This is a genomic window from Arthrobacter sp. 05N33_2, assembly GCF_056397425.1.
The window spans coordinates 564,778-613,523 of record NZ_JBFTNJ010000001.1; the positions used below are offsets into that span (position 1 = coordinate 564,778).

The 48,746-nt window shown below is 67.9% G+C and carries 48 protein-coding genes and 2 pseudogenes (1 of these 50 running past the window's edge); 25 read left to right on the top strand and 25 right to left on the bottom strand.

Annotation, left to right across the window (positions count from 1 at the left end; all coding sequences use genetic code 11):
- The 3 genes from AC1DHX_RS02615 to rraA all read right to left on the bottom strand — a co-directional run.
- On the bottom strand, nucleotides 1–49 hold the 5' end (the start) of the coding sequence (locus AC1DHX_RS02615) for a sugar porter family MFS transporter (RefSeq protein ID WP_223914958.1). Its footprint begins 1,427 nt before the window's first position; 49 of the gene's 1,476 nt are visible here — the first part of the coding sequence; its start codon is at nucleotides 47–49; its stop codon lies beyond the left edge, outside the window.
- A gap of 201 nt (nucleotides 50–250) precedes the next feature.
- Complete coding sequence (locus AC1DHX_RS02620; protein WP_476851446.1) at nucleotides 251–1,909, bottom strand: MDR family MFS transporter; 1,659 nt, start codon at nucleotides 1,907–1,909, stop codon at nucleotides 251–253.
- A 102-nt stretch (nucleotides 1,910–2,011) separates the two neighbouring features.
- Nucleotides 2,012–2,488 (bottom strand): ribonuclease E activity regulator RraA, encoded by a 477-nt coding sequence (gene rraA, locus AC1DHX_RS02625; protein WP_476859593.1) that lies wholly within the window; start codon nucleotides 2,486–2,488, stop codon nucleotides 2,012–2,014.
- Between the two features lie 154 nt (nucleotides 2,489–2,642).
- On the opposite strand from rraA, the gene AC1DHX_RS02630 reads away from it, so the two are divergent.
- The 6 genes from AC1DHX_RS02630 to AC1DHX_RS02655 all read left to right on the top strand — a co-directional run bounded on the left by AC1DHX_RS02630 (nucleotide 2,643) and on the right by AC1DHX_RS02655 (nucleotide 8,330).
- Nucleotides 2,643–3,908 (top strand): MFS transporter, encoded by a 1,266-nt coding sequence (locus tag AC1DHX_RS02630; protein ID WP_476859592.1) that lies wholly within the window; start codon nucleotides 2,643–2,645, stop codon nucleotides 3,906–3,908.
- A gap of 181 nt (nucleotides 3,909–4,089) precedes the next feature.
- Nucleotides 4,090–4,647 carry a TetR/AcrR family transcriptional regulator gene (locus AC1DHX_RS02635; protein ID WP_476857711.1) on the top strand — a complete coding sequence of 186 codons (558 nt, stop codon included), beginning with the start codon at nucleotides 4,090–4,092 and terminating at the stop codon, nucleotides 4,645–4,647.
- 302 nt (nucleotides 4,648–4,949) lie between these two features.
- Nucleotides 4,950–6,143, top strand: coding sequence for an NAD(P)-dependent malic enzyme (locus tag AC1DHX_RS02640; protein ID WP_374208206.1), 1,194 nt, complete (start codon nucleotides 4,950–4,952; stop codon nucleotides 6,141–6,143).
- A gap of 165 nt (nucleotides 6,144–6,308) precedes the next feature.
- Nucleotides 6,309–6,809, top strand: coding sequence for a DUF456 domain-containing protein (locus AC1DHX_RS02645; RefSeq protein ID WP_223914964.1), 501 nt, complete (start codon nucleotides 6,309–6,311; stop codon nucleotides 6,807–6,809).
- A gap of 33 nt (nucleotides 6,810–6,842) precedes the next feature.
- Entirely contained in the window at nucleotides 6,843–7,892 is a 1,050-nt protein-coding gene (locus tag AC1DHX_RS02650) for a hypothetical protein (RefSeq protein WP_476859591.1), read from the top strand.
- 81 nt (nucleotides 7,893–7,973) lie between these two features.
- Nucleotides 7,974–8,330 (top strand): nuclear transport factor 2 family protein, encoded by a 357-nt coding sequence (locus AC1DHX_RS02655; RefSeq protein ID WP_028277562.1) that lies wholly within the window; start codon nucleotides 7,974–7,976, stop codon nucleotides 8,328–8,330.
- Between the two features lie 21 nt (nucleotides 8,331–8,351).
- Here AC1DHX_RS02655 and AC1DHX_RS02660 read toward each other — a convergent pair whose 3' ends face one another.
- A complete protein-coding gene (locus tag AC1DHX_RS02660; protein ID WP_028277561.1) occupies nucleotides 8,352–9,014 on the bottom strand; it encodes a LysE family translocator in 663 nt (220 codons plus the stop codon).
- Between the two features lie 117 nt (nucleotides 9,015–9,131).
- Here AC1DHX_RS02660 and AC1DHX_RS02665 point away from each other — a divergent pair, with 117 nt between their 5' ends.
- The gene (locus AC1DHX_RS02665) at nucleotides 9,132–9,587 is read left to right on the top strand and encodes an Lrp/AsnC family transcriptional regulator (RefSeq protein ID WP_079555658.1); all 456 of its coding nucleotides are present in this window, start codon (nucleotides 9,132–9,134) and stop codon (nucleotides 9,585–9,587) included.
- Nucleotides 9,588–9,601: 14 nt separating this feature from the next.
- Here the strand turns inward: AC1DHX_RS02665 and AC1DHX_RS02670 are convergent, their stop codons facing one another.
- On the bottom strand, nucleotides 9,602–10,060 hold the full coding sequence (locus tag AC1DHX_RS02670) for an Lrp/AsnC family transcriptional regulator (protein ID WP_176803545.1): 459 nt from the start codon (nucleotides 10,058–10,060) through the stop codon (nucleotides 9,602–9,604).
- Nucleotides 10,061–10,393: 333 nt separating this feature from the next.
- Here AC1DHX_RS02670 and gluQRS point away from each other — a divergent pair, with 333 nt between their 5' ends.
- The 4 genes and pseudogenes from gluQRS (at nucleotide 10,394) to AC1DHX_RS02690 (ending at nucleotide 13,049) form a co-directional block, all read left to right on the top strand.
- Nucleotides 10,394–11,341, top strand: a complete 948-nt coding sequence (gene gluQRS, locus AC1DHX_RS02675) for a tRNA glutamyl-Q(34) synthetase GluQRS (protein WP_476859590.1) — start codon at nucleotides 10,394–10,396, stop codon at nucleotides 11,339–11,341.
- Nucleotides 11,342–11,350: 9 nt separating this feature from the next.
- Complete coding sequence (locus tag AC1DHX_RS02680; protein ID WP_476859589.1) at nucleotides 11,351–12,046, top strand: HD domain-containing protein; 696 nt, start codon at nucleotides 11,351–11,353, stop codon at nucleotides 12,044–12,046.
- 44 nt (nucleotides 12,047–12,090) lie between these two features.
- Nucleotides 12,091–12,231 (top strand): annotated as a pseudogene (locus AC1DHX_RS02685) (NADP-dependent oxidoreductase); the annotation flags it as partial.
- 86 nt (nucleotides 12,232–12,317) lie between these two features.
- Nucleotides 12,318–13,049: an NADP-dependent oxidoreductase gene (locus tag AC1DHX_RS02690; RefSeq protein ID WP_476899841.1), complete on the top strand. Its 732-nt coding sequence runs from the start codon at nucleotides 12,318–12,320 to the stop codon at nucleotides 13,047–13,049.
- Here the strand turns inward: AC1DHX_RS02690 and AC1DHX_RS02695 are convergent.
- The 8 genes from AC1DHX_RS02695 to AC1DHX_RS02730 form a co-directional block, all read right to left on the bottom strand.
- The gene (locus AC1DHX_RS02695) at nucleotides 13,039–13,662 is read right to left on the bottom strand and encodes a transmembrane-type terpene cyclase (RefSeq protein ID WP_230008092.1); all 624 of its coding nucleotides are present in this window, start codon (nucleotides 13,660–13,662) and stop codon (nucleotides 13,039–13,041) included. The two genes, AC1DHX_RS02690 and AC1DHX_RS02695, sit on opposite strands and share 11 nt — an antisense overlap.
- A 107-nt stretch (nucleotides 13,663–13,769) precedes the next feature.
- On the bottom strand, nucleotides 13,770–15,086 hold the full coding sequence (locus tag AC1DHX_RS02700; protein WP_230008091.1) for an ATP-binding protein: 1,317 nt from the start codon (nucleotides 15,084–15,086) through the stop codon (nucleotides 13,770–13,772).
- 121 nt (nucleotides 15,087–15,207) lie between these two features.
- Nucleotides 15,208–16,791 carry an amino acid permease gene (locus tag AC1DHX_RS02705; RefSeq protein ID WP_476859587.1) on the bottom strand — a complete coding sequence of 528 codons (1,584 nt, stop codon included), beginning with the start codon at nucleotides 16,789–16,791 and terminating at the stop codon, nucleotides 15,208–15,210.
- Nucleotides 16,792–16,818: 27 nt separating this feature from the next.
- Complete coding sequence (locus tag AC1DHX_RS02710) at nucleotides 16,819–18,234, bottom strand: aspartate ammonia-lyase (protein ID WP_476899842.1); 1,416 nt, start codon at nucleotides 18,232–18,234, stop codon at nucleotides 16,819–16,821.
- Between the two features lie 9 nt (nucleotides 18,235–18,243).
- Nucleotides 18,244–19,305, bottom strand: coding sequence for an asparaginase (locus tag AC1DHX_RS02715; protein ID WP_476860451.1), 1,062 nt, complete (start codon nucleotides 19,303–19,305; stop codon nucleotides 18,244–18,246).
- Between the two features lie 133 nt (nucleotides 19,306–19,438).
- Nucleotides 19,439–20,134, bottom strand: a complete 696-nt coding sequence (locus AC1DHX_RS02720) for a FadR/GntR family transcriptional regulator (RefSeq protein WP_476860452.1) — start codon at nucleotides 20,132–20,134, stop codon at nucleotides 19,439–19,441.
- A gap of 141 nt (nucleotides 20,135–20,275) precedes the next feature.
- Nucleotides 20,276–21,019 carry a YcnI family copper-binding membrane protein gene (locus tag AC1DHX_RS02725; protein ID WP_476851858.1) on the bottom strand — a complete coding sequence of 248 codons (744 nt, stop codon included), beginning with the start codon at nucleotides 21,017–21,019 and terminating at the stop codon, nucleotides 20,276–20,278.
- A gap of 119 nt (nucleotides 21,020–21,138) precedes the next feature.
- Entirely contained in the window at nucleotides 21,139–21,759 is a 621-nt protein-coding gene (locus AC1DHX_RS02730; RefSeq protein WP_476860453.1) for a hypothetical protein, read from the bottom strand.
- A gap of 398 nt (nucleotides 21,760–22,157) precedes the next feature.
- On the opposite strand from AC1DHX_RS02730, the gene AC1DHX_RS02735 reads away from it, so the two are divergent.
- Nucleotides 22,158–22,454 carry a type II toxin-antitoxin system Y4mF family antitoxin gene (locus AC1DHX_RS02735; protein ID WP_223914978.1) on the top strand — a complete coding sequence of 99 codons (297 nt, stop codon included), beginning with the start codon at nucleotides 22,158–22,160 and terminating at the stop codon, nucleotides 22,452–22,454.
- Nucleotides 22,451–23,734 (top strand): type II toxin-antitoxin system HipA family toxin, encoded by a 1,284-nt coding sequence (locus AC1DHX_RS02740; protein WP_476860454.1) that lies wholly within the window; start codon nucleotides 22,451–22,453, stop codon nucleotides 23,732–23,734. Before AC1DHX_RS02735 ends, AC1DHX_RS02740 begins: the two co-directional genes overlap by 4 nt.
- A gap of 61 nt (nucleotides 23,735–23,795) precedes the next feature.
- Here AC1DHX_RS02740 and AC1DHX_RS02745 read toward each other — a convergent pair whose 3' ends face one another.
- On the bottom strand, nucleotides 23,796–24,413 hold the full coding sequence (locus AC1DHX_RS02745; protein ID WP_028276890.1) for a uracil-DNA glycosylase family protein: 618 nt from the start codon (nucleotides 24,411–24,413) through the stop codon (nucleotides 23,796–23,798).
- A 469-nt stretch (nucleotides 24,414–24,882) separates the two neighbouring features.
- Between AC1DHX_RS02745 and AC1DHX_RS02750 the strand changes: the two genes are divergently transcribed.
- Nucleotides 24,883–25,392 carry a hypothetical protein gene (locus AC1DHX_RS02750; protein WP_476860455.1) on the top strand — a complete coding sequence of 170 codons (510 nt, stop codon included), beginning with the start codon at nucleotides 24,883–24,885 and terminating at the stop codon, nucleotides 25,390–25,392.
- A gap of 25 nt (nucleotides 25,393–25,417) precedes the next feature.
- On the opposite strand, the gene AC1DHX_RS02755 is transcribed toward AC1DHX_RS02750, so the two are convergent.
- Nucleotides 25,418–26,932 carry an HNH endonuclease gene (locus AC1DHX_RS02755; protein WP_476860456.1) on the bottom strand — a complete coding sequence of 505 codons (1,515 nt, stop codon included), beginning with the start codon at nucleotides 26,930–26,932 and terminating at the stop codon, nucleotides 25,418–25,420.
- Nucleotides 26,933–26,935: 3 nt separating this feature from the next.
- Nucleotides 26,936–27,280: a hypothetical protein gene (locus AC1DHX_RS02760; RefSeq protein WP_476860457.1), complete on the bottom strand. Its 345-nt coding sequence runs from the start codon at nucleotides 27,278–27,280 to the stop codon at nucleotides 26,936–26,938.
- Nucleotides 27,281–27,510: 230 nt separating this feature from the next.
- Between AC1DHX_RS02760 and AC1DHX_RS02765 the strand changes: the two genes are divergently transcribed.
- Nucleotides 27,511–29,235 carry a serine hydrolase gene (locus AC1DHX_RS02765; RefSeq protein WP_476860458.1) on the top strand — a complete coding sequence of 575 codons (1,725 nt, stop codon included), beginning with the start codon at nucleotides 27,511–27,513 and terminating at the stop codon, nucleotides 29,233–29,235.
- A 72-nt stretch (nucleotides 29,236–29,307) separates the two neighbouring features.
- The gene (locus AC1DHX_RS02770; RefSeq protein ID WP_476858087.1) at nucleotides 29,308–29,817 is read left to right on the top strand and encodes a hypothetical protein; all 510 of its coding nucleotides are present in this window, start codon (nucleotides 29,308–29,310) and stop codon (nucleotides 29,815–29,817) included.
- On the opposite strand, the gene AC1DHX_RS02775 is transcribed toward AC1DHX_RS02770, so the two are convergent.
- Nucleotides 29,814–31,343, bottom strand: coding sequence for an amidohydrolase (locus tag AC1DHX_RS02775; RefSeq protein WP_476860459.1), 1,530 nt, complete (start codon nucleotides 31,341–31,343; stop codon nucleotides 29,814–29,816). The two genes, AC1DHX_RS02770 and AC1DHX_RS02775, sit on opposite strands and share 4 nt — an antisense overlap.
- Before the next feature lie 246 nt (nucleotides 31,344–31,589).
- Between AC1DHX_RS02775 and AC1DHX_RS02780 the strand changes: the two genes are divergently transcribed.
- From AC1DHX_RS02780 to AC1DHX_RS02800, 5 genes are all read left to right on the top strand, one after another.
- The gene (locus tag AC1DHX_RS02780) at nucleotides 31,590–31,925 is read left to right on the top strand and encodes a hypothetical protein (RefSeq protein ID WP_028276886.1); all 336 of its coding nucleotides are present in this window, start codon (nucleotides 31,590–31,592) and stop codon (nucleotides 31,923–31,925) included.
- Nucleotides 31,922–32,977 carry a zinc-dependent alcohol dehydrogenase family protein gene (locus AC1DHX_RS02785; RefSeq protein WP_018776072.1) on the top strand — a complete coding sequence of 352 codons (1,056 nt, stop codon included), beginning with the start codon at nucleotides 31,922–31,924 and terminating at the stop codon, nucleotides 32,975–32,977. Before AC1DHX_RS02780 ends, AC1DHX_RS02785 begins: the two co-directional genes overlap by 4 nt.
- A gap of 155 nt (nucleotides 32,978–33,132) precedes the next feature.
- The gene (locus tag AC1DHX_RS02790; protein WP_476860460.1) at nucleotides 33,133–35,007 is read left to right on the top strand and encodes a DUF4389 domain-containing protein; all 1,875 of its coding nucleotides are present in this window, start codon (nucleotides 33,133–33,135) and stop codon (nucleotides 35,005–35,007) included.
- A 91-nt stretch (nucleotides 35,008–35,098) separates the two neighbouring features.
- Nucleotides 35,099–35,878, top strand: a complete 780-nt coding sequence (locus AC1DHX_RS02795; RefSeq protein ID WP_223915002.1) for an SDR family NAD(P)-dependent oxidoreductase — start codon at nucleotides 35,099–35,101, stop codon at nucleotides 35,876–35,878.
- A gap of 137 nt (nucleotides 35,879–36,015) precedes the next feature.
- Nucleotides 36,016–36,897, top strand: coding sequence for a cytochrome c oxidase assembly protein (locus AC1DHX_RS02800; protein WP_476860461.1), 882 nt, complete (start codon nucleotides 36,016–36,018; stop codon nucleotides 36,895–36,897).
- Between the two features lie 24 nt (nucleotides 36,898–36,921).
- Here the strand turns inward: AC1DHX_RS02800 and AC1DHX_RS02805 are convergent, their stop codons facing one another.
- From AC1DHX_RS02805 to AC1DHX_RS02820, 4 genes are all read right to left on the bottom strand, one after another.
- Nucleotides 36,922–38,055 (bottom strand): sulfite oxidase, encoded by a 1,134-nt coding sequence (locus AC1DHX_RS02805; RefSeq protein ID WP_476860462.1) that lies wholly within the window; start codon nucleotides 38,053–38,055, stop codon nucleotides 36,922–36,924.
- A 166-nt stretch (nucleotides 38,056–38,221) separates the two neighbouring features.
- Nucleotides 38,222–39,076: an SDR family oxidoreductase gene (locus AC1DHX_RS02810; RefSeq protein ID WP_230007270.1), complete on the bottom strand. Its 855-nt coding sequence runs from the start codon at nucleotides 39,074–39,076 to the stop codon at nucleotides 38,222–38,224.
- 3 nt (nucleotides 39,077–39,079) lie between these two features.
- Nucleotides 39,080–40,084 (bottom strand): aldo/keto reductase family protein, encoded by a 1,005-nt coding sequence (locus AC1DHX_RS02815; RefSeq protein WP_223915020.1) that lies wholly within the window; start codon nucleotides 40,082–40,084, stop codon nucleotides 39,080–39,082.
- A gap of 40 nt (nucleotides 40,085–40,124) precedes the next feature.
- A complete protein-coding gene (locus tag AC1DHX_RS02820) occupies nucleotides 40,125–40,733 on the bottom strand; it encodes a hypothetical protein (protein WP_476860463.1) in 609 nt (202 codons plus the stop codon).
- A 290-nt stretch (nucleotides 40,734–41,023) separates the two neighbouring features.
- Between AC1DHX_RS02820 and AC1DHX_RS02825 the strand changes: the two genes are divergently transcribed.
- The gene (locus AC1DHX_RS02825; protein WP_476860477.1) at nucleotides 41,024–41,440 is read left to right on the top strand and encodes a YchJ family protein; all 417 of its coding nucleotides are present in this window, start codon (nucleotides 41,024–41,026) and stop codon (nucleotides 41,438–41,440) included.
- 26 nt (nucleotides 41,441–41,466) lie between these two features.
- On the opposite strand, the gene AC1DHX_RS02830 is transcribed toward AC1DHX_RS02825, so the two are convergent.
- The 4 genes from AC1DHX_RS02830 to AC1DHX_RS02845 all read right to left on the bottom strand — a co-directional run bounded on the left by AC1DHX_RS02830 (nucleotide 41,467) and on the right by AC1DHX_RS02845 (nucleotide 45,403).
- Nucleotides 41,467–42,264: a hypothetical protein gene (locus AC1DHX_RS02830; RefSeq protein WP_476860464.1), complete on the bottom strand. Its 798-nt coding sequence runs from the start codon at nucleotides 42,262–42,264 to the stop codon at nucleotides 41,467–41,469.
- Nucleotides 42,265–42,380: 116 nt separating this feature from the next.
- On the bottom strand, nucleotides 42,381–44,417 hold the full coding sequence (locus tag AC1DHX_RS02835) for an acyl-CoA dehydrogenase family protein (protein ID WP_476860465.1): 2,037 nt from the start codon (nucleotides 44,415–44,417) through the stop codon (nucleotides 42,381–42,383).
- Nucleotides 44,418–44,480: 63 nt separating this feature from the next.
- A complete protein-coding gene (locus AC1DHX_RS02840; protein ID WP_230007274.1) occupies nucleotides 44,481–44,819 on the bottom strand; it encodes a hypothetical protein in 339 nt (112 codons plus the stop codon).
- Nucleotides 44,820–45,022: 203 nt separating this feature from the next.
- A complete protein-coding gene (locus tag AC1DHX_RS02845) occupies nucleotides 45,023–45,403 on the bottom strand; it encodes a PepSY domain-containing protein (protein ID WP_476860466.1) in 381 nt (126 codons plus the stop codon).
- Nucleotides 45,404–45,567: 164 nt separating this feature from the next.
- Between AC1DHX_RS02845 and AC1DHX_RS02850 the strand changes: the two genes are divergently transcribed.
- The 3 genes and pseudogenes from AC1DHX_RS02850 to AC1DHX_RS02860 all read left to right on the top strand — a co-directional run.
- A complete protein-coding gene (locus AC1DHX_RS02850) occupies nucleotides 45,568–47,040 on the top strand; it encodes a DUF3375 family protein (protein WP_476860467.1) in 1,473 nt (490 codons plus the stop codon).
- A gap of 2 nt (nucleotides 47,041–47,042) precedes the next feature.
- A pseudogene (locus tag AC1DHX_RS02855) lies at nucleotides 47,043–47,930 on the top strand (DUF4194 domain-containing protein); the annotation flags it as partial.
- Between the two features lie 203 nt (nucleotides 47,931–48,133).
- Nucleotides 48,134–48,746, top strand: a 613-nt coding sequence (locus AC1DHX_RS02860) for an ATP-binding protein (RefSeq protein WP_476899843.1), incomplete at its 3' end; no start/stop codon positions are given.

Here is a 48,746-nt window from a genome sequence, read left to right on the forward strand (position 1 = left end):
TGACCCTTTTTGGGATCTTGGCGGCGGTCTGGTCATGGGTGGTGGTCATACGGCTCCCTTGGCAGTTCGCGGTCCACGGCCTTCGCCGCAACTACCCAGTCTTACACCCGCCCCCGCGTGCCCCCTGTCACAACCACTGGAAAGTGAGACGAAACATACACTTTGCCGCTGCTGCGGCTGAGGACAGACGACGACGGCCGGCAGTCCACAAGACTGCCGGCCGTCGTCGTGTTCCAGACCTCGGGACCACCTAGTGGGCGGCGGCCACGGCGCCCTCCCGGGCAACCGCCTTCGGGTCCGTGAGTTTCTTGTTCGGCAGGGCGAACGTGATCAGGAAGGCGATGCCGGTGAGCACGGCGGCCGTGAGCATGACCGCGTCGATCGACTGCGCGAAGCCCTCGACGATGGGACGGGTGAGCGTCGAGTTGGCCGTGTGCAGCCAGCTGGTGTCGTTGAGCGAGTCGTTGCTGGCGCCGTTCTTGAAGAAGTCGTAGAGCTGGGCGTTGGCCGGGTCGGCGGCCACGGCCGGATCCTTGAGCACCTTGAGGTAGTCAGCATTCTGCGCGGCGTCCTTCATGCCCGTGGCGATCTTGTCCGCCGCGAGGCTGAAAAGCATCGAGATGAACACTGCCGTGCCAACCGCGCCGCCCATGGAACGGAAGAACGCGGCGGAGGAAGTGCCCACGCCCATGTCCTTCGAGGGCACGGAGACCTGCATGGCCAGCGTCAGGGGCTGCATGCAGAAGCCCAGTCCCAGGCCGAAGAACACGGCGATGGCGCCGGGGACCCACAGCGGGGTGTCCACGCCGAGGGAGAGGCCCATGACGACGGCGGCCGCCGTCAGCGTTGCGGTGCCAAGGATCGGGAAGATCCGGTAGGTGCCCGAGGCCGAGATGGTCCGGCCCGCTGTGATGGAGCCGGTGAGGATGCCCACGGTGAAAGTGATCATCATGAGGCCGGCCTCGGTGGGGGTCAGGCCCTTGACCAGCTGCAGGTACATGGGCAGCATCGCGATGGCGCCGAACATGCCGATGCCGATGATGAAGTTCAGCAGCGAGGACAGGCCGAAGGTGATGTTCTGGAACAGCCGGAGCGGGATCAGCGCGTAGTCGGCGGCGTGCCGTTCGGCCAGCAGGAACGCGATGATGCCCACGACGCCGAGTGCGTAGCAGAGGTAGGAGTTCGCGGAGCTCCAGCCCCAGGTGCGGCCCTGTTCGGCCACGAGGAGGAGCGGCACAATGGCCAGCGTGATGGCCGCGGCGCCCCAGTAGTCGATCTTCTGCTTTACGTGCTTGGCGGGGAGGTGCAGGTACATGAACACCACCGTGAGGGCCGCGAGACCGATCGGGATGTTGATCAGAAACACCCAGCGCCAGCCGTCGATCCCGAGGATGGTTTCGGTGCCCGCGAAGGCGCCGCCGATCACCGGGCCCAGGACGGAGGAGATGCCGAAGACCGACATGAAGTAGCCCTGGTACTTGGCCCGGTCCTTGAGCGGCACGATGTCGCCGATGATTGTCAGGGCGAGGGCCAGGAGGCCGCCGGCGCCCATGCCCTGGATGCCGCGGGCAATGGCGAGCTCGGTCATCGAGTGGACCGAGCCGGCGTAGAGCGAACCGGCGAGGAAGATCACGATGGCGATGAGATACAGCGGGCGGCGCCCGAAGATGTCACTGAGCTTGCCGTAGAGCGGCGTGCTCACCGTGGAGGTGATGAGGTAGGCGGTGGTGGCCCAGGCCTGCAGGGAGAGCCCGTCGAGGTCGTTGGCGATCGTGTAGATCGAGGTGGACACGATCGTCTGGTCCAGCGAAGACAGGAACATGCCGAGCATGAGTCCCACCATGACGGTGATGGTCTGACGGTGGGTCAGGACCTCTCCCGCGGCGCGCACGGAGGTGGTTTTGGACATGACTGCTCCAAGGTGAAGTGGGGGATTAAGCGGATAGTTGCTTTCAGTAACTATGTTACTGGCTGAATTGTTCCCGCCACTACCTCGGGGAGAAGAAAGTCCTTAGCGTTCGACCAGGATCCCGTCCGGATCGCACCAGATCATCACGCCGGGGCGGATGGCCACGCCGTCGATTTCCAGGGGCACGTCGATTGCCCCGGCGCCGTTCTTGGCGCTCTTGCGCGGGTTGCTGCCCAGTGCCTTAACCCCGAGCGGCAGCCCCGCGATGGCGAGCCGGTCCCGGATGGCACCGTTGATAACGACGCCGGCCCAGCCGTTCGCGACGGCGCTCGCCGCGATCATGTCCCCCATCAGTGCGGTGCGGAGGGAACCGGCGCCGTCGACCACCAGGACGGAGCCGTGGCCGGGAGCGGCCAGCACGGACTTGACCAGCGCGTTGTCCTCAAAGCAGCGGATAGTCCGGACCGGCCCGCTGAAATGCGTGTGCCCGCCCAGGGACTGGAACTGCACCGACACGGATTCCAGCTCCCCGCCGCGCTCGTCGTAAAGGTCTGCGGTATTCAGGGCGGAAGCGTTCACAGTGACTCCTTGAGTGTTAACCGGATGGCGTGGCAGAGCGGGTTGGCAGCGTGTTTCATGACCGAGACTCGCACATTGCGCCCAGATCTGCCGAGTCCCGGTAGTCTGGCTGCGCACTGATACATATGCCTGATCATCAGTTCCAGGGGGAGCCATGAGCATGTCCGATACCACCGCGCCGGCGCTCGCCGAACCCGAACGCCGCGTCCGGCCTGTCTGGACGGCAGGGGTGGTGCTGGTCAACGTCGGCATCAACGCGGCATTCTTCGGCCCGCTCCAGGTGCTCCTCGGCCAACAGGCGGCAGCCTTCAGCGAACCGGACAAGGAAGCCATCCTCGCCCTCGTGACGGGTGCGGGTGCGGCCGTGTCCCTGGTGGCCAACCCCCTCTTCGGCGCCTTCAGCGACCGGACCACCGCGCGCCGGGGGCGGCGGGTGCCGTGGGTGCTCTTCGGTGCCGTCCTGGGTGCCGCGGCCCTGATCGCGCTGGCCGGCGCCCCGGGCGTTGCCGCAATGACGCTGCTCTGGTGCCTCGTCCAGGCCGGCTGCAACGGCGCCTATGCGGCCATCACGGCGGCCATCCCGGACCGCGTGCCGGTACCCCAGCGCGGCACCGTCGGCGGCCTTGCCGCCATGGGCCAGACAGCGGGAATCCTGGCAGGGGCGGTGATCGCCGCCGCCGTCGCCGGAAACTTCGCCGCGGGGTATGTTGTCTGCGCGGTGGCGCTGCTCGCCGGCGTCGTGCTCTATTACTTCAAGAACGACGACGTTCCGCTGCCTGCGCAGGCCCGTCCGCCGTTCAGTCTGGGCGGCTTTGTGCGGGGTTTTTGGATTTCCCCGGCCCGCCATCCGGATTTTGCCTGGGCCTGGCTGACACGGCTCCTGGTGAACATCGGCAACCATATGATCACCCTCTACCTGCTGTTTTTCCTCAACGACGCCGTCCGCGTCCGCGAAACCCAGGGTATCGAGCCCGAGTTTGGCGTCCTGATCCTCACAGGCCTGTATGCGGTCATGGTGATCATCACCAGCGTGGTCGGCGGCCGGCTGAGCGACCGCCTGGGCCGCCGGAAGCCGCTGGTCATCATCTCTTCCGCCGTGATCGCCGCAGCCTCCCTCATTCTTGCGTTCGCGCCCACCTGGCCGGGTGCGCTGGTCGGCGCGTCCGTGCTCGGCATCGGCTTCGGCTGCTATCTGGCGGTGGATTTTGCCCTCATTACCCAGGTGCTGCCCACGGCCCTGAACCGGGGCAGGGATCTTGGCGTCATCAACATTGCCAACTCGCTGCCGCAAGTGCTCGCCCCGCTGATCGCGTACCCCTTTGTTGCCTGCTGGGGCGGCTATGTGGCGCTGTACTTGGCGGCCGCCGTGATTGGGCTTCTGGGGGCCGTGTTCGTGGTGAAGATCAAGGGCGTGGACTGAGCCGCCCGCGTTCCGTGCAGGGGGCCTCGGAGCCCCGGTCTCCTCGCCGGGCGCCCGGATTCGTGGCGTATAGTGGACGGCAATTGCCGCGGCAGCGCGGTGGGCGGATCGCGCCCGGCTGCCGAGAAAAACGACCCCCGGAACGCTGCTGATGCCTGATTTTCACTCAGATCTTCCACCGATGGCCCCTCCACCCACTCTGCCCCGGCAGCGGCTCCGTTACGTGCGGATCCTAGATGTCGCCGCGGGGTTTGCCCGCAAGGGCCTGGACTCCGTGGTCCTGTCCGAGGTGGCGGCCAAGGCGGACGTGCCACTGGGGACGCTGTACCGCTACTTCCCGTCGGCCACCCAGCTGGTCCTGGCGCTGTACCGCAAGCAACTGGGCGAACTGCTCGCGGGGAGCTCGCCGGCGGCCGGCAAGGTCGCGGCCCAGGCCCTCGCGGGAGTGGTGATGGAGATCTTCCACATGCGCCTGATGCAGCCCGCCGTGGAGCAGTCCCTCAACCGGGCGGTCTACGTCAAGGACAACGACACAACGCGGCTGCTGCGCGAGATCGATGCGACGGCCGAGAAGGCAGTCACGGCGGCGTGCGGCGACCCGGCCGTGGCCCGGGTCCTGCTGCTGACGGTTACGGGCCTGGTCCAGGCCGTCCGCTGCCGCCGGCTGTCCCTCTTCGAAGCGGAGGAGGACCTGAAGAAGGCCTGTTCCCTCCTGCAGCGGACCCCGCAGGCCGCGTAACTGGTCTAGACCAGCGGCCCGGAATATGCCCTCCCGCGCGTGATCCGGGTCACATATTCTGGAGAAGAAACGTTTCACCACGGGTGGGTAACGCTCCCCGCGGGCGTAACGGGCGCGATGCCCTGTTTACCATTGCTGGACCGGAGCCGGCTGATGCCGGCAAATCGGGGAAACACCGGCGACCGCCACCTCTGGTCGCCGCCGCCCCTGCCAGACCAACTTGAGCATCCTTGCTTGAGCTTCCATGAGCCGTGCGCCCACGGTGAGCCCCAGGAGACAACGACGTGTCCACTGAAACGATCATTCCCGCCGATTCCACCTCCCCGGCTGAGCCAGTAGCCGTGCTCAGCGACGAGGAAATCTTCGCATCCCACGAGGGCGGCAAGCTGTCGATTTCCAGCACCGTCCCGCTTGCCAGCAAGCGCGACCTCTCCATCGCCTACACGCCCGGTGTCGCCCAGGTCAGCCGCGCCATCCACGCCAACCCGGAGCTCGCCAAGACGCTCACGTGGGCCCAGCGCCTCGTGGTGGTGGTCAGCGACGGCACGGCCGTGCTGGGGCTGGGCAACATTGGCGCCAGCGCCTCGCTGCCCGTGATGGAGGGCAAGTCCGCGCTGTTCAAGGCCTTCGGCGAACTCGACTCCATCCCGCTGGTCCTCAACACCACCGACGTCGACGAAATCATCGAGACACTTGTCCGGCTGCGCCCCAGTTTCGGCGCCGTCAACCTTGAGGACATCGCCGCGCCCCGCTGCTTCGAACTAGAGGAGAAACTCATCGAGGCGCTGGACTGCCCGGTCATGCACGATGACCAGCACGGCACCGCCGTCGTCGTCCTCGCCGCCCTGACCAACGCCGCCAAGGTGACCGGCCGGACCCTCGACAGCCTGCGTGTGGTGGTCTCCGGCGCCGGGGCCGCCGGGATCGCGGTCGCCGAAATCCTGCTGACGGCCGGAATCGGCGACGTCGTCCTCCTGGACTCCCGCGGCACCATCAACAAGGACCGCGCGGACATCGCCGCCGATCCGGCCAGCAAGAAGGCCCAGCTCGCCGCCCGCAGCAACCCTCGTGGCGTGACAGGCGGCCCGGGGGAGGCGCTGCTCGGCGCCGACGTGTTCGTCGGGGTCTCCTCTTCGAAGCTGGACGAGGAGCACCTCAAGCTGATGAACCACAGCTCGATCGTGTTCGCCCTGTCGAACCCGGACCCGGAAGTCCTGCCGGAGGTCGCGAGCAAGTACGCGGCCGTCGTCGCCACCGGACGCAGCGACTTCCCGAACCAGATCAACAATGTCCTGGCCTTCCCCGGCATCTTCCGCGGCGCCCTCGACGCCGGCGCCCGCCGGATCACGCCGGCCATGAAGCTCGCCGCGGCCCGGGCCATCGCGGAACTGGCCGAGGACGACCTTTCCGCGGACTACATCGTGCCCAGCCCGCTGGATCCGCGCGTGGCCCCGGCGGTCTCCGCCGCAGTCGCCGCGGCGGTGGCCGCCGAGTAGCCGGACCGCGTCAGAAGGCATCCGACACCGGACGACGACGGCGGCGCTTCCCTGAGGGGGGGGCGCCGCCGCTGTCGTTCCTGGAGCCGTCCGGAAGTTAGGCGCCGGCATTCCGGGCCCCGGGGCCGTCAACGGCAGCCCGGGGCCCGGCCATAGACTGGGGCCATGAACCCCGAGATTGTCGTGACAGTGCTCTGCGGCCTCGCCATCGTGGTGGGCGTTGCCGGGACGATCATTCCCGTTCTGCCCGGCAGCATCCTGATCGGGGCGAGCCTGCTTGCCTGGGCATTGTGGGGCGGCGCCGGGACCACCGGTTGGGTGGTCTTCGGGATCGGGATGCTTTTCGTTCTGGCCGGCATGGCCGCCAGCACCGTCCTGACCGGCCGGAAGCTCAAGCAGCACAGCATCCCGAGCCGTTCCGTGGTGGTGGGCCTCGTGCTGGGCGTGGCCGGCATGTTCGTCATCCCCGTGGTGGGGCTCTTTGTGGGCTTCGCCGCCGGGCTCCTGCTCAGCGAGCTGCAGCGCACCCGCGTGTTCGGCACCGCAGTGGCCTCGAGCTGGGCCGCGCTGAAGGCCACGGGCCTGGGCATGATCGTGGAATTCGGCCTCGCGTGCCTCGCCGCGAGCACCTGGGTGATCGGCCTCTGGGTGGCCTCGGCGGCCTAGCAGCGGCCTGCCGGAGCCTACTACCATGGGGGAATGAGCGCCGGACTTGGCGAATCCGCCCCCCAAATTCCTGACGGCCGCATTCCCGCTGGCCAGCTTGCTGACGGCGAAAGTCCCGACGGCCAGCGCGGGCCGTACACGGACACCCGCGACCTGACGCCCTTCCGCAAGGTAGTGGTCCGGACACCCGTCCGCGGCCTGGCCGGCACCGTGGGCGGCGCGGTGGCCGGACTCATGGCGGGCCGGGCACCCGGGACGCTGGCCGCCGAAGGCGGGGTGCCCCGGCTGGGCAGGGTAGGGGGCCGGGCCTCGGCCAAGAGGATGAAAGCCGTGCACTCCGCCGTCTTCGGAAGCACCGATCCTGACCGCCTGATAACCCTGGCCCGCTCCTACCCCGGCTGGGCGGGGGTGTGCTACCTCATGGCCGGGCTGCTGGCGTACGCCCACGGCGGGCACCTGCGCGCGTCCGAACTCCTGCAGCACGGCCTGAGACTGCGGAACGACGAGGACGCCAACCGCTACGCCGGTGAATACCTGGCCGGCGTGGTCACCAGGGTGGAGGTGGCCGAGCGGATTGAGGTTCCGGTGCTCTTCTCCGAGGAGGCCGTGTTCCTGGCGCTGTCCCATTCCCTGCGCGAGACCGGCCAGACGGAGGCGGCGCTGGCGGCGCTGGCCGGCCTGCCGCCGTCGTTGCCGCTCGCCCTGGCGCGCTGTTCGCTGGAGGCCGAGCTGGGACGCGACGTCGACGTGGTGGCAGAGACCGAGGGCCTGCTGAACGCGGACGATCTGTCCGCGGCGCTGCTGCTGGTGCGTGCCCGGTCGCTGCGCAGGCTCGGCGCCTACACCGCTTCCCGTTCGGCCCTGCAGGAAGTCCTGCGGCGCAGGAAGACTGACTTCACCCTCCGCAGCGACGCGCTGACTGACACCGCCCTGCTCCTCCTCGAGGCGGGCCGCAAGACCCTCGGCGGCCGGGACTGGCAGCGCCACAAACCGGCACAGCTGGAGGCCGTGAAAGCCATCCGCAAAGACGCCGAAATGCACGAACTCTGGGACCGCGAATACGGGCGCGCTGACGACGACTGACGGGCTTCCACGCCCGATCGCGGCCAAATCCACGTATCCACTACTCTTGCGGGCCCCTGGGGCGGGGAGTACAAACGAGGCATGAGAGATGCGGTGGAGCGCTGGATGCAGCACTACATCACAGCGTGGACGACGAACGATCCGGAGGACATCCGGGCGCTGTTTACCGAGGACGCCATCTATGCGACCAGCCCCCAGGAAGCCGAACCATGGCAGGGCCGGGACGATATCGTGGAGCACTGGCTTGCCGGGCGTGATGAGCCGGATGACTGGATGTTTGAATGGAAGCTGCTGGGGGTCGACGGCGGCCGGGCGTTTGTGCAGGGCCTGACGACGTACCGCGGCAACAGCCGGAGCTATGACAACTTGTGGGTCATCCAACTGACCGCGGACGGCCGCGCGTCGTCCTTCACCGAGTGGTACATGCAGCGCAAGTAGCCCCAGGGCGGATTCGCGCCCTCACCCGTGCGTCATGGCTGCGCTGAGGGCGGGCACGATCTGCTCGGCGAGCAGCAAGGCGCCCAGGGCCAGCATGATGATCCCGCTGGCCAGCGTCACTTGGCGCGCTGCGCCCGGCCTGGCCTGCAGCAGTTTCCGCGCCAGGAGTGCCACACAGCTGTAGATGACGCCCACGAGCAGGATGAAGGTCAGCCCGAGCAGACCCGACTGGACCGGAACCGGCCACGCGGCGTCAGGGCTGACGAACTGCGGCACCAGGGCCACGAAGAACAGCAGGCCCTTGGGGTTGATCCCGCTGATGCCCATGCCCTGGAGGAAGACCCGGAACTGGCTCGCGGGTGTGGCGGCACCGGGAGCAGCGGTACCGGTGCTGAAGCTGGCCCCGCGCCAGGACCGCAGGGTGCTGAAGCCCAGCCACAGCAGGTAGAGGGCGCCCGCCGCGGTCAGCCAGCCCAGCACGCCGGGCATCCCGGCGAGCAGTGCCGCCAGGCCCAGCACAAGCAACGCCGTGTGGAGGGCGTAGCCCCCGCAAAGACCGGCGACGGCGGGCGCGAAGCTGCGCTGCCGGAGCCCGGCCGCGATCGAATAGGCCCAGTCGACGCCGGGGGTGCATGCCAGGGCGACGGCGACAACCAGGAAGGCGAGGAAAAGCTGGGGGTTCATGGCGGGCTCCAGGAATGCGGCACCCCGTGGCGGGTACAAGAAAAACTCTAGGCAAATTCGGCCGGGAAGTGCTCGCTTATTTACTGAAGAATCACCGCAATTGGGTAAGATAATTGCGTGATTGACGCCATTGACAGAAGTATCTTGCGTTACCTCAAATCGGACGGCCGGATGACTGCCACGGCCCTGGCGGCCAAGGTGGGGTTGACCGTGGCTCCGTGCCATCGCCGGCTGCGGGATCTGGAGGCCGCCGGGATCATCCGGGGCTACCGGGCGGATATTGATCCGGCCGCCGTGGGGCTCGGTTTCGAGGCGATCGTGTTCGTGACCCTGCGCCAGGTGGACCGTTCCACCATGGAGATCTTCGAGAGCCGGGTGGCCGGCAATCCCAACATCGTCGAGGCCCAGCGGCTCTTCGGGTCGCCGGACTACCTGCTCAAGGTCATTGCGGAGGACCTGCCCTCCTACCAGCGTTTCTACGACAGTGAACTGACCTCGCTGCCCGGCGTCGAGCGACTGACGTCAACGCTGGTCATGAAGAACCTGAAGGCCAACGCCGGGCCGCCGGTCTAGACGCGGCCGCCTGCTCAGGCGCCGAGCAGTCCCGTGGTCCGGTAGGGAATGACCTCGCGCAGGAACATGCTCGTTGAGGTCCGGACGATTCCGGGACACAGCCGGATTTCCTCTGACACGCGGTAGAGATCGTCCGGGCTCTTGGCCACCACCCGGATCAGGAGATCGGTGTCGCCGGCCGGGGCGTGGCATTCGAGCACCTCAGGGATGTTGCGCAGGGCGGCGATTGCCTCGTTGAGGTGGCTCTGGTCCAGTTCCGCGCTGACCGCGGCCGCCACGCCGCGGCCCAGGGCGGACGGCAGCACTCGGCTGCTGTTCGGCCGGAGCGCGCCCGACGCCGACATCCGTTCCAGGCGGGACTGGACGGTGCCGCGGGCCAGGCCCAGCTTCTGCGCCAGCACCATGACCGGCACGCGGGGATCTTCGTCCAGCGCGGCGAGGATCCGCCGGTCCGTCGCGTCGAGCTCCTGCAAAATGACCACTTTCTGTTCGCGGTCCGGGCTGTGGTTGATCAGATTGACTACTCTGGGGCCGGTCCGTTGCACCAACTGTAGGGCTTCTGCTCAAATGGTGACAACAAGGGGACGAGGCCACCGCCACGATCCCGAAGGCTACGGACATCCCGGCACACCACCCGGACCCCGGACGAGGCTCCCGCAAGGAACCAGCCGCTGACTGACTCTTGTTCACGCATCGTCATTCCGCACAACGCACTCGCGGCACGAGCCCCTGAGCCACCGACGCCGGATTTCCCGAAGTCATCGGTAGCTGAGGGGCTCTTGTGCTGCTCCGCATAGGCTTATCCCATGACCTCAGCTGGCCGCTTCGCCCCCAGTCCCTCCGGCGAACTGCATGTCGGCAACCTCCGGACGGCCATCCTGGCGTGGCTGTTCGCCCGGTCCACGGGGCGGCGGTTCCTGCTGCGGGTGGAGGACCTGGACCGTGCCCGGGCCGGCGCCGAGGCCGAGCAACTCCGCGACCTGGCGGCGATCGGCGTGAACTGGGACGGCGGCGTCGTGCGCCAGACGGAGCGTGAGCACCTGTATGACGGGGCGATCGCGGAGCTGACGGCGGCCGGCATGACCTATGAGTGCTTCTGTACCCGCCGCGAAATCCAGGAGGCCCCCTCGGCACCGCACGCTCCGCTGGGCGCCTACCCGGGAACGTGCCGGAACCTCAGCGGCGCCGAGCGCGAGGCCAAGCGGGCCGCCCGGCCGCCGGCTGTCCGGCTCCGCTCCACCGTGGCCGAGGTGACGGTGCGGGACGTGCTCCACGGCAGTTACACCGGGGTGGTCGACGACTTCGTGCTCCGGCGCAACGACGGCGTGACCGCCTACAACCTGGCCGTGGTGGTGGACGACTCCGCGCAGGGCATCGACCAGGTGGTCCGCGGCGATGACCTGCTGCCGTCCACGCCGCGGCAGACATATTTGGCGTCGTTGCTCAATATGCCTGTTCCGGAATATGCGCATGTGCCGCTGGTACTGAACGCCGACGGCGCCCGGCTGGCCAAGCGTGACGGCGCCGTCACGCTGGCCGACCTGGCGTTGGCCGGGGTGGGCGCGGACCAGGTCCGGGACACTTTGCTGGACTCCCTTGGCCTCCCGCCGGGCCGCCTCGACGATATCCTCGCCGCCTTCGACCCGGCGGCTCTGCCCCGCGAGCCCTGGGTGTGGCCCGGGGTACCGGGAGCGCACAAGGGGGCGCATCAGGGAACCGGCCTCCGGGCAGGGACGGACAGCCGCGGCGCGTAGGCTGGATTCATGACCGAGCCTGCACACCCTCAGCCCCGCTTCACCGTCGAGACAGCCAAGGTCCTGGCCGAGGTGGCCCACAACCGCCAGAAGGACAAGCTCAAGCGGCCATACCGGGAACATGTGCTCGCCGTCGGGGACTCCCTGGCGGACTTCGACGACGACATCCGGATCGCCGGGTACCTCCACGACATCGCGGAGGACACCCCGATGACGCGGCAGGCACTGCTGGACATGGGGGTCTCCGAGCGTGCCGCGGACATCATCGAACGGGTCACTAAGCGCCTGCATGAGAACCCGGACGACTACCAGGCCGGCATCCGGTACATCGCCGAGGACCACGACGCCACGCTCGTGAAGATTGCCGACAACGCGCACAATTCGCTGCCCGAACGGGTCAAGGCGCTGGCCGAGAAGTGGCCGGACAAGCCCCCGGTCACCCGCTACGACGATGCCCGCCCGGTGCTCTACGCCGCCGTTCCTGTCGAGGAAACCCGGAAAATCCTGGCCCGGATCAATCCCTGGCTGTTGAACGAACTCGACGACATGCTCGACGAGGCGGACGACACGGACTACGAGTTCCTCTCCTATGACGCCCCGGCAGCAGACGCGGCAACAGACGCCCCGGCAACGGCCGCTGCAGCAGACGCGGAAGCTGCGCCGGGCGATGCTCCGGCCGGCGACACCGGGTCCGCGCGGGACTGAGCATGCGCGCCTACGTCCTCACACGCTACGGCGGCCCGGACGCGATGAAACTCCGGGATGTTCCGGTTCCCCAGCCCGCCCCGGGTGACGTCCGGATCAAGGTCGCCGCGGCCGGGCTGAACCCGGTGGACTTCAAGTTCCGCCGGGGCGCGCTCCGGCCCATCAGCCATGTCCGCCTGCCGATCGTGGCCGGCTGCGAACTCGCCGGGACGGTGGATGCAATCGGACCCGGGCCAACCGCTTTTCCATCGGCGACCGCGTCTACGCCCGGGTGGACAAGGCCAGGCTTGGAGCCTTCGCCGAGCTGGTGTGCGTGCAGCAGGAATTGGTGGCCGCCATGCCGGCGTCGCTCGGATTCGCCGAGGCCGCAGGACTGCCGCTGGGCGGGCTCACGGCGCTGCAGGCCCTCCGCGATGAACTTGCCGTGGGCCGCGGCACCCGGCTCTTCATTTCCGGCGGCGCCGGCGGGGTGGGAACACTCGCCATCCAGCTCGCCAAGTATCTCGGCGCCCAGGTCACCACCACGGCATCGGCCCGCGGCGAGGCGCTGGTGCGCCGGCTGGGGGCGGACGCCGTCATCGACTACAACCGGGAGGACTTCTCCGCGGTACTGCATGATTTCGATGCGGTCCTGGACCTGGTCGGCGGCGTGACCCTCAGGGATTCCTTCCGCATTCTTAAGTCCGGCGGCAGGGTGGTATCCATCGCCGGCGTTCCCGAGCCGCTCACCGCGACGAAAGACCTGGGCTCGCCGCCGATGATCACGGCCGCTTTCTGGCTGATGAGCATGGGCATCCGCCGCCGCGCCCGGAAGGCGAAGGCCAGCTACCGTTACCTGTTCATGCACCCCAGCGGGGATGATTTGCGCACCCTGGCGGCCCTCGTCGACGCCGGCCACGTGCAGCCGGTCATGGACCGCACCTACCCGTTCGCGGACATTGGGGGAGCCTTCGCCGCGCTCGAACAGGGCCACGCCAAGGGCAAGATCGTCGTCACCCTCTAGCGGCTCCCGGCTGCCGGGCCCGCCACAGCAGGCCGATGTACACCAGGTCAAAGACGCTGCAGAGCGCCCCCACGCCCAGGATCAGGGGCGAGTTGCCGTACCAGCCCAGCGCGATCGTGGGCGCGAGGGTGCCGACCCACTTGGCCACGGCGATCAGCAGGGTCTGGCCGCGGGTGCCGCCCCGGGCGGCGAACATGGCGATGAACAACCCGGACATCAGCAGGTTCTGCAGGAACGCCGCGTAGCGGGCCGCGTCGTCCCAGCCAAACTGGACGACGAACAGCAGCTGGACCGCGAAGGACGTGACGCCCAGCAGGAGCGCCCAGCCGATGAACAGCCGCCGCGTCACCCAGCCCGGCAGCTCGGAGCGGCCGAACTTCAGGAAGGTGTACACAATCACGACGTCGGCCAGTCCCCACGCGATATTGAAGACCCCCTGGGCGGTGATTCCCGTCGCGATGGAGCGCATGGCGTAGATGGCCTCCCAGGCGAAATTTAGGGCCAGCGCGGCGGCCGGGATCGCGTAGCTCCGGTCCTTGAAACCGATCCGGATGGCATCGACGTAGACCACGGTCCAGGCCAGGCCGCTCACAATTGTGAGAAACAGGATCACGCTGCCTCCACTAGGCAATGACTGCTCGGCAATGACTGCAACGCGGGGTCACTTGGCGCCCATGCAGAGCCCCAACATGGGCCGTAACTGACCCCGCGTTGCTTCCCCTACACGCGCCCTAGGTCGTCGATGTCCTCCAGGAACTGCTGGTGCACTTCGGCGCTGACGGTGGTCCGGGTGTCGGCGATCGCGTCGAGGTAGTCCTGGGTGGCCGGACCCTTCCGGACGGCTTCGCGGACTGAGGCGCTGCCGCCGGACGCCGCGCCGCCGTCGTCGTACACCGCCTTTTCCAGCGCCCGCTGGGAGGCGCTGCGGGCCGCGTACTCAATGTCCGCGGGGGAGAACCCCTCGGTGCGGTCCACCAGCAGCTCGACGTCGACGTCGTCCACCACGGTGGCAGGGATGAAGCGCTGCCACATGGCCTCGCGGGCCTGGCGGTCCGGCAGGCCGATCGGGATGACGTAGTCGAAGCGGCCGTGCCGCAGGAATGCGGAGTCCAGGGCGCGGATGAAGTTGGTGGCGCAGACCAGCAGCCGGCCGGGCTGTTCGCGGAAGGCCGGGATGATCTTGAGCAGTTCGTTGGTGACGCCCTGCAGGGGCGACGGCGGTTCGCCGGAGCGCTGGGAGGCGATCTCCTCCACCTCATCGATGAACACGACCGCGTGCTCGAGTTCGGCGATCTCCAGGAAGGTCTCGCGCAGCGCCCCGGCCAGCCCCTTGGGGTCTGAGGCCAGCCGGGAGGGGAATACCTCCACGAACGGCCACTCCAGCCTGGAGGCGATGGCCTTGGCGAAGGTCGTCTTGCCCGTACCGGGCGGGCCGAAGAGGACCACCGCCCGGGGCGGCACCACCCCGTATTCGTCGGCGAGGTCGGCCTCGGCGAGGGGAAGGACCAGCCGGCGTTCCAGCAGTTCCTTCTCGTTGCGCATGCCCGCCACGTTTTCCCAGAGGTCGCGGGCCAGGATCCGGCCACCGAGCTGGCTGAGCGGCTCGAGTTCCTGGCGCTGGACCGGGATTTTCCGCTCGAAGTAGCGCAGGTTCTTCTTCAGGGCGAAGCCGCGGCTCAGGAAGGCCTCCACCCGGGTTTCGGATTCGGGCATCAGGGCCGAGAGCTTGTTGAGCCCGTGCGGGGCCATCCGGTTCTCGACTGAGGCCAGCAGCGAGGTGCCGATGCCGCGGCCCCGGTAATCGGGCAGGGTGGCCAGGAAGACGATCCAGCCCTGGTCGTGGGCGGCGCGTCCGACGGCGGCGCCCACCACCTGCTCGCCCTGCACAGCGACGACGGCGTGGTCCTTTTCGCAGGAGGCGAGCACCTCGGAGAGGGCGTAGACCGGCTCGACGTTGGTGGCCTTGAGGGATTCCCAGAGGTGCAGGATCCCGTCAAGATCGGCCGAATGGAAATCCCTGATCCGCCAATTGGTCATGAGCTGTCTCCCGGGTGGTTCGTCGCTGAGCCATGTTGAGTCTGTCCGCTGAGCATATGCGAACCACGTGCAGGAGAGGTTGCGGGGACGTTGCGTTACGCGGACCCGGACTGCCGGGATGTTACTCCGAATCCCCGCCGGTCCCACGCACGGGTCGGGTGGCCACGAGCGGATACGGGCCGGTGAACCCGTCGCGGACGGCGGCGATCTCCAGGATGCGGTGCCGGCAGAGGCGCCAGCCGAGCATCAGCAGCGGGATGATGACCGCGAGGGAGGCGATGGTCCACGTTCCGACTGGCGAGTCGAAGGCCATGAGGACCAGCACCGCCAGGAGGAAGGCCAGGGTGATCCAGCCCGTGACGGGTGCGCCCGGCATACGGAACGCGGGCCGGAGCAGTTCTCCGCGGGCTGCGAGCCGGGCGAGCTGCATCTGGCACAGGACGATCATGGCCCAGGTGCTGATGATGCCGAGCGATGCGACGTTCAGGACGATCTCGAAGGCCTCGGCCGGGACCACGGCGTTCAGGATCACGCCCAGGACAGCCACTGCGGCAGTGAGGGCGATGCCGCCGTAGGGGACACCGGACTTATTCATCCGGCCGGCGAATTTCGGCGCGGAACCGGAAATAGACATCGAGCGCATGATCCGGCCGGTGGAGTAAAGGCCTGCGTTGAGCGAGGACAGCGCCGCGGTAAGGACCACGAGGTTCATGATGGCGTCCACGCCGTCGACCCCGATGGAGCCGAAGAATGTCACGAAGGGGCTTTCGCCGGCCTTGTAGGAGCTGTAGGGCAGCAGCAGGGAGAGCAGCACGAGCGAGCCGACGTAAAACACAGCGATGCGCACGATCACCGTGTTGATGGCCCGCGGCATGATCTTTTCGGGGTTTTCGGTCTCGCCGGCGGCGGTGCCGATCAGTTCGATCGAGGCGTAGGCGAACACGACGCCCTGCATCACCACGATGGCCGGCAGCAGGCCATTGGGGAACATGCCGCCGTTGTCCGCGATGAGGCTGAAGCCGACCTCCTGCCCGGCCACGGGCGTGCCGAAGATGACGAAGTAGATGCCGACGAGCAGGAAGGACACGAGCGCCACGACCTTGATGAGCGCGAACCAGAATTCCAGCTCGCCGAACACCTTGACGCTGATCAGGTTCAGGCCCAGGACCAGGATCAGGGCCGCCAGCGCCCAGGTCCACTGCGGCACGTCCGCGATGGGCGCCCAGTATTTCTTGAAGAAGTTCATGTACAGCGCGACGGCGGTGATGTCCACGATCGCGGTCATGGCCCAGTTCAGCCAGTACAGCCAGCCGGTGACGAACGCGGCCTTCTCGCCGAAGAATTCGCGGGCGTAGGACACGAACGAGCCGGACGAGGGCCGGTGCATCACGAGTTCGCCGAGCGCGCGCAGGATCATGAAGGCGAAGAACCCGCAGACGGCATAGCTGATGATCAGGGCCGGACCGGCGGTGGCGAGCCGGCCGCCGGCGCCCATGAACAGGCCGGTGCCGATGGCGCCGCCGATCGCGATCATCTGGACCTGCCGGGGTTTCAGGCCTTTGTGGTAGCCCTGGTCCTCGGCGTGGAGCGCAGCCCCCGAGGCGTGGGCATGCGCCGGAATGGTGTGGTCGGTGACGGCGGATTGTGGCTGGGTCTGCTGTTGAGCGGGCAGTTTTTGGGCGCGGGCAGTGTCAGGAGAAGTCATGGGGGTCCTTCGGGGTTCGGAGGGGCGCTACTTGCTCAGGTTGGCCAGGCGGTGCGGGCTGAGGAGCTCGGTGAGCTGCTCGTCGGTGAGCAGGCCGTGTTCGAGGACTAGTTCCGCGACGCCCTTGCCGGTGGCGAGGGCTTCCTGGGCGATGGCCGTGGCTGTGGCGTAGCCCAGTTGCGGGTTCAGGGCGGTGACGAGGCCGATGGATTGTTCCACGGTGAGGCGAAGGTGTTCGGTGTTGGCGGTGATGCCCCGGACGCAGCGGGCCGTGAGGGTGCGGCACGCGGCTTCGAGGTGGGAGATGCTCTTGTGGAGGCTGTGGACGATGATGGGTTCGAAGGCGTTGAGCTGGAGCTGGCCGGCCTCGGCGGCCATGGTGATGGTGACGTCGTTGCCGATCACCTCGTAGGCCACCTGGCTGACCACTTCCGGGATGACCGGGTTGATCTTGCCGGGCATGATCGAGGAGCCGGACTGCACCGCGGGGAGGTTGATCTCGCCGAAGCCGGCGCGCGGGCCCGAGGAGAGCAGCCGGAGGTCGTTGCAGATCTTGGAGAGTTTCACGGCGACCCGCTTGAGCACGCCGGAGAGGTGCACGAAGGCGCCGACGTCCTGGGTGGCCTCGATCAGGTCCACGGCCGTGACGAGCGGCAGGCCGGTGATTTCGGCCAGGTGCCGGCAGGCGGCCTCGGCGTATCCGGCGGGGGCGTTCAGGCCGGTGCCGATCGCGGTGGCGCCGAGGTTGATTTCGTGGATCAGCAGGTCGGCCTCGGCCAGGCGGAGCCGGTCCTCGCCGATCGTGACGGCGTAGGTGCCGAACTCCTGGCCGAGGGTCATGGGGACGGCGTCCTGGAGCTGGGTGCGGCCCATCTTGACCACCGTGCGGAACTCGAGGGCCTTTGCGGCGAAGGCGTCTTCGAGCTCGGTGAGGGCCTGGAGCAGTTCCCGGGCCGCGAAGATCGTGCCGAGCTTGACCGCGGTGGGGTAGACGTCGTTGGTGGACTGGCTGAGGTTGACGTGGTCGTTGGGGTGCAGCCGGGCGTAGTCGCCCTTCGGGTGCCCGAGGATTTCCAGGGCCCGGTTGGCGATGACCTCGTTGGCGTTCATGTTCGAGGAGGTCCCGGCGCCGCCCTGGATGACGTCGACGACGAATTGCTCGCTGAGTTTGCCGTTCATGACCTCGGTGCAGGCTTGCCCGATGGCGGCGGCACGCCCGGCGTCGAGCAGTCCGAGCTCGTGGTTGGTGCGGGCGGCGGCGAGTTTCACGGCGGCCAGGCCGCGGACCAGGTGCATGTTGGAGGACAGTGGCTGGCCGGTGATGGGGAAGTTCTCCACGGCCCGGAGGGTGTGGACGCCCCAGTAGGCGCCGGCGGGAACATCCCGGTCACCCAGGAGGTCGTGTTCGGAGCGGAATTCTGCGCGTTCGTCGAGCGAGGTCATGGCGGTCCCTTACAGGTCTTTGGGGGCGTGGGAGATCTTGGGGTCAGCGAGGAAATCGGTGGCCTGCAGCAGCCCGACGGGCCGGCCGCCGCCCAGCACAGGGGTAGCGGCGAGGCGCGCCAAGGGGGAGGTGTCGACGTCGAGCGCGGCCAGGACCCGGACGGTGACGGGCATCCGGGCGCGGTCTCCGCCGTCGGAAACCTTCACGGCGAGGGCGCGGCCGTCCGGGAGGCCTACCAGCTGGACGCCCTCGAAGCCGTCCTTGGCGAGCAGGCCGGGGACCAGGCGCATCAGCGCGGTGACGTCCCGGTCCTCGCCCGCAACCATCTCGGGGTGGCGGCGCATGGCGCGGCCGACGGCGGCTTCCGCTTCGGCGGCTTCCGCTTCGCCGGATCCGGTCGCGGCAGCCGCGGCCAGGCGGCCAAAGGCGCGGGCCATGCCGCGCAGCGTGAGCGCGAAGAGCGGGGTGCCGCAGCCGTCAGTGGTGGTGCGCTGGGGGTCTTCACCGGTGAGGTCCGCCACGGTCTGGGCCACCAGCTGCTGCAGCGGGTGCGCCGGGTCCAGATAGCCCTGGACCGGCCAGCCGTTGATGACGCAGGTGGCCGCCATGGCGGCATGCTTTCCGGAACAGTTCTGCGTCAGTTGGGTGGCCCGGCCGCCGCCGCCGAGCCAGTCTTCGCGTTCGCGGGCGCCGTAGGGGAGATCGGTGCTGTTCTCGAGGTCCGCTGGCGTCAGGCCGTGCAGCTCCAGGATGCGCCGGGCGCCGTCACGGTGGCTGGCTGCGCCGGAATGGCTGGCGGCGGCGAGGGCGAGCAGTTCGTCCGGGAGGTCCAGCCCGGCGCGGACCATGGCGACGGCCTGCAGGGGCTTCAGGGCGGACCGCGGGTAGAACGGGGCGAGGGGCTCCCCGGCAGTGAGTAGGATCTGGCCGTCCGCTGCGGTGGCGATGACCGAGCCGTAGTGGACACTCTCGACCAGCCCGTCCCGGGTCTGGACCGCAAGCGGGACGTGCTGCGGCAGCCACTCCGGGGCGAGCGGGGTCGGGGTGTTGTCGAGGGCAGGGGAAGTCATTGCGTCCTTTGGCGGTGGCGTTTGATGCGGTTGTGGTGGCTGGTCACTGTGTTGGTGCTGGTTTTGCCGGTGCTGACCAGATTGCTTCCGGCATTGCTGACGGAACCAGGCACCAGGCACCAGGCGCCTGACGTCAGGCGTTGAGGATCGAGTCGAGGGCAATGCCAACGGCGTGCAGATGCCGGCTCATGGCGATGCGCGCCGTCGCCGCGTCGCCGGCTTCGATCGCGGCCAGGATGCGCCGGTGCTCCTCGTCGGACGCGTGCTGGCGGTCCGCCACCATGTTCAGGGTCTCGGACTGGTGGGCGAGGGCGTCCCGGATGTCCGCGACGACGTTCTCGAAGACCTTGTTGCGGCTGGCCCGCGCGATCAACGCGTGGAAGCTGGAGTCCAGGCCCACCCAGACTTCGGGGTCGTCCTCGCCGCTCATCGCGGCGACGATGTCGCGCAGCGTTGCCAGCTCCTCGGCCGAACGGCGTTCTGCAGCCAGTCCGGCGGCGGGAACCTCGATATGGGGACGCGCCTCCGTGAGGTCGCGGGCCGAGTATTGGCCCAGGACCAGGTCCTTTGCCACGCGGTTGGCGACGACGAACGTGCCCCGCCCGGTCTTGGTGACCGTCAAGCCCAGGGCGGTGCAGGAGCGCAGGGCCTCCCGGATCACGGAGCGGCTCACGCCGTACTGCTGGGCAAGAGTGGCCTCGGAGCTCAGCTTGGCGCCGATGCCGAGCCTGCCGGATTCAATCTCGGTGCGGAGGACGTTGAAAACGGCTTCGGCGGCACTGAGGCGAGCCAATGGCTGTCCTGCTGTCCGGCTGTCTGACAGGTTCACGCTTTAAAATATGGCAGGGATCACACCGGGGTGTCAAGTATGACGGCGGCCCCGGGGGGTCCGGGGCCGCCGTCGCCGCTCGGGCCGGAGTTCCGGCGGCGGCCTACTTGCCTGGGTTTGTGTCCGGGCTGCTGGCCGGGACTACTGGACCTTGGACGGGCGGGTGCGGACCAGCGCGGTGACGCCCGCGGCCAGTCCGATCAGCCCTGCGGCCAGCCCGATCCAGCCGGCGGCGGATCCGCCGTCACTGGACATGCCCGCTGCCGCTGCCGGGGGCGCCGAGGGTGCGGTCGTCGTGGCTGCGGCGGGGACGGCTGCGCCGTGGGCGTCGGCGTCCTTGGCCGTGGTCACGAAGGAGGGTGCCGGGTGCCCGGGTTCGGCCTGGCCCTCGACCGTCTTCTCGTCCCACTTGACGACGGTTCCATCGGTGTACGTCTGGGCCGTCGGCAGCGTCACTGTGGTTCCCGCGTCCGGCAGGACGCCGACGGACAGTGAGAAGGCCTGGTACTCGTCCGGTCCGATCTGGTGGGCCTCGTCCGCGGTCCAGACCACGGAACTCGGGGCCTTGGTGACCGTGGCGCCGGCGATCGTGATCGGCTTCGGCAGGTCGCTCGTGGTGATGACGGCCTTCCAGCCCTCGACAGGCTTCACCGACACCGAAGTGAACGGGGTGTCCGTGGGCAGCGTGACTTCGAGTTTGCTGGTCTTGGCCGACTCGGACTCGCTGGGGACATTGAACGTCAGGTGGCTGTATCCGCCCGCGGCCGGATCATCGGTGTCGACGTGGACGTGGGCGGAGGCGGCTGCTGCGCCGGCGGCGAGCAGGCCCGCGGTCATCGTGGCGGCAGCGGCAGTTTTGAGGGTACGGCGAAGGGGGGACTTCATGGCAAGGGTGCCTTTCACTAACGGATATCAGGTGGGGAGCCGTCCGGTGCGTTGTCCTTCCGGCGGTAGCAGTGGGGTGGCCACCTGCTGTCCCCGTCCATATGTGAAAGGGAATGATGTCAGGCGGCGGGCGACAGCTCCGGAGGTCCGCGCCTGGCCGGCAGGCGAAGGCCAGCCCGGGCTTTGGGGAGGACCAGGTTGACCGCGCGGGGGCGGGGTACGCGCAGGGGCGCGGCGGCGGAGGGCTGGGGCAGCCGCACGAGCGGGCGCAGCCAGGAAGCAAGTGCGGACAGAGCCTGCTCGCTGCGGGCGAGCAACAGTGCCGTGCCGAGCGTCGCCATCGCGTGTGCGGCGAACATGGCTCCGCCCATGTCGGCCGCCGAAACCGCCATGGAAGGGTCGGGCATCGCCGGGGCAATGGCAGCCGCCGAATGGCCCGGATGGCCCGAATGACCCGCAGCCATTCGGGCCTGGAGGGCCGCGGGCGCCCCTGAGGACAAGGCGCCGAAGGACCAGTGCAGCCACAGTTGCCCTACGCCGAGCAGGCCGGCCAGGGCCGGAAAGGACAGTCGGACGCGGGTCAGTACGGCCACGGGGACCATCGCCACGGCACACAACGCCGTCACGATCGCCGGCTCGGGCAGACGTCCGCCGCCGGCCAGGTGGCCGCCGGCTGCCAGCGCCACGATGATGGATCCGATCAGACCTGTGCGGAACAGCCGGAAGGGAGCGCGCGTCATCGTGTGCAGTCCTTTCCGGATTCCGTGGGGTCTGGTTGTCGCTTAAGTCCCTTAAATCCTACGGGCCATTGCGAACCGTCACGCCCGCGCGCGGCTGAACCGCCCAATCTGTGGAGGCAGGGCTGCGCCAGCCGTGCAGTGATGGCGGGTGCCTTCGGTCGCCGGCAGTTGCCCCTGCCTGCCCAGTGCGCCGGTACGTACGTGCCGTTATAGCCCTGTGCAGGCATCTTGGCCCGTCCTATACTGGAAATGCCTGCAAAGCGGCACGTTCGTACCGCCACGGTTCGGGCCCACAGGGTTCGATCCCACAGGTTGGTACGCACACAGAGTTCGAACCCGCAGGTTCGTACGCACGAACGCCGGACCCTCGGACGTATCTTGATCAACGGGAGGTGGCCATGGGGAACGCATTTCCGGGCGAACTCGCTGCCGAGGCCCGGGCCCGGCGCGGGTCGCTCCGCCTGAGCCAGCGTGAGCTGGCCGAACTGGCCGGAGTCTCAGAGCGCTTCGTCCGGTTCGTCGAACAGGGAAAACGCACGGTGCAGCTGGACTCCCTGCTGGCGCTCCTGGACACGCTGGGGCTGGAACTCCGGGTCCAGACCCGGACCAGCGCCGCAGCCCGTGCCCTCGCAGGCCCGGTGGCCGGCCTGCGGGCCGACGGTGAACTGCGGGACGGGCCGGAAGCCCGGCCATGAGGCACCGGATCGCGGATATCTACAAGGCCGGCGTGCTGGCGGCCCGGCTGGAGCGGCACGACGGCGGCACCAGGTTCAGCTACCTGCCGGCATATCTGGCGTCCGGGGGCCCCGCCGTCGCGAGCTCCCTGCCGCTAACGCCGGAACCCGTACTGTCCGCGGCGGGGGCAGCCCCGCCGTATTTCACCGGGCTTCTGCCGGAGGGCCGGCGGCTGAATGCGTTGCGCCGTTCCATCAAGACCAGCGTGGATGATGAGCTGTCCTTGCTCATCGCGGCCGGTGCCAACCCGGTGGGTGATGTGCAGATCGTCGGCCATGGCGAGAAGCTGGACCCGGACGAGCACGCCGTCGAGCTTGACCCCGCAACGCCCGTAGATTTCGAGGCCCTGCTGGGCGACTCCGGGCTGATCGACCCGGTGGCCCTGGCGGGGGTACAGGACAAGCTGTCCGCTGGAATGATCTCCATGCCGGTGGCCAGCGCCGGCCGGCGCTACATCCTCAAACTCAACGCGCCCGAGTTCCCGCACGTCGTCGAAAACGAGTACGCGATGTTCCGGTACGCGGCGCGGCTGCGGATCCCTCTGAGCCGGGTCCAGCTGATCCGCGACGTCGCCGGGCGGCCCGGGTTGCTCGTGGAACGCTTCGACCGGGTGCCTTTAGCCAGTGGCACTGCATCCGGTGGGCCTGTCGCCGGCGTGTCGGGGCCCAAGGCGGCGGCCAGGTCGCCGCGGGCCGTGCAGCGGCTCGCCGTCGAGGACGGTGCGCAGGTGCTGGGCCTATACCCTGCGGACAAGTACAACGTGGGATACGGGCAGGTGTGCCATGCGCTTGCGGCGTATTGCGCGGCACCGCTGCCCGCGGTGCGGAATTTGGCCCTCCAGGCGGCATTTGCGTGGCTGACGGGCAACGGCGACCTGCACGCGAAGAACGTTTCCATGGTGCAGCAGCCGGCCGGAGAGTGGTCCATCGCGCCGGTATACGACATCCCGTCCACGGTCGTCTACGGGGACAAGACACTCGCCCTGACCCTGGACGGCAAGCGCACAGGGATTTCCCGGAAGCACTTCCTGGGCTGGGCAGCGGGGATGGGGCTGACTGAACGTGCTGCCGTCCAGGTGCTGGAACTGGCGCTGAAGGCCTCGGAACCGCTGCTGGCGGACCTTCAGGCGGGCACGGCGTTCCGCTCCATGACCGACGACGGAGCATCGCCGTTTTCAGCGATGGTCACCCGCGACTGGGTCAAAGAACTCAAACACCGGCGCAGGCTGCTGGCCGGGTGATGCCGCCGACGCCGGCTCGGCTTGCGCCGGATGCCGTTGCCGGACGGCGTTGCGTGGAGCCTCAGAGGTGCTGGATGCCCGCCCGCTGCATGGCGTCTTTGTAGACTTCGACGTTCTTGGCGAGGAGCTCTTCCTGCTTGGCCGGAGATACCGCGAAGGCGCGGCCGCCAAGTGCGGTGGCCTTGTAGATCTTGACACCATGATTCTTCAGCGAGGAATGGTAGGTCTTCTCGAAAAGCGTCAGGAAGGAGTGGGCGTCCGCGCCGTGCGCAATAACGGCCGAGACGCGCTTGTTGATCTTGAGGAACTGGCGGAAGGGCCGGAGGCCGTCCGTCTTCTCCTGGACGTTCAGGGCCGAGGATGCCTCCGGATCGCGGATCCACGGGTAGGCGTTCCACGGCATCACATAGCGGGGGTCCAGCTCTGCGGCCTCGTAGATGGAGGTGGCGCGGCGGGCGGCTTCATCGTCGTTGAAGTGCGAGACAAAGCCCGATTCGGTGCCCTTGCCCGGGCTGATATGCAGGCTGACGATCCGGCATTCGTCCTCGTCGTGGATGGGGTCGATGTACGGGACCACGGATCCAGGCTTCTTTTCCATGAGTTCGTCACACAGCTGCGTCACGGCGGCGATGTTCGGCTCCTGCAGCAGGGTCTTCTTTTCGTCCCAGTCAATCGTCACGATTTCTCCCTCAGCACTTGGCGTCCAGAATCAGGCGGCTTCCTCCACTCTACGCTTTCGCGGCAGGGGGTGTTTCGGCCGGGACCTATTCGGCCGGGGCTGCGCGGGGGTTTGCCCTGAGTCAACGGCCCTCTGGTGACGGCCGTGAGGCGGGCGTAGGCTTAAAGCGCCTGCAGGTAACCATCTGATGACTCCGGGTTGTTCGGGACACGGAAGTGTCCGAGCCGTCTCTTAGCGAGATCGCGAAGGTACCTGCAGGCCTGACGTCCGCCGCCGCCCAGGTGGTCGGGCGCTTTTCTTTGCCGCTGACATGCTGGATGCGATGAAGCGTGGCGGAGCCGAGGGCAAGAGCCGCGAATGGGACCGGTCGTTTTGCAACGGGCAGCGGAACCCGAAGCCAAGAAGGCCCGTTTATCGAATTCCGTGGTTAGTGAGCCGTGCGCCGAGGAGTTTCTGCGAAAGTAGCGTCATGGACTTCGATATGCAGACGCTCACCGCCGCTGGCTTTACCGGTTTCCGGTCGTTCGCCGAACTCGAGCTCAATGAGATCCCGCAGGCCCCCGGTATCTACGTCGTCCTGATGCCGGAGGGCTTTACGCCCCGGTTTCTGGCGGGAAGCGCCGGAGGTCACTTCAAGGGCAAGGATCCTTCTCTTCCTCAGGCCGTCTTGTCTGCCGAATGGGTAGCCGGGGCTGAGGTCCTCTATATCGGCAAGGCGGGCGGGGGGAAGACGGGTAAGCGCGGCCTTCGCAAGAGGATCCGGGAAATGTCTGACTTCGGACGCGGTGTCCCGGTGGGCCACTGGGGTGGCAGGCTTCTGTGGCAACTCGCAGATTCGCAGGCCTTGATGGTTGCTTGGAAGGAACTGCCCCCGGAACTAGTGAACGCAGCGGAAGCACGTTATCAGCAGGATTTTCGTGCGTTCCACGGCCGGCTGCCGTTCGCCAACCTTGCTCAGGCCCGCATCACAGCGCACTAAGCCAGGCCAGCTTCAGGTGGTTGTTTCAGGCCGCTGCCGCTGCCGCTGCGGCAAGCCTCGCGCGCTTGGGCGCCATGGCGACGTACCGGAGTTTGCGCCGGTGGAGCGATGTGGCCGTTGGGCGAAGCGGCGTGCCCGGCAGGGGGGGCGCTGTGGAGTAGTAGCTGTGGCCTGTCGGTGTCGTCAGCTGGAGCGTGTGGCGGGGGCCGGGTGCGGGGCGTGCTTTCCAGCCGGGGGTTTCTTTGGTGTGGTTGCAGGCTTCGCAAAGTCCGGCGGCGTTGTCCGTGGTGGTCGGGCCGCCGGTGTGCCAGGGAATGATGTGGTCCAGGTGGCGGATGGGCGCGTCGCAGTACGGGGTCCGGCAGGTATCGTCTCTGGCCTGGATGAAGCGGCGGTGCCCGGGCGGGAAGAGCCGGGCCCGGGAGTCCATCCCCACGAGCTCGCCGGTGCCGGGGTGGGTGTAGAGCCGCCGGAGCCAGAGGGTGAACGCGGGGTCATCGCCGCTCCCGGCGGTGCCGGCCGGTCCAGGGCGACCACCGGACCGGCCGTCACCGTTTCTGTCCGTGTTCGGGGCCGCGGCGCCGGGTCCCCGGGAACTGCCGCCCTCGCCGCTCTTTGGGCCATTTGTGCCGCTGATAAGGGTGCGGGCCCAGCCGGCGGGGACGGTGCCGTAGCCGGGGAGCCGGGCGGGTTCGGCGTCTCCCTGGAGGAGGGTGCGGTCGGTGATGACGAGCTGGATTTCGACGCCGGTGATCCCGCCCGGGGTGCCGGTGGTGCGTTCGACCAGGGCATCGGCCATGAGCTGCCCGCGGCCCCTCGGGTCCCCGGCGGCACGGAGGGTGTCGGCGTGCCCGCTCAACGCCTTGTAGACGGCGACGCCGGCGGTCACGGGCAGCAGCGCGGTCAGGCAGGTCATCGCATCGGGGGCCGGGCGGAGACTGACACGCCGCTCACTGGCGGCGTGGGCGGCGCGTTCGGTGACGGAGCGGGGGTCACGCCGGTACGCGGCGGTGCGGGCCGCGGCGACCAGGGACCGGTCACCGGCCCCGGCGAACGTCCCGGCATCGGGCGCCAATTCCTCGTCGACGGCGGCCCGGTCGGCGGCGGTCAGGCAGGCAGTTTCGCGTACGAGCAGGGTGGCGCGCCATTCGTTCAGCTGCCCGGTTTCGAGCGCGGCGAGGGTGTGCGGCATCTCGGTGATCAGGGCTTTGGCCAGGCCCAGGAGCCGGCCACCCCTGGCGGGGGATTCGTGCCGGGCCAGGGCGATCTGCGCGCCGACACCGGCGCCAAGCCTCTCGGCCGGCACGCCGAGCCGGGCTTGTTCGCGGCGCTGGAGCAAGTCGAAGGCCACGGCGTGCCGGGCCTGCCGGGCTGCCATGGCGGACTTCAGGTCCTCCAGGTCCCGGATCTCGTCGATCAGTGCGGCAGCGCTGTCCGGGGCCGGGAGGAAGGCCAGGATCCGGGCCAGTTCAGCGACGGTCCCCGCAGTTGCCGGTGCCGGGTCTGCCGGAATCGTCTCGGGCCCCTGATTGCCGTCCATGAGTTAAGTGTCCCTGCGGGCTATGACATTTATGGCCCTCCGGAGCCGTTCCACCGCTTCGGAAGCCATCGGCGACCTTCCAGATCCCAACGTCACTCCCGAAACGCTGCCCAGGAAAACGTCGAGCTGAAGACGCGTCCGCAACGCGTCGAGCGCAGAGTGAAACTCGTCAAGCCGTCGGTATTGCTCGATCATCCCGGCGCAATCTTCGGCCTGACGCAGGTCCCGGAGTACGCGGGAGCAGAATGCGAGCAAATCCTGGACGCCGCCGTCACTGCTCCCGGCGCGGCCGAAGCCGTAGTCGCCGTCTCCCGCCGGAACCACTTCGGGCCCCTGATTGCCGTCCATGAATCCAGTCTCCTCCGGGGATCGGACATTAATAGGGCAACCAGAAGGAGGCCGCGAGGTTAGCGGGATTGGTGGGATTCGTTGGCGGTTGTGGAGGTGCGGCCCCGAGATCCCGGCGTCCGAGGACCCACACCCGAGCGCACCGCCCCTGTCTCAAAAACGGGCACGGGTCCATCATGGGAGAGGGCGTTAGCTCTGCGCCCCAGGCGGAACCGGGCGGAGGATTGTCCATGAACCAGAGGGAATCTATCGCGACGAGTATCAGCTCGCTGCCTTCGGACCGCCGCTCGTTACTTAAAGCCGTCGGCGTCGGCGCCGCGGGTATAGCGGGCATGCCGCTGCTGGCCGCCTGCACGGCCCAAAGTGCCCCCGCCGGTACCGGAAGCAGTGCCTCCGGCGGCTCCGGTGCGCCGTCGGCGTCTCTGCTTCCGGCGCCGGAACCGCAGGTCAAACCGCTCCTGGACCAACAGAAGGTCAACGCCGCCTTGGCAAAGCTGGACGGGATGGTCCAGGGCGTGATGGAGAGTACCGGTGTTCCCGGAGTCGCCGTGGCCGTGGTCTACCAAGACCAAATGGTGTACGCCAAGGGCTTCGGCGTGCGGGAATCGGGCCGGCCCGAGACAGTGGACGCGGATACCGTTTTTCAATTGGCCTCGGTGTCCAAACCCTTGGCCTCCACGGTGGCGGCCGTGGCCGTGGGCCGCAAGGCCATCTCCTGGACGGAACCGGTGATCAACCACACCCCCGGCTTCGCCCTGAAAGACCCCTACGTCACGCGGAACGCCACGGCGGCCGACCTGTTGTCACATCAAGGCGGCCTCAGTACGGGGGCGGGCGATCTGTTGGAAGACCTCGGATTCGACCAGTCCTATATTCTCAGCCACCTCAACCAGCAGCCGCTGGACTCCTTCCGGTCGAGCTACAACTACAGCAACTTCGGCTACACGGCTGGTGCGCAGGCTGTCGCCGATGCCATGAACAAACCCTGGGCAGACCTCGCCGAAGAAGTCTTGTTCAAGCCCCTGGGCATGTCATCCACGAGCTATCGCCACGCGGACTACCAAAAGGCAACGAACAAGGCACTGATCCACGTCCCAGCCGGTAACAAGACCTGGGTGGCCAAATACACCCGGGATGCCGACGCCGAAGCACCCGCCGGCGGGGCCAGTTCCTCCGTGCGCGACCTGGCCCGCTGGATCCGCCTGCAGCTCGCCAACGGCAGCTTTGAGGGAAGCGAGGTTATCGATCCGGACGCGCTTGGTGTCACGCATGTCCCGCACGCCGTGTCGGGCCCACCGGCGACGCCGGGCGCCCGCACCCGCTTCTACGGCTTGGGCTGGAACGTCTCCTACGACGACCACGCCCGGCTGATGCTCGGGCACTCGGGAGCCTTCAACCTTGGTTCCGCGACCGCCGTCTCACTGCTCCCCGGCGAGCAGCTGGGCATTGTGGCCCTGACCAATGGCCGGCCGCAGGGCATCCCCGAAGCCATCTGCGCCGCATTCCTGGACACGGCCCAGAACGGCGCCCCGACAGTGGACTGGATCGGATTCACCTCGGGCGTCTTCCAGAAGATCGATGAGGCGGAGAAGCCGAAAGTCGACTATTCCAAGGCGCCGGCCCAGGCCAAACCGGCGCAGGGCAACGACTTCTACATCGGCAGTTACACGAACTCCTACTACGGCCCGCTCACCGTCGCGGTGGAGAACGGCGTGCTGACCCTTGAGCTGGGCCCGGCCGGCAGGACCACCAAGTTCCCGCTCACTCATTTTGACGGCGACACCTTCAGCTTTGAATCAATCGGCGAGAACGCCAACGGTCTTGCCGGGGCAATCTTCGCCCCCGGCGCGGCTGCAGCCCCTGGTGCGGACGCCGCAGCCCGAGGCGGCACGGCTCCGAGCGTCAGGCTTGATTTCTACGATCAGACCGGGCTGGGCACCTTCACCCGCAGCTGAGCCCGGACTTCAGTGAGTGAGCTTCTTCCGTAAGCTTCAAAGAAACGCCACGAGCCCCGATCCAAGGAACCCATGCCCATCAACACACAGTCGCTGAAACAGGACGGCTTCACCGGTTTCCGGCCGCTCCAGGACCTTGACATCAACCGGATCCCGCAGAAGCCCGGGATCTTCGCGGTACTGCGGCCCGAGGGCTTCCGGCCCCAGTTCCTGGCCAGGAGCACCGCCGGCATCTTCAAGAAGAAGAACCCCACCCTCAAGGCGGACGCTCTCGACGCCGAATGGGTGGACGGCGCCGATGTCCTCTTCGTGGGCAAAGCCGGCCCCGGAAGCAAGGGCAACCGCGGACTGCGCCGGCAAATCCAGGAATTCGTCGACTTCGGCGAAGGCAAGCCGCCGGGCCACTGGGACGGGCGGCTCATCTGGCAGCTCGCCGTGCCCGGGGCCCTGATCATCGCGTGGAAAGAGTTGCCCGTTGAGCAACTCAACGCGGCCGAAGCCCGGTACCATGCCGCGTTCATCGAAGAATACGGCCGCCTGCCGTACGCCAACTTAGTCCAGGCGCGCGTCAAAGGTGCTTAGCCGCCGCACGTGAACCGTCCCGCCACTAACGTGGCGGCCACCGGTATGGCCGCAAACTCCGCATCCGACACGGTCAGGGGGTCGGCGTCGAGCACTGCAATATCGGCGGGGTCCCCGACCCGGAGACGGCCGCGACCGCGGGTCGAGGCCGTGAGGGCCTCCTGCCGCGTGAGGGCCTGCTCGGCATGCCACGGCCCGCGGCCATCCAGCCGGGCCCGCGCCGTGGCAGCGGACATGGCAATCCACGGATCCAGCGGGGCCACCGGAGCGTCCGAGCCCAAGGCGAGAGTCGCCCCGGCGGTCAGCAATGAACGAAGCGGGAAGGACCGGTCCGTGCGCCCCGGCCAGTTCGCCTCGGCGGCGTCCCGGTCATCGAGGGCATGCGCAGGCTGAACGCTCGCGGTCACGCCCAACCGGCCGAAGCGGGCGAAATCCTCGCTCCGGACAAACTGGGCATGCTCCACCCGTCCGGCGAGGCCCGCCGCCTCAAACGCATCCAAGGCGACTTGGTTGGCCGCGTCGCCGATTGCGTGGACCGCCGGCACAAAACCCGCCTGCCGGGCCCGGACCAACAGGGCGAGCAGCTCCGCCTCGCTCACGGTCAGCAGCCCGTGGCCGCCGTTCGGATACGGGTCCACGCAATACGCTGTGCGGGTATTGAGCGAGCCGTCGATCAGCACTTTCAGGGGGCCCACGCTGAGCAGCCCGCCACTGCCGGCCACCGCCAAACCTGTCCGCAGCCCCTCTGCCACGGCCCGGTCCAGGTCCTGCGGATAGACGCCCGCTTCAACCCGCAGGGCAGCGAAGCCGCCGGAGATCCTCCGCAGCCAGGCGTCGCGGTTCCACGTCATCTCGAAGTCCACAATCCCGACCACGCCCCGCGCGGCCGCAGCCTGACCTGCCTGCCGCACCCACGGGTCCACCACCGCGTCCGGCAGCTGGCCAAGCTCCCGGGTCAGGGCGAACGCCGGTTCTTCCCGGAGCAGGCCGCCCGCATCCACCGGCATTCCGTACTGTTGGGCCGCTGCGGAGTTGAGCCAGACACAGTGGAGGTCGTGGCTGATCAGGGCCGTAGGCCGGCCGCGCGTCACGCCGTCCAGGAGGTCCAGACTGGGCAGGTCATGCCAGATGGCATCGCGGAAACCGACGCCCACCAGCGTCTGGACGGGACCCGGAGCTCCGGCGCCGCTTCCGGTCCCGGTGCTAGTGTCCCCGGCGATATGGGCCCCGACGACGGCGGCCGCCTCGCGCGCCGAGCCGGCACTGGAGAGGTCAAGCCGGTTGGAGGCCAGCGCCCACTGCGTCATATGAACGTGCTCATCCCACAGCCCAGGAATGACGTAGCGGCCCTCCAGATCCACCACCCGGGTTGCAGCGGGGAGCGCACCCGAGCCCGGGCGCGAGGGGATGATCGCTGACACGGCCCCGGCGCGAACATGAACGTCGAAGCATATTTCCTCCCCGGGGTGCCGCACGGAGACCAGCACGAGGTCCGGGGGTCGGCAGGGATCGAGCGGAACAGGCATAGGAACAGGCTAGGCGGGCGACACCGCAGGACCCAACAGGCGCACACGGGACTTTCGCCCCTTACCTCTGCCACTAGCGCCCCCCAAGCTGAATGTGTGGGGAGGTTGCTGCACGGCCAGTTGGGGGACGTGTCGAGCGAAGAACCACTTCACGTAAATACGGCACGGGTCTCACCGCGAATTGGGGAAGGAAATGGCGTTTGCACTTTCCGGCTTCAGCAGGAAAAGGCAGGAGACCACGGCCACATGAGTATCCATCACCATTCGGGGGACCCTAAACTCAAGGTGCTCATCCGCCTGAACGCCGACGCCGAAACAGCTCGGATCGACGTGCATGGTGTGGTGACCGTGGCCAACGTGCGGGCACTGTACGTCGTTTGCCGCCGCGTCACAAGCAAGCTTCCCGGATTCGAACTCGTGCTAGACCTCGCCCATGCCCGGGTGTCGGCCGCCGCGATCGAGGAACTCCGTGAGCGTGCCCGCGCCTCGTTGCTGTATTCGGGAATCGATGGCACGGAGACTCCGTGCCGTCTGCGCCTCGTGGACCCGCTGGTCATCCTCAAAACCAAGGAGCACGTATGAAAGCCCTCGTCTATGGCGGTCCCGGGGAGAAATCGTGGACCGAGGTCCCCGATCCCACAATCCAGAATCCCAGCGATGTGATCGTCAAAGTGGACACCACCACCATCTGTGGGACCGATCTGCACATCCTCAAAGGCGACGTCCCCGCGGTGGCCAAGGGCCGCATCCTGGGCCACGAAGGGGTCGGCACCATCACGGAGATCGGCGCCTCCGTGACCAGCCTCAAGGTCGGGGACCGCGTCATCATTTCGTGCATCAAGTCCTGCGGGCACTGCGCCAACTGCAAGACAGGCCTGTACTCCCATTGTCTGGGGGAGGAAGGAACCTCCGGCATCGGCTGGGTTTTCGGACATCTGATCGACGGCACGCAGGCCGAGTTCGTCCGCGTCCCCTATGCAGAGAACTCCCTGCACCTCCTGCCTGAGGGAGTCAGCGACCAGCAGGCCGTCATGCTCTCCGACATCCTCCCCACCGGCTTTGAGATCGGCGTGCAGTACGGCCGGGTCAAGCCCGGCGACACGGTCGCCGTCATCGGCGCGGGCCCCGTGGGACTTGCCGCGATCTCCACCGCCGGCCTCTACGGCGCCGCCACGATCATCGCCGTCGACCTCGACGCGAACCGGCTCGAGAAATCCCGCGAATTCGGAGCCACCGACGTGGTCCTCTCATCCGATGCCGACTGGAAGGAGCAGCTTATGCTCCTGACCGACGGGCAGGGTGTGGACGTGGCGATCGAGGCCGTGGGCGTCCCGGCGACCTTCACGATGTGCACCGACATCGTGCGTCCCGGCGGCACCGTGGCCAACGTGGGCGTGCACGGCAAAGCCGTGGAACTGCACGTCGAAGACCTCTGGATCCGGAACATCAACATCAGCATGGGCCTGGTGAATACCAACACCACCCCCATGCTGCTCAAGCTCGTGGCACAGCAAAAGATCCCCGCGGACAGTTTCGCCACCCACCACTTCACCTTTGACGAGTTCATGGAGGCGTACGACACTTTCGCCCGCGCCGCGGAGACGAAGGCCCTCAAAGTCGTGATCACGGCATGAACGCGCTCGTTGTCCTCCACGCCGGCAGTGCCGGCGCGATCGACGAAGCCAAGCCGTTCGTGATCCCGCTCGGGCGGTAGCGGCCCGGGCCGCCAGCTTCCGGAAGCCACGTCCGGCCGGGCGTGGCAAACGGACCATCTGAAAGGACGGCGGCCATGAAGGCAGGCCGGATTGTCATGCTGGTGATCGGCTCGCTGTGCGCGCTGGTCGGTTTGGGACTGTTGGCGGGCGCCGGCTTTGCGGGCTGGGTCAACTACCAACAACGTGACGGCAGGTACTTCATCACGCCGTCAGCGCCTTTCTCAGGCAATTCCTACGCGCTGACGACCCCCCGGCTGGACCTCATGACCGGCGGCGGCGTGGACGACGGCGTTCCGGTGGACATTGCGGGCAGCGTGCTGCTCCGCGGTTCCTCCACCGACCCCGGCAAGGAAATCTTCATCGGAATTGCCCCGCGGGCCGACGTCGCGACGTACCTGGCCGGTGTCCGGCGCACCGAAATCGTCGACGTCAGGTTCAACCCCTTCCGCGCGCGGTACCGCGAAGTGGCCGGCTCCCAGGTCCCGTCCAATCCGGCGCAGCAGACCTTCTGGGCCGCGACTGCCACAGGCCCGGGGGAACAGGAACTGACCTGGGACCTCCGCTCCGGATCCTGGGCAGTGGTGGTCATGAATGCCGACGGGACGTCTCCGGTGAGCGTGAATCTGCAGGCAGGGGCACGCACAGATCTGCTCCTGCCGGTGTTCATCGGGCTGCTGATCGGCGGACTTGTGATGCTGCTGATCGGCGTGCCGCTGATAGTGCTGGGCGCCGTTGGACTCGGCCGCGGCGGCCTGGGCCAAGGCGGGACGGGCAGCGGTGTCCCTCCCGGGCACTTGCCGGCCCAGCCCGGCCAGCCGTATCCCGCGGGTCCCTACCCGCCCAGGGCCACCCCCGGCCAGCAGAACAGTGCGGCCCCGCCGGGTGCCGTGGCGGCCTATGCTGCCCCGCCGGGGACTCCGTATCCGGTGGCGCCGGGTGCTACGACCCCGTATGTGTACCCCGCCCGCCTCCACGGCTACCTCGACCCGAACCTGTCACGGTGGATGTGGCTCGTGAAGTGGTTCCTGGCCATCCCGCACTTCATCGTCCTGTTTATCCTCTGGTTCGCCTTCGGAGTGGTCACGATTGTGGCGTGGTTCGCGATCCTGTTCACGGCGCGCTACCCGCGCTCGCTGTTCAATTTCAGTGTCGGTGTGATCCGCTGGAACTGGCGTGTGGCCTTCTACGCGTTCAGCGCGATCGGCACGGATGTCTATCCCCCCTTCACCCTGGCCCGCACCGATTACCCGGCGGACTTCGACGTCGATTATCCCGAACGGCTGTCCCGCGGCCTGGTGCTGGTGAAGTCCTGGCTGCTGGCCATTCCACATCTGCTGCTTATCAGCCTGCTGACGGGGACCGCGAGGACGTGGGAGTACCGGGACGGCGAGTGGGTGCAGCAAGGTGTGGGCATCTCCCTCCTGGGGCTGCTGGTCCTCATCGCCGGCGTGATCCTGCTGTTCACGGGCCAATACCAGCGGGGGCTCTTTGACCTCCTGCTTGGCCTGAACCGCTGGATCTACCGCGTTATCGCCTACGTTGCCCTCATGCGGGACGAATATCCGCCGTTCCACCTTGATATGGGTCCGGTCGATCCGGGCGAGCTGCCGGTGCCTGCATACGCCGGACCCGCGCTCGGAACCGGAGGGCCCGCCCCCGGACCCGCTGCCGGACCCGCCGGACCCGTCGGGCCTGGACCAGCCACCGGACCCGCCGTCGGACCCGGACCAGCCACCGGGCCTGCGCTCGGAACCGGAGGACCCGCCGCCGGACCCGTCGGGCCTGGACCAGCCACCGGGCCTGCGCTCGGAACCGGAGGACCCGCCGCCGGGCCTGCGCTCGGAACCGGAGGACCCGCCGCCGGGCCTGCGCTCGGAACCGGAGGACCCGCCGCCGGACCCGTCGGGCCTGGACCAGCGACCGGACCCGGAGGGCTGCCCAGAAGCTAATGCCGCGCTGCGCCCGGTCCTCTTGCCACCCGCCCTCCGCAAGAACATAGTTGAGGGAATTCACGTACTCCGCGGCACTAGGCAGGCGACCATGGTGAACATCGGGATTCCGGAAAACGGCGTGCTTCACGGCAAGACCGCCCTGATCTATGGCGGCGGCGGGGCGGTCGGCGGGGCGGTGGCAAGGGCTTTCGCGGCCGACGGCGCCACAGTGCACATTGCCGGAAGGACGGAATCGCGGCTGGAAAAAGTAGCCAATGACATTCGCGAGGCGGGCGGCACAGCCGAAACCGCCGTCGTCGACGCCCTGGACGAAGAGCAGGTGGATGCCTTCGTAAGCCGGGTGGCGAAGAAGAGCAAGAGGATCGACATCTCCTTCAACGTGATCTCATTCGGCGACATCCAGCAGCCACTCATGGAGATCGATGTGGATGACTTCACCCAGCCCATCACCCTGGCCGCGCGGACGCACTTCCTGACCACCCGCGCGGCCGCCGCCTACATGGTCAAGCAACGCTCCGGCGTCGTGCTCATGTTCGGCGGCTCGGGCCCGCAGACGATCCCCGGCCTGGGCGGCTTCAAGGTGGCGCTCGACGCGATGGAAGGACTGCGCCGGCAATGGGCCCTGGAACTGGGAAAACACGGTATCAGGGTGGTCACCATGGTCACCGGCGGCATTATCGAAACCATCCCGTGGCAGGCCGAGGGCCGCGAAGAGATCGTAGTGGAGATTGCCAGGGCCGCGCATTTGAACCGGACGGCCACGCTGACGGACGTCGGTAACGTGGCCTCCTTCATCGTCTCGGACAAGGCGGCGGCCATCACGGACGCGACCGTCAACATCTCCGCCGGCGCGATCGTGGACTACTGACACCTTCGATCCGTCGTCCGCCTCGGCGGACAAGGTCAAGGTGCTCACCGGCTACGACGGATGCTGAGGCCTGCCCCGGGCCGCCCGGCCAGGCACGGGCCCGGCGTCTTCCAAGAAATGGTATCTATCATGAGCCCGTGCCGCCCCTTGATATAGTCCTCACCGCCTGGCAGATCGACTGGGCTGCCGCCGCCCTGATCGGCGGCTCGGCGTTGCTGTACGCGCTGGGCCTGAGGGCCGCGGCGGCGCGCGGGCACCGCCATCCCGGGTGGCGGACGCTGGCGTTCTATGTTCTGGGCCTTGGGTCCCTGACGGTGCTGACGTGCGGGTTCCCTGGCGTCTACAGCCCGCAGCTCCGGTGGGCCTTCACGCTCAAGATTTCCCTGTTGCTCTTCGTGGTGCCGCTGCTGATCGGCCTGGGAAAACCCATTTCCCTCGCCCGGGCGGCCCTGCCGCCGCGCGGCGTCGGCCGGCTGAACAGGGCGCTCGCGCACAGTGCGGTGCGGTTTGCGGGCAACTCCATGGCCGCCCCGCTCCTGGGCCTTGCCCTCTTCTCCACCTTCCTGACTCCGGCGTTCTACACCCTCCGCACAGCCGCTTGGGCCGAGGCGCTCCTGACGGTGGGGGTCCCGCTGCTTGGCATGATGATGGCCCTGCCGATCATCGAGGACGCGGACTTCCGCCGCTCCAGCGCGTTCTTCATCATGGAGTTCGTGTTTGTTTTCATCGAGCTGCTGGTCGATGCCGTGCCCGGGATCCTGCTGCGCCTCAACGGCCAGGTGCTGGATCACGTCGCAACGACGCCGTCTGCGATGGGCTGGTTCCCCAACGCCCTGCGTGACCAGCAGCTGGCGGGGGACGTCCTGTGGTTCATCTGCGAAATTGTCGACTTGCCCCTGATCATCCTGATGTTCATCCGCTTCTCCCGCAGCGACAAACGCGAGGCCCGCGGCTTTGACGAGCTCACGGATTCCCAGCTCGATGAACTGAATGCGGAGCACCTGCGGCGCGGCCGCTAAGTCCCCGCGCCCCGGGTGGGGGCGCTATGCCACGCTGACCTTGATCCGCTGCACCACGTTGTTGCCCATGCCCTGGTAGTTCCATTCCGGTTCCAGCGGCTGGACCGCGCCGCTGGCATCCGTGGCACGGCAGGAGAGCTCGTGTTCGCCCGGATCGGCCACCCACGGCATCGACCACGCACACCACGCGAACGGCGCTGCCGGGTGCTCCAGATGGGCCGCTGCCCACTTTCCGTCGATTCCGACGTCGACGCGCTGCACGGCGCCTTGCCCGGACCAGGCCCGGCCGGTGAGCATCACCGGTCCCGGGGGCAGGATCCGGCTCCGGGTGAAGAAATCCGGGACCCCCGGGGGCATCATGAGCGAGCGGACCTTGATCCAGGTGACCGGGGTTCCGTGATCCTCGGCGTCATGCTGGTAGCGGTACGCCACTGCCTGCTGGAAACCGTCATAAGGCTTGGTCAGAACCTTGATCGAGGTCAGCCACTTCACGCTCGCCATGCCGTACCAGCCGGGCACCACAAGCCGGAGCGGATAGCCGTGCTGAGGCGGCAGGTCTGCGCCGTTCATCCGGTAGGCGAGCACGACGTCGGGGCGCAAGGCCTCCTCGATCGGCAGGCTGCGCGCGTACTGCTGGGCGACGCCGCCCTGGCTGCCGGCGTCGGCCCCGGTGAAGAGCACCTCCACGGCGTCGTCCTCCACTCCGGCCCGCGTCAGCAGGTAGGCGAGCGGGACACCGGTCCACACGGCGGTCCCCACGCCCTCGAGTACCCACGGCTGGCTCAGTGGGCGGGGCCGCAGGAGGGACCGGCCGTTGCCGGCGCACTCCAGGGTGACCGGGAGGGTGATGCTCGGTGCCCGGAGCAAGGCCCGCAGGCTCAGTTCGAAGGACCGCTGCACGGCGCCGCCGATCCACAGATGCCAGTGCTCGGCGTCGATGAACGGGATGTCGAAGTGCGTGAGCACGTAGTGCAGTCCGGGCGGTGTGGTGTCGCTCCGCAGGGCCTCGAGCGGCATGGAATGGTTCCGCACGGCGAGCTGGAGTTCCTCCGCCGTCAGCGGGCCGTGGCTCGGTTCGCCGGGATGCGCCCGGGGTTGTCCGGCCTGCCGGCGCGGACTCTTCAGGACAGAAGAGTGTCTGGACATTTGCTTTGGCATGGCATGCCGCGATTCTTTCCGGACCGGCCCGGTCCCGCTCCTGTGAAGGACCCGCCGGTTTTAGTAGGTATCACCTGGTCTCAGGTCTACGCCGCAGCCCGGAAACCGTCAACACCGGGACGCGCCGGTCCCGTCCCTTCCGGTCCCGTCTCTTCCGGTCAAGGGGCTACAGCGTGTGCGCCTCGGCCAGGAACTGCGCCAGGCTCAGCGGTTCCCGGCCCGTCAGCTCATGCACTGCCGACGTCGGACCGGCGAGTTCGCCGGCGGCGATGGCCGTGTAGGTGCTCACCCAGGCGTCCACCTGCCATGGCGGGGCGCCGTACGAGGCGCGGGACCCGTAGGCCTCCGCCAGGGTCTCGTTGTGGAAGGTGATGGCCCGGCCGGTTCCGGCGGTCAGGAGTTCGGCGGCGCGGGCCAGCGAGATGTCTTCCGGGCCGGTCAGGTCATAGGTCCGTCCCACATGCAGGGACGGGTCCCGCAGTACGGTGACGGCCGAGCGGGCAATGTCTGACCGCGCCACGGCAGCCATGACGCCGTCTCCGGCGGGGCCGCGGATCACGCCGTCCTCGCCGGCCAGCAGCGGCAGGAAGTCCAGGTAGAAGTTGTCCCGCAGGAACGTGTAGTCCATGCCGGAGGCCTTGATGCGCTCCTCCGTCGCGAAGTGGTCCCGGCCCAGCGTGAATGTGGAGTCCGGCGCCGCGCCGAAGAACGAGGTGTACACGATGTGCTGGACGCCCGCTGCGGCCGCGGCATCGACGAAGGCGTAGTGCTGCTGCAGTCGGTCCTCGGCCTCGGCTGCGGAGACCATGAACAACGTTTTCGCCCCGGAAAGCGCCGTCTTCGCCTGCTCCGGCTCGGCGTAGGTGGTGACGAAGGGGACGGCGCCTTCGAGCTCAGGTGCCCGGGCGGCGTCCCGCACCAGGAGCCGTTGCTGGCTGCCGGCCTGGGCCAGCAGCCTGGCCACCAGGGCGCCCAGCTGGCCGGTGGACCCGGTGACGGCAAGCTCGGGAGCGTTGGTCATGGCCTAGGCCTCGCGGGAGGCGGGCGATTTGGTCTGCGCGGGGTCGCGTTCGGCCAGTGAGCCGATGACGGCGTCGATCTTGTCCATGATCACCGCGTCCAGCTTCACGCCGGCTGCCGCGACGTTTTTCTCGATCTGCTCCGGCCGGGACGCTCCCATGATCGCGGAGGCCACGTTCTTGTTCTGCAGCACCCAGGCGATGCTGAGCTGCGCCATGGTCAGCCCGGCCTCCTCCGCGATCGGCTTGAGCTGCTGGACGCCGGTGAGGACCTCGTTGGACATCCAACGCTCGATCATCCGTGAACCGCCCTTGGAGTCCGTGGCGCGGCTGCCCTCAGGGGCAGGCTTGCCGGGGTGGTACTTGCCGCTCAGCACGCCCTGGGCAATCGGGGACCAGACAATCTGGGACAGGCCCAGTTCTTCCGACGCCGGAATCACCTCGGCCTCGATCACCCGCCACAGCATGGAGTACTGAGGCTGGTTGGAGATCAGCTGGAAGCCCAGTTCCTTGGCGAGGGCATGGCCGTCGCGGATCTGGTTGGCCGTCCACTCGCTGACCCCGATGTACAGGGCCTTGCCCTGCCGCACGATGTCCGCGAAGGCCTGCATGGTCTCTTCCAGCGGCGTCTCGTAGTCGTAGCGGTGTGCCTGGTAGAGGTCCACGTAGTCGGTCTGCAGCCGGGTGAGGGAGCCGTTGATGGATTCCATGATGTGCTTGCGGGACAGGCCGAGATCGTTGTGGCCCTTGGGCCCGGTGGGGCCGAAGACCTTCGTGAAAATTTCCAGCGACTCGCGGCGCTCGTCCTTCAAGGCTGCTCCGAGGACCGTCTCCGCCGCTGTGTTGGCGTACACGTCGGCCGTGTCGAAGGTGCTGATACCGGCGTCGAGCGCGGCCCGGACGCACTGGGTGGCGACATCGTTCTCCACTTGGGAGCCATGGGTCAGCCAGTTGCCAAACGTGATTTCTGAAATCTTGAAGCCGCTGTTCCCGAGGTATCTGAATTCCATGGGTTCCAACGTAGCGGACTTGCCTGCCCGGGGTAAGGGCTCAGCCGGCCTTGCGTTCCTGGACCGGCTGTTTGGCCTTCCCGGCCGGCGGAGTGCCGCGCAGCGCCACGAGCGATCCGGTGTCCAGCAGGGACTTCGCTGCGGGCATGGGCGGCTTTTTGAACGCCCGCGGGACGGCGCCAAGTGTTCCATTGGTGTCCGTGGCAGACTGCACGAGGGCAGAGACTTCTGTGATGTCCTGTGCCGGTGCCAGGGGGTCGGGCAGGTCCCGGACGGTGACCCGGACGGCGGGTCCGGCCTCGGCCCTGGCCCTCGCGGCGGCGCGGGCATCTGCCCGGGCCACGGCGGCCGCCCACTCCGGGGACAGCGCGGGTTCCTTTTTGGCTGTATTCCGGGCGGGGCGTGCGGGCTTCGCGGCCTTGGCCGGCCGGTGCGGCGCCGGCTCTTCCCCAGCCCCATTTTCCCGTGATACCGGGGTTCCGCGGACGAGCCCGGCGACGGCCAAGACAACGACTGCCGCCAGCCGGCCGATCCCTGCGAGCACGAGGGTGGCGGCGAAGACCAGGAAGAGGCCGAGGAACATGAAGAACGCCACGCCGAGGGTCCCGAAAAAAGTCAGGTTCAGCGCAATGGTCGTTGGATCTTCCATGTCACCTCTCCTTGCCGGCCTGCTTCAGCGTGGTCCCTGCCGCAAGCACACGGCGGGCAGGAGCCCCCTTAACAATACGTACTTTTCGCTGGCCCCGTGCCGCCCCCGGCAGTCGTGGCGAATATGTGTCAAAGCCGTTATCCGCGGGCGGGGCACGGGCCCCGCCGGCCGGGCGTCTATAGTCGGAGACAGCCCCGCCGGCGTCGTCCGGCCCGCCGGAAGGACATCTTGTGACGCACGCCGCAGCAGCCGATTCCGAGCCCGCCGGAGCATCTGGCACGGACCGCTCCGTGAGTATTCCGGAAGCGGCATATTCCGCGCCGTATGAGGGGAACTGCCCGTGCCTGTCGGGCGAGGCGTATGTGCACTGCTGCGGCCGGTTCCATCGCGGGGACGCCGAGGCGCCTACGGCGGAGCAGCTTATGCGCTCCCGGTACAGCGCCTTCGTAGTCCACGACGCGGGGTACCTGCTCCGGACCTGGCACCCGGACACTCGGCCCGCTGAGCTGGAGTTTGATTCCGGCATGCAGTGGCGACGCATGGACATCCTCTCCACCAGCCGCGGCGGCCCGCTGGACAGCGAAGGCACCGTGGAATTCGCGGCGCACTACCGGCACGAGGGCGAACGCGGCCTGCACCGCGAAACCAGCCGCTTTGTGCGGGTGGACCGGCGCTGGTACTACGTAGATGGCGTCGTTGCCGGCTGAGGCTTCCGGGGCTGACGCCGTCGCGGCTAGGGGCGCCCGGCTGAGTTGTCCCGTGCTGAGTTCTCTCCGGCTGAGTTGTCCCTGACGGGGTGGTTCTCAACCGTTGCTGCAGGGCTGAAGCCGGCCCGATCCACCCTGCGGTGGAAACGCATTCCCGCGAGGCCGCCCAGCACTGCGCCCACCAAAGCCACCGCGGCCACGACGATCGCCGCGATGATGCTCAGGGTGTTCAATTCGCCCTCGTTGATCGGGATCCGCGGGAAGCTGTTCAGGTTGGCCAGGATGTTGAAGCGCTGCCCGGCGACCAGGCCCAGCACGGCGACGACGATCGCGGCGATCAGGGCCCAGATCCAGACCATGAAGCCCTGCCTGGCGCCATTGAAACGGGCCATCCGCCCGGCGACGTATCCGCCGCAGTAGTAGGCGACCAGGAGGATCACGAGCAGCACGATGATGCCGGTCAGCCCGACCGTCTGGTTGCTGGAGGCCTGGTCGACGGCATCGTTCACATCGGTGTTGGTGGCCAGTCCGACGGCGGTACCGCCGGCAGCGACCAGCGCGGTGAGCAGCACGGCCGTACCCGTGGCCGTCAGCCAGCCGAAGAATGCCGAGCCGACCTTGATGCCGCCGAACTGTTCCTTCTCGCGGGCCACTACCGTCTCGCGCGTGGGGATCTCTTCCACGACAGTGTCGTGAACAGTCTCGCGGACCGGTGCGTCGCGGACGGGGTCGTCGTGGCGGACTGCTGTCACCGGGCGGGTTGTGGCGTCGTCCTGCGCGGCGTGTTGTGTCGTCTTGTCGTCGGGGCCTGCGGTGCTGCTCATGAGGGCTGCTCACTTTCGCTGAATGACCGGGCACACTGGAGACGCCGGTCTGGCGTCAACCTAACCACGGCGGAATCCGGTTAGCAAGGATGCTTACTATCCGTGGCGGCGGCCCGTCAGCGGTACTTGCGGTGCAGGTCCTCCCGGACGGAGGCGCGCCGGCTGGCGTCCGCGATCCATGGGCCGGTCCCTTCAGACTGGTCGAGGATTCCGGCTTCCAGCCAGGTGTAGTCCCCGGCCAGTGTCTTGCGGGCCAGGGCATGGTCGGCGTCGTCGGTGTTCCGCCACAGCCGGTCGAAATATTCGTCGACGCGAACACGGGCCTGTTCGCAGTACGCCTCGGCGAGTTCGTACGCGGAGGCGCCGCGTTCCGGCTGCGTCCGCAGCAGCATCTCGGCGCGCGAACAGCAGGCTGCCATGGCAAACAGCTCCGCACCGATGTCCACGATCCGGCCCAGGAACGCCTGCTTGTGCTCAAGTTTGGCCTGCCACCGGCCCATCCCGTAGAAGGTCTGCCGGGCGAGGCGCCGGGAGGAGCGCTCCACGTAGCGCAGCTGTTTCGCGAGCCGGCCGAAGTCGCTGTAGGAGCGCGGGTCCATGCCGGCGCCGGCCACGAGTTTGGGCAGCCACTTCGCGTAGAAGCCGGAGGCGCCGACGGCGGCCTTCGCCTTGTCGGAGAGGCGGGCATCCTCCGAGGCGAGGTCTCCCGCGGCCGCCAGGTGCGCGTCCACGGCCTCGCGGGCGATCAGCAACCTCATGATTTCCGAGGACCCCTCGAAGATCCTGTTGATTCTCATGTCGCGGAGCTGCTGTTCCGCGGCGACGGCGCGCTCGCCGCGGGCTTCGAGGGAGTCCGCCGTTTCAAAGCCCCGGCCGCCGCGGATCTGCACGAGTTCGTCCGCGATGAGGCAGCTGATCTCCGTGGACCACAGCTTGGCCAGGGCCGCCTCGATCCGGATGTCTTTCTGCCCGGCGTCGGCCATTTCCGCAGAGAGTTCAAACACGGCGTCCAGGGCGAAGGCGCTGGCGGCGATGAAGGCGATTTTCTTCCCCACTGCCTCATGCTGGCCGATCGGCCGGCCCCACTGGGTGCGGGCGTCGGACCATTCGCGGGCGATCTTCAGGCTCCACCGGCCTGTGGCGACGCACAGCGCGGGGATGGAGAGCCGGCCCGTGTTCAGTGTGGTGAGGGCGATCTTCAGGCCCTGGCCTTCCCGGCCCAGCCGGTTGGCAGCGGGGACCCTGACCTGGTGGAAGCGGGTGACGCCGTTTTCGATCCCGCGGAGCCCCATGAAGGTGTTGCGGTTTTCCACGGCAATGCCAGGGGTGTCCATTTCGACCACGAAGGCGCTGATGCCGCCTTTGTGGGCGGTCCCGTCCGCATCGGTGTGCGGCGGCACGAGGGCCATGACCACGACGAGCTCGGCGATAACACCGTTGGTGGTCCAGAGCTTGACGCCGTCCAGGAGGTACGACTCGCCGTCGTCGGAGAGAACGGCCGTGCTGCCCATCCGGGCGGGGTCGCTGCCGACGTCGGGCTCGGTGAGCAGGAAAGCGGTGACGGCGCCGGCGGCGCAGCGGGGCAGGTATTCGCGCTTCTGGGCCGGAGTGCCAAAGACCTTGACGGGCTCCGGGACGCCGATCGACTGGTGCGCGGAGATCAGGGCGCCGAGGCTTGGGTGCACCGAGCCCAGCATGGCCAGTGCGCGGCCGTAATACACGAGCGTGAGGCCCAGTCCGCCGTATTCGCGGGGAATCTTCATTCCGAACACACCGAGCTCCGCGAGCCCTTTGAGATAGTCGTCCGGGATCCGGTCGTCGCGTTCGATGGTGCGCCCGGACATCGTGCGGCAGTAGTCGGCCAGCCGGGCCATGAACGCGTCGCCGCGTTCGACGTCGTCGGCGGGGGCCTCGGGCCACGGGTGTATCAGCGACAAATCGAAGCTGCCAAGGTAGAGGCCCTTCGCGAAGCTGGGCTGGGTCCAACTGGTTTCGCGGGCGGCCTCGGCAATGGCGCGGGCGTCGGCGGCCGTCGCGTCGGGGCCGACGTGCTCAGCGTCCCCGTCGGCCGCCGGAATCGGAATGCCTGATGTTGGAGAATCTGACGCTGGAGTACCGGGTGTGGTGGCGGGGTCTTCGATGGCGGAGCTCACGGGGCATCTCCTCTAACCGGGTGACCGGCTTGAGCCCTGGATCCGCCGCGGGTGGAGGACCCTTCAGCTGTCCCGCAATACTACTCGCGGGTAAGTGCCTGTGCTAGGGGAGGCCTGGCCCGGAAAGTCGGACCGGAAGTCCGTGCCGAAGTCGACCTGGAAATCGGCGGGCATCTCCACCGTTGAGGCGTGGTGGACCAGCCGGTCCCAACCGTGGTTGATGCCGTGGACCAGGCCCACCAGCGCGCCGGCCACGAGGTACCAGGCGAGCCGGCCGACACCGACCAAAACCATGGCCGCGAACGCGGACACCATCATGAAGGCGCCGATCATCACGGCAAACACGAGGGTTCCAATGACCACCATCGTGCCGGTTTCCACTGCGCTTAGGTCGAACTGCATTCTTCCCCCTGCACCATTGCTCCGGTTGAACCAGTAGCCCGAGCGTAGGGTGCCGTGGGCGTGCTGAACTAGGGTCCTTGGACGGTGGCGGCCTCTTGATACGGGATCGAAATGCTACCGGGGCGTAGGTCACGGCGGGGTTGCGGCACCCTCACCGATCGCGGGGGTCGCACCGTTTGTCAGTGCCGGGAGGCTGCCCGGTGTCAGTCTTCGTCGTGTTCAGGGGCGCTCTGGCTCATGACCTGGAAGTCCGCGCCGAGGGCGACTTCGACCTGGGACCCGTCGTTGAGGCGTACCTCGACCTCGTAGGCCGCGCCGGAGTCGTCATCGCGCTCCACTTCGGTGACGCTGCCCTGGCCCACCTTCGCCAACGCGGCCTGTGTTGCCATGGCACGGTCGGCGTCACTGAGCGCCGGTCCATCGGAATCGTCACCGATCTCAAAGTTCCCGATCTTGGCGGTGAGGGCGCCCGCACTTCCGGACCAGACATCCCTGGCCTGGGTGGCCCCGACCGCAATTGACGCTCCCCCCAGCACCACCGCTGCAGAGGCCGCCCCCGTGATCCAGATCGTTCTCTTGCGCATGATCGTCTCCCTTCGGCTGGTCATTCCAGTGTGCGCCGACATAGGGGCGCAGACAACGATGAATGCGGACGGGGCCCTGCGTTAACCTTGTAGCTGGCAGTTTTTAGAATCCGCTGCCCCGCAACGCCACCCCAAACCATCCCCTGGCAGCCGAAGGAGAGCGCGTGTCCCGTTCCGCCGTGTCATCAGCCGACGCCATCAGCACCCGGCTCCGGGACCTTGAGCTCCTTACCAAGGGACCTGCCTGGGCGCTGACGCGTTCGGCGCCTTGGGTGATCGCCGTGCTCCAGGCTTCCTTCACCCGCACGCGCGCGCAGCTGCCGCTGGAACAGTTCCACGCCGACGTCGACGCCTTCCTCGAGCAGCTCCGCCGGCAGGCCCCCGGCACGGGAGAGCAGCACAGCGGCTCGGCCAACGGCACACTTTCCGGAAAGAAATACGCGGACGAATGGACCCGCAAGAACTTCCTGACCCGCCGGAACCAGTCGGGCCAGATCGTTTACGAAGTCACGGAACCTGCTGCCCGCGTGCTGGCTTTCCTGGACAGCCTCTCCAGCGAGCGGTCCACGCTGAACGGCTCCCGGCTCGGTACACTGCTGGGCGACGTCGAGAAGCTCGCCAACGAGACCAACCCGGACCAGAGCGCACGCATTGAATCCCTCGAAGAGGAGATCGACGAGCGCCGCCAGCTGATGGAAGACATCAGCTCCGGCGATTTCGACGGGCTGCTCGACGACGACGAGGCTGTGGAGGCGGCAGGCAACATCCTCGATCTCGCGGCCAGCCTGCCCGCGGACTACAAGAAGATGCGTGACCGGATCGAAGAGCTCGTGGGGGAGCTGCGCAACCAGATCATCGAGGAATCGCTCAGCAAGGGCGCCACCATGGCCCAGGTGCTCGAGGCCGACAAGCGGCTGCGGCAGAGCCCCGAAGGCCGGACGTTCCGCTCCTTCACCGCGTTCCTGGAGGACCCGCAACAACAGCTGAGGTTCCGGTCGGCGATCGGCGAAGTCCTGAGCCGGCAGTTCGCGGACGAGCTCAGCCACGATGAACGCGAGACGCTCAAGAACCTTGTGGCCGAACTCCGCACCCAGCACAGCCAGATCCAGCGGATCTACGGCAAGCTCAGCGAGAGCCTCAACACCTACGTCCAAAGTGACGACTTCCGGCAGTCGGTCCGGCTCCGGAAGGTCCTGCGGGAGGCTGAGCAGGCGATCCGCACCCTGCCGTACGAGCGCGAACGGCCCGGCCTGGTCCGCGGCCCGGTGCTGTTCAGCGCCGGTTTCGAGTCCCTGGCCATGGTCAAGCACTTCGACCCTGACGAATTCGCGGCTCCACCCAAGCTGGCCGACCCCATCGCGTTCTCCGACTCGGACCGGGCGCGCTCGCCCCGGACCGCCAAGGCCAAGCCGGAGGCCATCCGCGCCGCGCTCGCGGGGGCCTCAACCCTTACCGAGGCCTGGGCGCAGCTGCCGGCAGAGGAACGCCACATCAACTCCATCCGGGCCCTGTTGTCGCAGACCCTCCACGAAGGCGCCGGCTTCGACCGCGGGACCTGGGGCCCCATCGAATTCGAACAAATCGACGGCACCACCCGCACCGCCTACCTGCCCGTCGTCACGCTCGCGAAGGATTGACCATGACTGAAGAGACTGTGACCGAGACCCTGACCGAGACCGCGACCGAGACCCTGGCAGAGACCCCGACCGAGACCCTGGCAGAGACCGCGGCGGCGGACCCGCAGTCCGCGCCCGAGTCTGCGCCTGCGGACAGCGATGGCGCCCACGTCCGCAGCGACCCCTTCATCGTCACCCCCCGGGACACGTTTGTCGACGGCGCCGCACTCTTCCCGGGCGACACCGGCGTACTGCCCATGAAGGTGCGGCAGGCGCTCGTGAAGCTGCTCAAGGGCCCCTACATCGACGGCGGCCGCGACGAAAAGCTGTGGACCACGCTCCTGGACAACCAGCTGATCCTGCGCAGCCGCCTCTCCGAACTCTTCCTCACGCTGCAACTGGACCACGAGCGTAAGGTCGCCGTCCTGCGCCCGGTTGACCCCGAGGCGATCGGCGGCAGTACGCGTTCCAGTATCCTGCGCCAGCAGCGTGCCCTGAGCCGGGTCGAGACCATCGTCCTGCTCCGCCTGCGCCTGCTCCTGGACCGGCACGTCACCGCCCAGACGGACCCGACGATCACGCGCGAGGAAATCGCCGAACTCGTCGCCCACTACCAGCCCACCGGCCAGCAGGACGCCCTGCGCGATGCCGACGTCGTTAATCGCGCCATCACCAAGCTCCTGGCCCGCCAGCTCCTGCTCGCCACGGGCCTGGACGAGGTCTACACCATCTCCAACGCCCTCCCGCTGGCCCTGCCGTTCGAAAACATCGGCGACATCCCGGCCCAAATCGAAGCCCTGGTGGCAGCCAGCACAGACCAGTCGGGAACGGAGCCGCTCCTGGAGCTCGACACAGACACCTCGGCAAACGCGGAGGAAGACCCGGACGACGACGGCGCTGCCGCCACCGAAGGTGACGTGAACAGCGGCACCGCAGTCGCTGCGGACGCCCACGGTGACCCGTACAACGACGACGGCGATGCCGCCCCGGGAGTGGCATCGGGCCTGTCGGAGCCGCGCGCTGAGCTGATCGAAGATCAGCTGCGCGGCGCAGGGGCGGGGGCGGCATCGCCGTCGTCGTCACCCAGCCACACTGAAGAAGCCGAGGAGACCAAGTGAGCATCGCAACCATGCTCCCGATGGGCGAGCTCACCAACCCCGGCCAGATGCGCCTGGCCCTGGTCCAGGTGGTCAACTGGGGCACATTCCATGGCGCCCACACGATGCACGTGGACCGCAACGGCACACTGCTGACCGGCAATTCGGGCGTCGGAAAGTCCACGCTGTTCGATGCCATGCTTCGGGTCTTCGACGCCCGTCCGCGCTCCAACGAAGCGGCTGCACAGCGGGCAGGCGGCGCTGTCGAGGACAAGCGCACCACGTTCACGTACATGCGCGGCAAGGTAGGCGACAAGGCCGTGGGTGAGGGCTCGGCGAGTGCGTTCCAGCGCCCCGGCGCGACCTGGTCCGCCGTCGCGCTGACGTTCGACAACGCCGCCGGCACGCGGGTGACGGTTTCGGCGCTTTTCGACCTGCCCAAGAACGGCACGGAATCCAGCGTCGGCCGGTACTACATGATCGATAACAAGCCGCTGGACCTCGCGGCGATCGAGGGCATCGCGGAGAAGCGGTTCACCAAGTCGGCGCTGGACGCGATCTTCCCGGACGCCCAGATCTTCGACGTCCACAAGGCCTTCGCCGAACGATTCCGCCGGCTTCTCGGCATCA

Coding starts and splice junctions, on each gene's coding strand:
- AC1DHX_RS02620 (WP_476851446.1), bottom strand. CDS start 1,909: ATGTCCAAAACCACCTCCGTGCGCGCCGCGGGAGAGGTCCTGACCCAC.
- AC1DHX_RS02630 (WP_476859592.1), top strand. CDS start 2,643: ATGAGCATGTCCGATACCACCGCGCCGGCGCTCGCCGAACCCGAACGC.
- AC1DHX_RS02635 (WP_476857711.1), top strand. CDS start 4,090: ATGGCCCCTCCACCCACTCTGCCCCGGCAGCGGCTCCGTTACGTGCGG.
- AC1DHX_RS02645 (WP_223914964.1), top strand. CDS start 6,309: ATGAACCCCGAGATTGTCGTGACAGTGCTCTGCGGCCTCGCCATCGTG.
- AC1DHX_RS02650 (WP_476859591.1), top strand. CDS start 6,843: ATGAGCGCCGGACTTGGCGAATCCGCCCCCCAAATTCCTGACGGCCGC.
- AC1DHX_RS02655 (WP_028277562.1), top strand. CDS start 7,974: ATGAGAGATGCGGTGGAGCGCTGGATGCAGCACTACATCACAGCGTGG.
- AC1DHX_RS02660 (WP_028277561.1), bottom strand. CDS start 9,014: ATGAACCCCCAGCTTTTCCTCGCCTTCCTGGTTGTCGCCGTCGCCCTG.
- gluQRS (WP_476859590.1), top strand. CDS start 10,394: ATGACCTCAGCTGGCCGCTTCGCCCCCAGTCCCTCCGGCGAACTGCAT.
- AC1DHX_RS02680 (WP_476859589.1), top strand. CDS start 11,351: ATGACCGAGCCTGCACACCCTCAGCCCCGCTTCACCGTCGAGACAGCC.
- AC1DHX_RS02700 (WP_230008091.1), bottom strand. CDS start 15,086: ATGACCAATTGGCGGATCAGGGATTTCCATTCGGCCGATCTTGACGGG.
- AC1DHX_RS02705 (WP_476859587.1), bottom strand. CDS start 16,791: ATGACTTCTCCTGACACTGCCCGCGCCCAAAAACTGCCCGCTCAACAG.
- AC1DHX_RS02710 (WP_476899842.1), bottom strand. CDS start 18,234: ATGACCTCGCTCGACGAACGCGCAGAATTCCGCTCCGAACACGACCTC.
- AC1DHX_RS02715 (WP_476860451.1), bottom strand. CDS start 19,305: ATGACTTCCCCTGCCCTCGACAACACCCCGACCCCGCTCGCCCCGGAG.
- AC1DHX_RS02725 (WP_476851858.1), bottom strand. CDS start 21,019: ATGAAGTCCCCCCTTCGCCGTACCCTCAAAACTGCCGCTGCCGCCACG.
- AC1DHX_RS02730 (WP_476860453.1), bottom strand. CDS start 21,759: ATGACGCGCGCTCCCTTCCGGCTGTTCCGCACAGGTCTGATCGGATCC.
- AC1DHX_RS02735 (WP_223914978.1), top strand. CDS start 22,158: ATGGGGAACGCATTTCCGGGCGAACTCGCTGCCGAGGCCCGGGCCCGG.
- AC1DHX_RS02740 (WP_476860454.1), top strand. CDS start 22,451: ATGAGGCACCGGATCGCGGATATCTACAAGGCCGGCGTGCTGGCGGCC.
- AC1DHX_RS02750 (WP_476860455.1), top strand. CDS start 24,883: ATGGACTTCGATATGCAGACGCTCACCGCCGCTGGCTTTACCGGTTTC.
- AC1DHX_RS02755 (WP_476860456.1), bottom strand. CDS start 26,932: ATGGACGGCAATCAGGGGCCCGAGACGATTCCGGCAGACCCGGCACCG.
- AC1DHX_RS02760 (WP_476860457.1), bottom strand. CDS start 27,280: ATGGACGGCAATCAGGGGCCCGAAGTGGTTCCGGCGGGAGACGGCGAC.
- AC1DHX_RS02765 (WP_476860458.1), top strand. CDS start 27,511: ATGAACCAGAGGGAATCTATCGCGACGAGTATCAGCTCGCTGCCTTCG.
- AC1DHX_RS02770 (WP_476858087.1), top strand. CDS start 29,308: ATGCCCATCAACACACAGTCGCTGAAACAGGACGGCTTCACCGGTTTC.
- AC1DHX_RS02775 (WP_476860459.1), bottom strand. CDS start 31,343: ATGCCTGTTCCGCTCGATCCCTGCCGACCCCCGGACCTCGTGCTGGTC.
- AC1DHX_RS02780 (WP_028276886.1), top strand. CDS start 31,590: ATGAGTATCCATCACCATTCGGGGGACCCTAAACTCAAGGTGCTCATC.
- AC1DHX_RS02785 (WP_018776072.1), top strand. CDS start 31,922: ATGAAAGCCCTCGTCTATGGCGGTCCCGGGGAGAAATCGTGGACCGAG.
- AC1DHX_RS02790 (WP_476860460.1), top strand. CDS start 33,133: ATGAAGGCAGGCCGGATTGTCATGCTGGTGATCGGCTCGCTGTGCGCG.
- AC1DHX_RS02795 (WP_223915002.1), top strand. CDS start 35,099: ATGGTGAACATCGGGATTCCGGAAAACGGCGTGCTTCACGGCAAGACC.
- AC1DHX_RS02805 (WP_476860462.1), bottom strand. CDS start 38,055: ATGCCAAAGCAAATGTCCAGACACTCTTCTGTCCTGAAGAGTCCGCGC.
- AC1DHX_RS02810 (WP_230007270.1), bottom strand. CDS start 39,076: ATGACCAACGCTCCCGAGCTTGCCGTCACCGGGTCCACCGGCCAGCTG.
- AC1DHX_RS02815 (WP_223915020.1), bottom strand. CDS start 40,084: ATGGAATTCAGATACCTCGGGAACAGCGGCTTCAAGATTTCAGAAATC.
- AC1DHX_RS02820 (WP_476860463.1), bottom strand. CDS start 40,733: ATGGAAGATCCAACGACCATTGCGCTGAACCTGACTTTTTTCGGGACC.
- AC1DHX_RS02830 (WP_476860464.1), bottom strand. CDS start 42,264: ATGAGCAGCACCGCAGGCCCCGACGACAAGACGACACAACACGCCGCG.
- AC1DHX_RS02840 (WP_230007274.1), bottom strand. CDS start 44,819: ATGCAGTTCGACCTAAGCGCAGTGGAAACCGGCACGATGGTGGTCATT.
- AC1DHX_RS02845 (WP_476860466.1), bottom strand. CDS start 45,403: ATGCGCAAGAGAACGATCTGGATCACGGGGGCGGCCTCTGCAGCGGTG.